This is a genomic window from Gilliamella sp. B3172 (assembly GCF_026536465.1).
Lineage (GTDB): Bacteria > Pseudomonadota > Gammaproteobacteria > Enterobacterales > Orbaceae > Gilliamella.
This window is the reverse complement of record NZ_JAFNOA010000001.1, coordinates 403701-461371: the sequence shown is the minus strand read 5'-3', so window position 1 is coordinate 461371 and position 57671 is coordinate 403701. Positions and strand designations below refer to the sequence as shown.

The 57671-nt window shown below is 37.1% G+C and carries 51 protein-coding genes and 1 other RNA gene (1 of these 52 only partly in view); 24 read left to right on the top strand and 28 right to left on the bottom strand.

Annotated features, from left to right (window positions below; translation table 11 throughout):
- Together trpD and J3U37_RS02045 are read right to left on the bottom strand one after the other, a co-directional pair.
- Positions 1 to 1415: the 5' portion of a bifunctional anthranilate synthase glutamate amidotransferase component TrpG/anthranilate phosphoribosyltransferase TrpD gene (trpD, locus tag J3U37_RS02050; RefSeq protein WP_267335219.1), read on the bottom strand. The gene continues 217 nt to the left of window position 1, outside the view; 1415 of the gene's 1632 nt are visible here — the first part of the coding sequence; the start codon lies at positions 1413 to 1415; its stop codon lies off the left edge, out of view.
- Positions 1415 to 2977, bottom strand: a complete 1563-nt coding sequence (locus J3U37_RS02045; protein WP_267373083.1) for an anthranilate synthase component 1 — start codon at positions 2975 to 2977, stop codon at positions 1415 to 1417. The genes trpD and J3U37_RS02045 overlap by 1 nt, the downstream gene beginning before the upstream one ends.
- A 634-nt stretch (positions 2978 to 3611) precedes the next feature.
- On the opposite strand from J3U37_RS02045, the gene J3U37_RS02040 reads away from it, so the two are divergent.
- The 3 genes from J3U37_RS02040 to J3U37_RS02030 all read left to right on the top strand — a co-directional run bounded on the left by J3U37_RS02040 (position 3612) and on the right by J3U37_RS02030 (position 5728).
- Positions 3612 to 4514, top strand: coding sequence for an SPFH domain-containing protein (locus J3U37_RS02040; RefSeq protein WP_294832873.1), 903 nt, complete (start codon positions 3612 to 3614; stop codon positions 4512 to 4514).
- Between the two features lie 101 nt (positions 4515 to 4615).
- Positions 4616 to 5077: an NfeD family protein gene (locus J3U37_RS02035; RefSeq protein ID WP_220217806.1), complete on the top strand. Its 462-nt coding sequence runs from the start codon at positions 4616 to 4618 to the stop codon at positions 5075 to 5077.
- Between the two features lie 36 nt (positions 5078 to 5113).
- Positions 5114 to 5728, top strand: a complete 615-nt coding sequence (locus J3U37_RS02030; RefSeq protein WP_267373082.1) for a hypothetical protein — start codon at positions 5114 to 5116, stop codon at positions 5726 to 5728.
- A gap of 332 nt (positions 5729 to 6060) precedes the next feature.
- Here the strand turns inward: J3U37_RS02030 and J3U37_RS02025 are convergent, their stop codons facing one another.
- The 6 genes from J3U37_RS02025 to dapD all read right to left on the bottom strand — a co-directional run bounded on the left by J3U37_RS02025 (position 6061) and on the right by dapD (position 14864).
- Positions 6061 to 8208, bottom strand: coding sequence for a carbon starvation CstA family protein (locus J3U37_RS02025; protein WP_416379967.1), 2148 nt, complete (start codon positions 8206 to 8208; stop codon positions 6061 to 6063).
- A gap of 262 nt (positions 8209 to 8470) precedes the next feature.
- Positions 8471 to 9187 carry a two-component system response regulator BtsR gene (gene btsR / locus J3U37_RS02020; RefSeq protein ID WP_220217808.1) on the bottom strand — a complete coding sequence of 239 codons (717 nt, stop codon included), beginning with the start codon at positions 9185 to 9187 and terminating at the stop codon, positions 8471 to 8473.
- On the bottom strand, positions 9181 to 10881 hold the full coding sequence (locus J3U37_RS02015; RefSeq protein ID WP_267373081.1) for a sensor histidine kinase: 1701 nt from the start codon (positions 10879 to 10881) through the stop codon (positions 9181 to 9183). The genes btsR and J3U37_RS02015 overlap by 7 nt, the downstream gene beginning before the upstream one ends.
- Positions 10882 to 10934: 53 nt before the next feature.
- Positions 10935 to 13208, bottom strand: coding sequence for a beta-glucosidase BglX (bglX, locus tag J3U37_RS02010; RefSeq protein ID WP_267373080.1), 2274 nt, complete (start codon positions 13206 to 13208; stop codon positions 10935 to 10937).
- A gap of 230 nt (positions 13209 to 13438) precedes the next feature.
- Positions 13439 to 13930 (bottom strand): YajQ family cyclic di-GMP-binding protein, encoded by a 492-nt coding sequence (locus tag J3U37_RS02005; protein ID WP_220217811.1) that lies wholly within the window; start codon positions 13928 to 13930, stop codon positions 13439 to 13441.
- Positions 13931 to 14039: 109 nt separating this feature from the next.
- Positions 14040 to 14864, bottom strand: coding sequence for a 2,3,4,5-tetrahydropyridine-2,6-dicarboxylate N-succinyltransferase (gene dapD, locus J3U37_RS02000; protein ID WP_220217812.1), 825 nt, complete (start codon positions 14862 to 14864; stop codon positions 14040 to 14042).
- Between the two features lie 217 nt (positions 14865 to 15081).
- On the opposite strand from dapD, the gene J3U37_RS01995 reads away from it, so the two are divergent.
- The 4 genes from J3U37_RS01995 to J3U37_RS01980 are packed head-to-tail and all read left to right on the top strand — an operon-like array spanning position 15082 to position 16849.
- A complete protein-coding gene (locus J3U37_RS01995) occupies positions 15082 to 15558 on the top strand; it encodes a prepilin-type N-terminal cleavage/methylation domain-containing protein (RefSeq protein WP_267373079.1) in 477 nt (158 codons plus the stop codon).
- Positions 15552 to 16121: a prepilin peptidase-dependent protein gene (locus J3U37_RS01990; protein WP_220217814.1), complete on the top strand. Its 570-nt coding sequence runs from the start codon at positions 15552 to 15554 to the stop codon at positions 16119 to 16121. The genes J3U37_RS01995 and J3U37_RS01990 overlap by 7 nt, the downstream gene beginning before the upstream one ends.
- A gap of 28 nt (positions 16122 to 16149) precedes the next feature.
- On the top strand, positions 16150 to 16530 hold the full coding sequence (locus J3U37_RS01985) for a DUF2509 family protein (protein WP_267373078.1): 381 nt from the start codon (positions 16150 to 16152) through the stop codon (positions 16528 to 16530).
- Positions 16523 to 16849, top strand: a complete 327-nt coding sequence (locus J3U37_RS01980) for a type IV pilus modification PilV family protein (protein WP_267373077.1) — start codon at positions 16523 to 16525, stop codon at positions 16847 to 16849. Before J3U37_RS01985 ends, J3U37_RS01980 begins: the two co-directional genes overlap by 8 nt.
- Before the next feature lie 26 nt (positions 16850 to 16875).
- Here the strand turns inward: J3U37_RS01980 and J3U37_RS01975 are convergent, their stop codons facing one another.
- Positions 16876 to 17628, bottom strand: coding sequence for an alpha/beta fold hydrolase (locus tag J3U37_RS01975; protein WP_267373076.1), 753 nt, complete (start codon positions 17626 to 17628; stop codon positions 16876 to 16878).
- Positions 17629 to 17689: 61 nt separating this feature from the next.
- Here J3U37_RS01975 and J3U37_RS01970 point away from each other — a divergent pair, with 61 nt between their 5' ends.
- From J3U37_RS01970 to J3U37_RS01905, 14 genes are all read left to right on the top strand, one after another.
- Complete coding sequence (locus J3U37_RS01970; protein ID WP_267373075.1) at positions 17690 to 19699, top strand: exoribonuclease II; 2010 nt, start codon at positions 17690 to 17692, stop codon at positions 19697 to 19699.
- Between the two features lie 175 nt (positions 19700 to 19874).
- Complete coding sequence (locus J3U37_RS01965; RefSeq protein ID WP_220217819.1) at positions 19875 to 20117, top strand: YecH family metal-binding protein; 243 nt, start codon at positions 19875 to 19877, stop codon at positions 20115 to 20117.
- Positions 20118 to 20294: 177 nt separating this feature from the next.
- The gene (locus J3U37_RS01960; protein ID WP_220217820.1) at positions 20295 to 20963 is read left to right on the top strand and encodes a hypothetical protein; all 669 of its coding nucleotides are present in this window, start codon (positions 20295 to 20297) and stop codon (positions 20961 to 20963) included.
- An 18-nt stretch (positions 20964 to 20981) separates the two neighbouring features.
- Positions 20982 to 22544, top strand: coding sequence for a glucan biosynthesis protein G (locus tag J3U37_RS01955; protein WP_220217821.1), 1563 nt, complete (start codon positions 20982 to 20984; stop codon positions 22542 to 22544).
- A 20-nt stretch (positions 22545 to 22564) separates the two neighbouring features.
- Entirely contained in the window at positions 22565 to 24925 is a 2361-nt protein-coding gene (mdoH, locus tag J3U37_RS01950; RefSeq protein ID WP_267373074.1) for a glucans biosynthesis glucosyltransferase MdoH, read from the top strand.
- A gap of 68 nt (positions 24926 to 24993) precedes the next feature.
- On the top strand, positions 24994 to 25968 hold the full coding sequence (gene epmA / locus J3U37_RS01945) for an elongation factor P--(R)-beta-lysine ligase (protein WP_267373073.1): 975 nt from the start codon (positions 24994 to 24996) through the stop codon (positions 25966 to 25968).
- 2 nt (positions 25969 to 25970) lie between these two features.
- Entirely contained in the window at positions 25971 to 27320 is a 1350-nt protein-coding gene (gene rmuC, locus J3U37_RS01940) for a DNA recombination protein RmuC (RefSeq protein ID WP_220217824.1), read from the top strand.
- Between the two features lie 111 nt (positions 27321 to 27431).
- Positions 27432 to 27677, top strand: coding sequence for an exodeoxyribonuclease VII small subunit (xseB, locus tag J3U37_RS01935; RefSeq protein ID WP_220217825.1), 246 nt, complete (start codon positions 27432 to 27434; stop codon positions 27675 to 27677).
- Positions 27664 to 28539: a (2E,6E)-farnesyl diphosphate synthase gene (gene ispA / locus J3U37_RS01930; RefSeq protein ID WP_370633971.1), complete on the top strand. Its 876-nt coding sequence runs from the start codon at positions 27664 to 27666 to the stop codon at positions 28537 to 28539. Before xseB ends, ispA begins: the two co-directional genes overlap by 14 nt.
- Before the next feature lie 20 nt (positions 28540 to 28559).
- The gene (gene dxs, locus J3U37_RS01925) at positions 28560 to 30416 is read left to right on the top strand and encodes a 1-deoxy-D-xylulose-5-phosphate synthase (protein ID WP_267373215.1); all 1857 of its coding nucleotides are present in this window, start codon (positions 28560 to 28562) and stop codon (positions 30414 to 30416) included.
- Positions 30417 to 30423: 7 nt separating this feature from the next.
- Positions 30424 to 30708, top strand: a complete 285-nt coding sequence (zapA, locus tag J3U37_RS01920; protein WP_267335195.1) for a cell division protein ZapA — start codon at positions 30424 to 30426, stop codon at positions 30706 to 30708.
- Between the two features lie 65 nt (positions 30709 to 30773).
- A non-coding RNA gene (gene ssrS / locus J3U37_RS01915) (6S RNA) lies at positions 30774 to 30954 on the top strand.
- A 28-nt stretch (positions 30955 to 30982) separates the two neighbouring features.
- Positions 30983 to 31528, top strand: coding sequence for a 5-formyltetrahydrofolate cyclo-ligase (locus tag J3U37_RS01910; RefSeq protein ID WP_267373072.1), 546 nt, complete (start codon positions 30983 to 30985; stop codon positions 31526 to 31528).
- Positions 31529 to 31762: 234 nt separating this feature from the next.
- Positions 31763 to 33223, top strand: a complete 1461-nt coding sequence (locus tag J3U37_RS01905; protein ID WP_220217830.1) for a catalase — start codon at positions 31763 to 31765, stop codon at positions 33221 to 33223.
- A gap of 122 nt (positions 33224 to 33345) precedes the next feature.
- On the opposite strand, the gene J3U37_RS01900 is transcribed toward J3U37_RS01905, so the two are convergent.
- From J3U37_RS01900 to purH, 12 genes are all read right to left on the bottom strand, one after another.
- Positions 33346 to 33708, bottom strand: a complete 363-nt coding sequence (locus J3U37_RS01900; protein ID WP_267373071.1) for a hypothetical protein — start codon at positions 33706 to 33708, stop codon at positions 33346 to 33348.
- Positions 33709 to 33943: 235 nt separating this feature from the next.
- A complete protein-coding gene (locus J3U37_RS01895) occupies positions 33944 to 34555 on the bottom strand; it encodes an AAA family ATPase (RefSeq protein WP_267373070.1) in 612 nt (203 codons plus the stop codon).
- A gap of 12 nt (positions 34556 to 34567) precedes the next feature.
- Positions 34568 to 35425, bottom strand: coding sequence for a class II fructose-bisphosphate aldolase (locus J3U37_RS01890; protein ID WP_267373069.1), 858 nt, complete (start codon positions 35423 to 35425; stop codon positions 34568 to 34570).
- An 11-nt stretch (positions 35426 to 35436) separates the two neighbouring features.
- Positions 35437 to 35844, bottom strand: a complete 408-nt coding sequence (locus J3U37_RS01885; protein ID WP_267373068.1) for a hypothetical protein — start codon at positions 35842 to 35844, stop codon at positions 35437 to 35439.
- 14 nt (positions 35845 to 35858) lie between these two features.
- Positions 35859 to 37148 (bottom strand): PTS sugar transporter subunit IIC, encoded by a 1290-nt coding sequence (locus J3U37_RS01880; RefSeq protein WP_220217835.1) that lies wholly within the window; start codon positions 37146 to 37148, stop codon positions 35859 to 35861.
- 21 nt (positions 37149 to 37169) lie between these two features.
- Entirely contained in the window at positions 37170 to 37472 is a 303-nt protein-coding gene (locus J3U37_RS01875; protein WP_220217836.1) for a PTS sugar transporter subunit IIB, read from the bottom strand.
- 27 nt (positions 37473 to 37499) lie between these two features.
- Entirely contained in the window at positions 37500 to 39587 is a 2088-nt protein-coding gene (locus tag J3U37_RS01870) for a BglG family transcription antiterminator (RefSeq protein WP_267373067.1), read from the bottom strand.
- Between the two features lie 192 nt (positions 39588 to 39779).
- Positions 39780 to 40388: a hypothetical protein gene (locus J3U37_RS01865; RefSeq protein ID WP_267373066.1), complete on the bottom strand. Its 609-nt coding sequence runs from the start codon at positions 40386 to 40388 to the stop codon at positions 39780 to 39782.
- A 13-nt stretch (positions 40389 to 40401) separates the two neighbouring features.
- Positions 40402 to 41148 carry a 23S rRNA (guanosine(2251)-2'-O)-methyltransferase RlmB gene (gene rlmB, locus J3U37_RS01860; RefSeq protein ID WP_267373065.1) on the bottom strand — a complete coding sequence of 249 codons (747 nt, stop codon included), beginning with the start codon at positions 41146 to 41148 and terminating at the stop codon, positions 40402 to 40404.
- Positions 41149 to 43548 carry a ribonuclease R gene (rnr, locus tag J3U37_RS01855; protein WP_267373064.1) on the bottom strand — a complete coding sequence of 800 codons (2400 nt, stop codon included), beginning with the start codon at positions 43546 to 43548 and terminating at the stop codon, positions 41149 to 41151. It lies immediately after the preceding gene.
- Between the two features lie 522 nt (positions 43549 to 44070).
- Entirely contained in the window at positions 44071 to 45363 is a 1293-nt protein-coding gene (purD, locus tag J3U37_RS01850) for a phosphoribosylamine--glycine ligase (RefSeq protein WP_267335179.1), read from the bottom strand.
- A gap of 44 nt (positions 45364 to 45407) precedes the next feature.
- Positions 45408 to 47006 carry a bifunctional phosphoribosylaminoimidazolecarboxamide formyltransferase/IMP cyclohydrolase gene (purH, locus tag J3U37_RS01845; RefSeq protein WP_267373063.1) on the bottom strand — a complete coding sequence of 533 codons (1599 nt, stop codon included), beginning with the start codon at positions 47004 to 47006 and terminating at the stop codon, positions 45408 to 45410.
- 254 nt (positions 47007 to 47260) lie between these two features.
- On the opposite strand from purH, the gene idnO reads away from it, so the two are divergent.
- The 3 genes from idnO (at position 47261) to idnR (ending at position 50670) form a co-directional block, all read left to right on the top strand.
- Entirely contained in the window at positions 47261 to 48025 is a 765-nt protein-coding gene (gene idnO, locus J3U37_RS01840) for a gluconate 5-dehydrogenase (protein WP_267373062.1), read from the top strand.
- Between the two features lie 102 nt (positions 48026 to 48127).
- Positions 48128 to 49381, top strand: coding sequence for an MFS transporter (locus J3U37_RS01835; protein ID WP_267373061.1), 1254 nt, complete (start codon positions 48128 to 48130; stop codon positions 49379 to 49381).
- A gap of 296 nt (positions 49382 to 49677) precedes the next feature.
- A complete protein-coding gene (idnR, locus tag J3U37_RS01830; protein ID WP_220217845.1) occupies positions 49678 to 50670 on the top strand; it encodes a DNA-binding transcriptional regulator IdnR in 993 nt (330 codons plus the stop codon).
- A gap of 95 nt (positions 50671 to 50765) precedes the next feature.
- Here the strand turns inward: idnR and era are convergent, their stop codons facing one another.
- The 7 genes from era to rpoE form a co-directional block, all read right to left on the bottom strand.
- Positions 50766 to 51671, bottom strand: a complete 906-nt coding sequence (era, locus tag J3U37_RS01825; RefSeq protein ID WP_220217846.1) for a GTPase Era — start codon at positions 51669 to 51671, stop codon at positions 50766 to 50768.
- A complete protein-coding gene (gene rnc / locus J3U37_RS01820; protein WP_220217847.1) occupies positions 51668 to 52342 on the bottom strand; it encodes a ribonuclease III in 675 nt (224 codons plus the stop codon). The genes era and rnc overlap by 4 nt, the downstream gene beginning before the upstream one ends.
- 11 nt (positions 52343 to 52353) lie before the next feature.
- Positions 52354 to 53355: a signal peptidase I gene (gene lepB, locus J3U37_RS01815; RefSeq protein ID WP_267329764.1), complete on the bottom strand. Its 1002-nt coding sequence runs from the start codon at positions 53353 to 53355 to the stop codon at positions 52354 to 52356.
- 20 nt (positions 53356 to 53375) lie between these two features.
- Positions 53376 to 55172, bottom strand: coding sequence for a translation elongation factor 4 (lepA, locus tag J3U37_RS01810; protein ID WP_220217849.1), 1797 nt, complete (start codon positions 55170 to 55172; stop codon positions 53376 to 53378).
- A 134-nt stretch (positions 55173 to 55306) separates the two neighbouring features.
- Positions 55307 to 56308: a MucB/RseB C-terminal domain-containing protein gene (locus J3U37_RS01805; protein WP_267373060.1), complete on the bottom strand. Its 1002-nt coding sequence runs from the start codon at positions 56306 to 56308 to the stop codon at positions 55307 to 55309.
- A 6-nt stretch (positions 56309 to 56314) separates the two neighbouring features.
- A complete protein-coding gene (locus tag J3U37_RS01800) occupies positions 56315 to 56875 on the bottom strand; it encodes an RseA family anti-sigma factor (protein WP_267373059.1) in 561 nt (186 codons plus the stop codon).
- A gap of 42 nt (positions 56876 to 56917) precedes the next feature.
- On the bottom strand, positions 56918 to 57493 hold the full coding sequence (rpoE, locus tag J3U37_RS01795) for an RNA polymerase sigma factor RpoE (protein WP_220217852.1): 576 nt from the start codon (positions 57491 to 57493) through the stop codon (positions 56918 to 56920).
- Positions 57494 to 57671 lie beyond the last annotated feature (178 nt).

Sequence of the window (57671 nt, the reverse complement as noted above, 5' to 3'; positions counted from 1 at the left end):
TCTTTTAAGGCATACGTATTGAGTCCAAAATCTTGTGGCGTCAACGTAAAATAACGGATTTCACCATTTTTAACTTCGGCAACTTGAGTCTCACCATGAATAGCAACCTCGTCCATACCTGCGCCATGAACCACATAAGCATGAGTATAACCTAGCATTTTTAACGTTTCGGCAATCGGTTTAATCAAATCCGGATGATAAACACCTAATAAAATACGTTTTGGTCTGGACGGATTAATCAACGGTCCCAATACATTAAAGATTGTTCTTGTTTTTAACTGTTGGCGAACTGGGGCTGCATGGCGAAAACCGGTGTGATATTGTTGCGCAAATAAGAAACAGACACCAAGCTCATCTAACGCCTTGCGTGACGCTTCGGCTGGCATATTTAATTTAATCCCTAAAGCCGATAAGACATCTGATGAACCGGATTTACTCGATACCCCACGATTACCATGTTTTGCCACTTTATAGCCTAAGGCAGCGGCAACAAAAGCGCTGGCTGTTGAAATATTAATACTATTAGTTCCGTCACCGCCAGTTCCCACTATATCGGTAAAATCATAATCCGGAATATCGAAACTATCAGCATTTTCAAGTAATGCTTGAGCTGCTCCCGCTATCTCATCGGGTTTTTCACCACGAACTTTCATACTAATCACTGCGGTGGCAAGTACTGTAGGCTCAATTTTCCCTTGAATAATCAGATTAAACAGCATTTTACTCTCTTCTTGAGTTAATACTTGTCCTAAATACAATTTATTAAGGATTGGTTGAATATTGTATTCTTGTTTATCAACTATCGCTTCTTGTTTTGGTTGTACTTGAGGTTGTGGCGGATTAAGTGCCCATTCAATCGTCTGTTCTAATAGTTTTACACCTTGAATAGTTAAAATTGATTCGGGATGAAACTGAAAACCGCAAACTCGGTCTTGATCGTTACGTACAGCCATAACAATATTATTGCAAAGGGCATTAATCGTTAATGTTTTAGGAATATTTTCCCCTTTTAATGAATGATAACGAGCAACCGGTAATGGGTTAGGTAACCCTTTAAACATTGCTTGTTCATCGTGTTCTATCAGCGAAGCTTTACCATGCAAAATATCACCAGCAGGCACGATAGTACCACCGTAAGACTCAACAATGGCTTGATGACCTAGACAAATACCAATGATTGGTAACTGCCCTTTTAAACGTTTAAGCAGTTCTGGCATACAGCCTGCTTCGCTGGGCGCACCAGGTCCAGGGGATAACATTAAAATAGGGTTATGCATTTGAGATAATTTTTCGATAATGACATCGGCAGGTATCGTATTACGATAAATCGTCACACAATGTTTGCTATTACGTAATTGATCGACTAAGTTATAAGTGAATGAATCCACATTATCAATAAATAAAATATTAGCCATTAAAATACTCCTTCTACATTATGTGCTGCCATAATTGCTCGCACGACTGCACGTGCTTTGTTACGGGACTCATCGGACTCTAATTGAGGTTCAGAATCTAAAACCACACCAACCCCAGCTTGAACGGTTGCAATTCCGTTTTCAACATAGGCACTTCGAATAACAATACAAGTATCAAGATCGCCATTAGCGGTAAAATAACCTACAGCACCGGCATAACTCCCTCGTTTAACTTTCTCCAATTCAGCTATCAACTGCATTGCCCGAACTTTTGGAGCACCGGTCAAAGTTCCCATATTCATCGTAGCTCTATAAGCATGTAAGGCATCTAAATCATGACGCAGTTGACCCACAACTCTTGACACTAAGTGCATAACAAAAGAGTAACGGTCTACTTTTAATAGTTCCTTGGTGTAACGCGTGCCGGGCTGGCAAATTCTCGCTAAATCGTTCCGTGCTAAATCAACTAACATTAAATGTTCAGCCAGTTCTTTTTTATCTGTTCGCATTTCCAGCTCTAATCGACTATCAAGATCATGATCGACTTCGCCGTTCTGTTTTAAGCCTCGAGGGCGAGTACCGGCAGTTGGATAGATTTCAACTTGATTAGTCGCCTTAGTATATTTAAGTGCACTTTCAGGAGATGCACCAAATAACACAAAATCCTTATCTTGCATATAGAACATATAAGGACTTGGGTTACTGGCTTTTAAAACTTGATAAGCCGATAATGGTGCCGGACAAGGTAATGAAAAACGTCTGGATGGCACGGCCTGAAAGATTTCACCTTGCTCAATCGCATCCTGCATTTTTTTAACCGCTGTATTGAAATCGTCATCACTTTTATTACACATTACTTTAACATTTGCCAGTGATTGGGTCTTAATCGGTTTAACGGGTTGTTTTAATATTGACTGTAATTCGGAAAATCTATCAGTTAATCGGGAAATTTCTTTGTCATCAGAAGTAAATGCGGTAGCTTTGAAAATTGATACATGGGATTGGTGATTAATTTCTAATAGGGTTTCTGCTAAGTAAAAGCAGAAATCTTCACAATGTTGTTCCGTTGGTAAAATCGGTAAGTTTTCAAAACCTGCAACTAAGTCATAACTAAATAGGCCTCCAACAAAAACGGCATCGGCATGGCTGTGTTGTGGAATTTTAACCAGATTTAGCAAAGCCCGTAATGCATCAAAAATGGATTGTGATTTTAAGCGAGAATCCTCATCTTGCAGATCATCTACAGCAGGAAAAACCAACGTTAATTTTTGGGGAGTAACAAGCTTTTGTTCGACACTATCTGAAAAAGTATTTTGCAATAAAGGCAACAGTTTTTCACCATTGGTTGTCAATGCCTCAAAAGTCACTTCGTTATTTAACGCCGATATGCGCATCGCACTATCGACAATCATCACACTTTTAATACCTTGCTTGTTATCAATTTCCGCTGATTCTAACAACAATGTTGCTGGTCGATTATCACATAATTGATTAAACACTTGAGTCGGATCTTTTAGATAATCAATAGTCTTGGTTATCTGGGTTAACGTTGGCTTATTCATTGTTGACTCTCCTATTATGCAAATTTTTATTTAGAATTTATTTTTTAACTTATCAGAAACTAAAAAACCCGCAGTTAGCGGGTTTAAGAAAAAACAATAATTCATCACATCACCCGCAAAAAAGTAATGCGCCACCAATCAAAGCTAGTGAACATACGGGTAGTTAAGCGTAAATATTGTGTTTTCATTTTAGTTATCAGTTTTAAATAAATTTTGTACTATTAAACTAGTTCATTAGTTTATTGTCAAGAGGATATTTTGTGTGCAGCATAAAAATTAACTTTAATCGATTTAACTAACCAAATGATATAGTCAAAGACACTCGTTAAAAGTCGTGCTTTGCTAATAAAAATTATCTTGTTTCAACAAGGCTTAAGGAGGTCTAACGTTAGTTAGGCACAATGGTATAACCTTTGACAGATATTTCAATCGATTACACGATAAAGCCGCTTTAACTTTATTGGTTTATTTTTATTAGTAGATGAATAATTTTATGCCAATCAAACGTTAATTTAACAGATTATTAAAAATATACTTACATTGTTAATTAAAACTAGTCAAATAGGGTAAGAACGATTAGAATGACTCACTTACTAAACCAACCATAAATTTTGAGAGATTTAGATATATGCCAATGTTTTATATTCTTATCGGTATCATTGTTTTACTTGCAGTTGTAACAGTACTAAAAGCCATTACTATCGTTCCACAAGGTTTTCAATATACTATTGAACGTTTTGGAAAATATACGCACACTCTAGAACCTGGTTTAAATATTATTATTCCATTTATGGATGGTGTGGGTCGTAAAATTAATATGATGGAACAAGTACTTGATATTCCGTCGCAAGAAGTTATCTCTAAAGATAATGCCAACGTACAAATTGATGCAGTGTGCTTTATACAAGTTCAAGAAGCAGCCAGAGCAGCTTATCAAGTTAACCAATTAGAGCGCGCAGTAATAAACTTAATGATGACTAACATTCGTACCGTTCTTGGTAGTATGGAGCTGGATGAAATGTTATCACAACGTGATCATATTAACTCAAAATTATTGAGTATTGTTGATGACGCAACAAGCCCTTGGGGAATTAAAATTACTCGTATTGAGATTCGAGATGTTCGCCCGCCAGCTGAGCTAATCGCTGCCATGAATGCGCAGATGAAAGCTGAACGTAATAAACGTGCGGAAATTCTTGAAGCAGAAGGTGTTCGTCAAGCAGCAATTTTACGTTCTGAAGGTGAAAAACAATCAGAAATATTAAAAGCTGAAGGTGAAAGACAAGCTGCATTTTTACAAGCTGAAGCCCGTGAACGTGCTGCTGAAGCTGAAGCGAAAGCAACTCAAATGGTTTCTGAAGCGATTGCCGCAGGTAATATCAATGCAATTAATTACTTTGTTGCACAAAAATATACCGAAGCGCTACAAAATATCGGCTCATCAGATAATAGTAAAGTTATCATGATGCCACTCGATGCAGCAAGCTTAATGGGTAGCATTGGCGGCATTGCTGAACTTATCAAAAATACTAAATAATTATCGTAAGATTTAGAAAATCTATCTCCTTGACATCATTGACTTGATGTAAGGAGATAATTATTAGTTTTTAATCAAATAAGTCTTGTAGGAAATCGATCATGACAGATTTTGCACTAATTATCTATAATTCACCTCATTGGGTATTTTTTATTTTAGGCGGTATTTTGTTGATCGCTGAATTACTTTGCTCTGGCGGATATTTACTTTGGAGCGGTATTGCAGCCATCATCGTTGGTTTAATCGCATGGTGTTTACCTCTTTCTTGGCCTATCCTTTGGATTTTATTCTCTATTTTTACTTTAGTTTCAGCTTATATTTGGTGGGGTTGGCTCAAAAAGAAGGGACAGGATAAATCGAGTAAAGGTGAGATTAATCAACCACAACAAGACTTAATTGGTACTAAAACCGTTGTTACAAAAGCCATTGTTAATGGTTCTGGTCGAGTTAAAATAAAAGACGGTACATGGTCAGCTACCTGTGATAAAGATTTACCAGTAGGACAAGTCGTGATTGTGACTTCAGTGGATGGAATAACATTAAATGTTGAACCTATCCTTTAAAAGGTTTCAATATTTAATCATGTAGGAAAATAAAGAATGATGAAAAGATTCACACCAATTTTAGCGCTGTTAATTTCCATTAATATTCAAGCGGATCCAAAAGATGATTATAAAGAGGCTTATGTCACACCTGTATTTAAAGATATAGCGGGTTTTCCGTTTCCTGATATTACGCTTAAAGAATGGAATATTGAAAACAATATCTTTCTTTTAAAATACAAAGAAGAAGATATTGATAAAGTAGTCGATATTTGTAAAAAAGAGAAAATCCCTGATTATAGTGAAAATGGTGATCAGACATTATTGGTGAAAACCAAAATATGCAACAAAGCAAAAATAATGAGTAAACTTTATCATATATCTCAAGATGAAACTTCTACTACACCTGATCCAGCCTATAGTGAAGCATGGATCACGCCAGTGTTTAAAGATATACCCGATTTTCCACTTCCCAATATCACAGCCGATGAATGGCAATATACGCCTCTATCTGTATTGAAAAACAAATATGAGAAAACCGACATTGAGAAAATGATTAAAATTTGTAAAGAAAATAAAATCCCTTTTTGGACTGATGATACTAAAAATGCACCAAAATTTATGCAATCGTTATTGTGTAACAAAGCAGAATCATTGATTAGATACTACTAACTTTTACATTAATTTATTTTATTAGCCAATATTAATTATTGGCTGATTTTTTAATGAATAAACTGCAAATATTTGCCATATCAGTAAAAATAAATTATTCACATTCTTTTTACCTATCCATGCTACTTGCTATCAATCTCAAAATGACAAATAGATAGTTAAGGCGCATCGCTAAATTACCTGATTTGGCGCTCGTTATTTTCAATAGTTGAAGCACTTTTTTAAAGCCAAAATAAAAAAGCCCAACAATGCTCAATTGTTAGGCTTTAGCTAAAATAATTTGAGTTTACTGTTGAGATGCAATATCGCTACTACATCCTAATTAGCTCAAACTAATGTGACATTGATGTTTTTACACCACCTTTAGGAATTGGTATATACATTCTTTCTTTATCTGTTCTTTGTTTATTTTCGAAGGCTTTGATTGCCGTTTTAATACCAAAAAAGATAATACCATAAACAACAACTAAGAACAGGATACTTAATCCCGCATTGGTGTAGTTGTTTATTACAATGTGGTGCATATTATCAATTTGTTGTGGTGTTAAATCGGTACCTTCGGCAATACGACGATTATATTCATTCGCTAAATAGAAGAATCCTTCAAGTTGTGGATTGTTGCTAAATAGTTTCAATCCTAATGCCCATGTTGTACAAATTAATAACCATATAGCAGGAATAATCGTTACCCAAACATATTGAGCACGTTTCATCTTAATTAACACAACTGTTGCTAAAACTAAGGCTACTGCGGCTAACATTTGATTAGAAATACCAAACAATGGCCACAAACTCTTAACACCGCCTAATGGATCGACAACACCTTGATATAACAGATAACCCCATAAGCCAACACAACCTAGCGTACCAATGAAACCGGCAACTAATGAATCAGTTTTTTTCAAGAATGGCACAAAATTGCCTAACAAATCTTGAAGCATAAAGCGACCTGAGCGGGTACCTGCATCTAAGGCTGTTAAAATAAATAAAGCCTCAAATAAAATACCAAAGTGATACCAAAAGCCCATATCAGCACCAGGAATAATCTGATGAAATACATGAGCAATCCCAACAGCTAAAGTTGGCGCACCGCCTGCACGATTTAAGACTGAAGGCTCACCAATATCTTTTGCGGTCTGTAGTATCTCTTCAGGTGAGATCACAAATCCCCAAGAACTGACCGTTGCAGCGGCATGAACGGTTACCTCTTTCAACTGTTCAATAATCATCGGAGCTTGATCGGTACCTAATTTATGAAGATCGGGCATAGTAATACCTAAAGCTGCCGGAGGCGTATTCATGGCAAAATAAAGTCCCGGCTCAATGATCGATGCCGCAACTAAAGCCATCATAGCGACAAATGATTCCATTAGCATTGCACCGTAACCAATAAAACGGGCATCGTTTTCATTTGCCAGTAATTTTGGCGTAGTACCCGATGCAATTAATGCATGGAATCCGGAAACCGCACCACAAGCAATAGTAATAAATAGGAATGGAAATAATGCGCCTTTCCATACCGGACCTGTTCCGTCGACATATTGTGTGATATCAGGCATTTTAAGATCAGGATTTAAAATAACGATACCAATGGCTAGCCCAACAATAACACCAATTTTTAAGAAAGTAGCAAGATAATCACGAGGCGCTAAAATTAACCATACAGGTAACATGGCAGAAACTAATGCATAACCAACTAGTGCATAAGTAATCGTGGTTGCTTTAAAAGTTAAAGCTGGTCCCCAATATGCATCATGAGCAATTACACCACCAAACCAAATTGAGAGAATTAATAAAACAATCCCTATAACCGAGACCTCAAGAACACGACCTGGTCTGATAAATCGCATATATATTCCCATAAATAAGGCAATAGGTACGGTTGAACAAACCGTAAATACCCCCCACGGGCTTTCAGCTAAGGCTTTAACTACAATCAATGCTAATACCGCAAGGATAATAAGCATAATCAGGAAACAGCCAAATAATGCGATAGTGCCGGGAATAGATCCCATCTCTTCTTTAATCATTTCACCTAATGAAGAACCATTACGGCGAGAAGACAAAAATAACACCATAAAGTCTTGTACAGCACCCGCCAACACAACCCCGGCAAGTAGCCAAAGGGTACCAGGCAAATAACCAACTTGAGCAGCTAAAACAGGGCCAACAAGCGGTCCGGCTCCGGCAATAGCAGCAAAATGGTGACCAAATAAGACATATTTATTGGTTGGTACATAATTCAAACCGTCATTATTTATGACAGCAGGCGTTGCTCGAGTAGGATCTAATTGCATCACCTTCTTTGCAATATACATACTGTAATAACGGTATGCGACAAGATAGATTGAAACAGCAGCGGCAACTATCCATAGTGCACTGACATGTTCTCCACGTCGTAATGCAACTACCGCCAGACAGCATGCACCGACAAAAGCTAGGATCAACCATGGAATATGTTTGAAAACTTTATTATTCATAATGATTCTCTTTGTGGGTTTATATTAATTAGTAAGAAACTTAGCCACCCTTAACCAGTTAAAAATTGGTTAAAAATCAAAAGTACATCATAAAAGATGACTTTTAACAGTTAGCGACCTAAGCGCTTACTAAAGGTTCCTTTATATCCAAGCGTATAGTAATTTTTTATTGATTTGAAAGAAATTAGTATTTTAGTTATAGGCTAAATCAAGCTGATAAGTGGTTAAATTTAGCTAATGAACGGTCGAATTATTTAAATTGTTATAATCCAATAGTCTCTTTGAAAGGTTTAAGATACCGACGACTTACCGGTACTGAAATATCGTTTATTAGAATGATATCAACACCGCCAGCATCATTAAAACGAATCTCTTTTAATTTTTTAGGATTGATCAGATATTGTCTGTGGCAACGAATCAAAGGGGTTTTGTCCTCTAATGTTTTTAATGTTAATTCGGTGAAATACGCACTATTTTCATGATTAAAAACATAAATACCACTGACTTTTGAGGCGATATAAAACACATCATCCATATTTAATAAATAAATCCGATTGTGACCAACACAAGGAATATAATTAAATTCTTGCTCAATTGACGCTAATTGTTCAATATTTGACGGGCATTGCTGATGAAGCCGGGTTAATGTCTTATTTAATCGCCCTTGCTCAACAGGTTTTAACAAATAATCAAAAGCTTGTTCTTCAAATGCTTTAACAGCAAATTCACTATAAGCCGTTAAAAAAACAATATGCGGCATCGTATCAGGATCCAGCATTGAAAGCATTTCAATACCGTTTATTTTCGGCATTTGTATATCTAAAAACACGACGTCAGGTTGTAGACGATGAATTTCTCGAATCGCTTCCATGGCATTTTGACACTCAGCAACAATGGTAATTTCCGGATCGTTTTGCAATAAACACCGTAAATTTTCTCGTGCAGGTAGCTCATCATCAACAATAATTACATTTAACATTGAACAGTCACTTCCTCTTGCAACGGTATGGTCAGTCGAACTTTAGTACAACTGTCGGGTATACAATCAATTGTTATCCCATACTTCTCCCCATAGCGAATATTAATCCGTTTATCAACTAAATTCAAACCAAGACCATTAATATCTTTTCTATTTTCCCGATAATTACCCGCATTATCAATGACTTCTAATATTAGCGTTTGAGCTTGTTGGTAGGCTTTGATAATTACCTTTCCTTTGCCAATTAATTGAGAAGTCCCATGTTTTATCGCATTTTCAACTATAGGTTGCAATGAAAAAGCCGGAAGTTGAACGTATTCTAATTCACTCGGAATATCGATTTCGACGGTTAACTGTTCCATAAATCGCATTTTTTCGATTTGTAAGTAAGCATTGACATGCTCTATCTCGTCTTTTAGAGATACCATTTCTTCGGTTCGTTTAAGATTTTTGCGGAAAAAAGTCGAGAGATTTTGAACTAATTGCGAAGCTTGAGTTTGATCCCGACGAATAACAGCAAGTAAAGTATTTAAGGCATTAAATAAGAAGTGAGGATTAACTTGCGCATGTAAAAGTTTAATTTCGGTTTTCGATAATAGTTGCTTATAGCGCTCATTTTGACCGGCAAGAATTTGGGCTGATAATAAACTGGCTATCCCTTCGCCCAAAGTACAATTTATCGAACTAAATAAGGTATTTTTGGCTTCATAGAGTTTAATGGTACCCACTACAGTATTATTTTCACCGCGTAAGGGAATAACGAGCGTTGAGCCTAAACGGCAATTTTTATTAATTGAGCACTGATAAGGCTGATGTACGCCGTCAAGATATTTCACATCATTTTCTTCAATTGCTTTTAAGGTAATATCTGACGTAATCGGCGTGCCGGGCAAGTGATGATCATCACCAATACCAATAAAAGCTAATATTTTTTCTCTGTCTGTGATAGAAACAGCGCCAATATCGAGTTCTTGATAGATAATTTCGGCAACTTTTGTACTATTGATCTGATTAAACCCTTCACGCAATAAACCTTCAGTACTAACCGCAATTTTTAACGCTTTAGCCGAAAAAGCCGATGTATAACGTTCAAAAATAGCTCGCCTATCTAACAAGATTCGCATAAACATTGCCGCCCCAATGCTGTTAGCCACAATCATCGGTGCAGCTATGCTACCAACTGCATGTAAAACCACATCAAACGGTCGAGAGATTAATAACACCATAATCATTTCAATCGATTCAACAATTAAGCCTAATATCCCAACTAATAACGGGTTGTAGATAAGATCAACTCGCCCTTTTTTCATTAAAATATAGTGAAGTAATCCACTGATTAATCCGGTTAAAATGGTTGATAGCATGCAACTTTCAGCGGTGATCCCCCCTAAAGTGTAACGATGCACACCACCGGTTATCCCCACTAACAGGCCAACCATGGGTCCACCAAGTAATCCCCCTAAAATAGCGCCAATTGCTCGAGTATTAGCAATTGTGTCTTCAATGTGTAAGCCAAAATAGCTACCCATAATACAAAATAGTGAAAAAATTAAATAACAGATTAATTTGTGAGGTAAGTGAACGGTAACTTGCATCAGCGGAATGACAATGGGTGTTTTACTTAGCAAATAAGCAATGACTAAATAAATACACATTTGTTGTAAAAGCTGTAATACAAGATCAAATTCGAACATGATGCTGACCATAGATGCAAACCGTCGATGACTATCGACGGTTGATTGTTAACTTATTTATCAAGCAAAGTGAACGTTTGCTTATTTTTTGTAGTTGAGTCATCACCAACATACACATTAAACTTTCCGGGTTCGGCAACATATTGCATTTTATCGTTCCAAAATTTTAACATGTCATATTTGATAACAAACTTAACTTGTCCTTTTTCATGTGGCTTTAAAGTAATATTTTCAAAGCCGATTAACTGTTTGACAGGTCTGCTTACTGACGCGGTTACATCTTGAAGATAAAACTGTACAGTTTGCATACCGGTTTTATCACCAATATTTTCCACATTGGCAGTCACCACAATTTCACCGCCCGGCAACATCTGATCACTTGATAAAGCAAAATCAATGGTAAAATCGGTATAACTTAAACCAAAACCAAAGGGGAATAAAGGTTCATTTGGGCTATCAAAATATGATGTGGTATATTTACCCATGTTCTGGGTACCACGTGGGCGTCCGGTATTTAAATGACTATAATAGACAGGTATTTGCCCTACATTCATAGGGAAAGACATTGGTAATTTACCTGAAGGGTTATAATCACCGAACAAGACATCTGCAATGGCATTTCCACCCTCTGTACCTAAAAACCACGTTTCGAGCATTGCATCGGCTTGGTCATACTCTTCTGGCAATGTCAAAGGGCGTCCATTCATTAATGTAATTACAACCGGTTTCCCCGTTGCCTTCAATGCTTTAATCAACCGTTTCTGACTGTCTTGCAACGCAAGATCTGTACGGCTTGAAGACTCATGCGCCATACCTTGTGCTTCCCCCACAAAAACCACAACAACATCAGATTCTTTAGCGACAGCAACCGATTGTGCTAACATCTCATCCGCCGGCCTTTCATCAAATTTACTACTCATTCCGTATAAATTTAAAAATTTAAATAAGTTCGGATCATCAGATAGATTTGCACCAAAAGCATAACTAATCTGTTTAGGATCTTTTACGGCATCTTTAATACCTTCTAGTGGTGTGACGGCTAAATTAGCTCGCCCTGCCCCAGACCAACTACCTAAAATATCTCGTTTAGAATCCGCTAAAGGCCCAATGACTGCAATTTTCATATCTTTTGTCAGTGGTAAAAGATGATCGTTATTTTTTAACAATACAATACTACGGCGAGCAACATCTCTAGCTTCTTGTCTATGTAAGCGATTATCAGCAAACATTGTGTCGATATCTAAATTCGGATCTAAATTACGATAAGGATTTTTAAATAATCCCATATCATATTTTAATTTTAAAACTCGACGACAAGCCCGATCTATTTCATTTTCAGAAATCACCCCTTGATCAACAAGTTCCGGTAAAAATTGTAAAAAATACTCATCGTTCATACTAATATCAATACCGGCTTTGATCGCAACACGCACCGCATCTTTAGGATCGCTGGCTACACCATGATTAATTAATTCCCGAATTGCACCATGATCACTGACAACAACACCGTCAAAATGCCATTTGTCACGTAATACTTCTGTTAATAACCAGCGATTAGCACTTGCCGGAATACCATTAACACTGACCAAAGATACCATTACCGCACGGCTGCCGGCATCAATGGCCGCTTTATAAGGAACCAGATACTCTTGAAACATCTTGCGTTCACTCATATCGGTACTATTATATTCACGCCCACCCTCAACGGCGCCATATAAAGCAAAATGCTTCACCGTGGTCACTAAAGATTTTTTATCTTGTAAAGACTGTTTTTGCATTTTTTCAACAAAAATACGACCGGCTTCTGATACCAAATAAGGATCTTCACCAAATCCTTCTGATACCCTACCCCAACGTGGATCTCGAGTAATATCAACCATTGGCGCCCAAGTCATGTTTAAACCGTCACTGGTTGCTTCATCAGCAGATACTTCGGCAACTTTACCTATTGCTGAACGATCCCATGTCGATGCTATAGCTAAATTGATTGGAAATATCGTGCGATGACCATGAATAATATCAAAACCAAAATAAAGTGGAATTTGGTTGCGAGATTGCAAGGCACGTTCTTGCATTTGAGATAAATCAGGTTCAACAACAGTGTTAAAAATACCACCAATTTCACCTGCTTCAATTTGATCAAGAACTTTACTTAAAGTTAATTCTCCACCAACACTGATCAATCGTAATTGACCGACTTTTTCCTTAATCGTCATTTTCGATAAAAGGTTATCAATAAAAACTTTCTTTTCTTCATCAGGAGTTTGCGCAATCAACGATCCGGAAAATATAAATAAGACTAAAAAAAGAACGATTTTTTTCATCATAATAAGTCGTACAATCATTAAGCAGTTAGACAGATCAATAGCATAACGTATCCACTACAAAAAATCTTGTTTTTTACGAAGTTTATTAGAGGAAAGGAGGAAAGGCAGCATTTACTATCGAAAATTTTTATACTTAAACGTATAGTAAATCTGAAATCTTTTGACAAAAAAATACCCATATAAATGGGTAATAAGCAACTTTGCCGAATAATATCGGCAAAGATAAATAATTAATCTCTAAAGTTAGTAAATTGGAACGGTTGGCCTAATTCACCATTTTTCACTAATGCCATGGTCGCTTGTAAATCGTCCCGAGATTTACCCGTTACACGCACTTGTTCACCCTGAACTTGAGCTTGCACTTTAAGTTTGCTATCTTTTATCAACTTGACAATTTTTTTAGCTAATTCTTTATCAATCCCCTGTTTTAACTTAACGGTAATACTATAGAATTTACCACTATGTTCCAGCTCTTCGGGAATGTCTAAAGCACCGCCGTCAATGCCTCGTTTAGCTAGCTTATCACGCAAAATATCCAGTAATTGTTGTACTTGAAAGTCTGATTGACTTGTTGCTTTGATAGTTTGATTTTTTTCATTGAGCTCAAATGAAGCTTCAACATTTTTAAAATCCCAACGAGTAGTTAATTCACGGGTTGCGTTTTCAACGCCATTTTTAACTTCTGGCATTTGGATTTCTGACACAATATCAAAAGAAGGCATAAGTTTTCCTCTTCTAATGGTTATAAATGATATTAATATAAAAGATGAATGATGTAGTTAAAAGCCGCCAAACGACTTTGACGGCAAATTAAGAAGTGATTAGTAAAAATTAATCAATGGTACGAAGTAATTCGTTAATACCTACTTTACCTAACGTTTTAGCATCAACTTTTTTAACGATAACAGCACAATAAAGGCTATATTTACCGTCTTTTGTTGGTAAATTACCTGAAACCACCACAGAACCAGCCGGTACACGACCATAGTGCACTTCACCGGTTGCACGATCATAAATTTTAGTACTTTGACCGATAAATACACCCATTGAAATAACACTGCCTTCTTCGACAATAACACCTTCAACAATCTCACTACGTGCACCGATAAAACAGTTATCTTCTATGATAGTCGGGTTAGCTTGTAATGGTTCTAAAACGCCACCAATACCAACACCACCGGATAAATGCACATTTTTACCAATTTGCGCACACGATCCGACAGTTACCCAAGTATCCACCATGGTACCTTCATCGACATATGCGCCAATGTTGACATAAGACGGCATTAATACAGTATTACGAGCGATATAGGCTCCTTGACGAGCAATCGCAGATGGAACAACACGGAAGCCTTCTTGTTGGAATCGAGCTTCATCATATTGGGCAAATTTTAATGGCACTTTGTCATAATAATTAGTCGCCCCACCATCGATAAGTTGGTTTTCATTAATGCGGAAAGAGAGTAATACAGCTTTTTTTAACCATTGGTGAGTCACCCAGTCCCCATTGATTTTTTCTGCGACACGCATCTTACCGCTGTCGAGTAAATGAATACATTGATTAATGGCATCACGTGTTACCGTATCAACATTTGATGGGGTGATTTCAGCACGACGCTCAAATGCGGCTTCAATAATAGTTTGTAGTTGTTGCATCTCTCGTTTCCTTTAACTTTTAGTCCGTTAGCAAATTCAAATAGGCAAACAGTATAATATAATATGTCATGATTTTTAAGTGGTTTGTCATATCATTAACTTTTTCAAGTAAAAATAAAAAATGATTTGTGGCATCTGTTCCAAAATAACAACAAATATCTGCCCTCATCTTCCTTTCAGTTAACATAGCGCCACCTTATGATAATCAAATTCAGCTATGCAAAATTTAGGATTTTCTTTAATTGAATTACTCATTGTTGTTTGTATTAGTGCCATATTAGCTAGTGTGGGTATTAACCATTGGCAAGCCCAAAAGTTGCGTAATGAATTAGAGATAACCACCAAACAATTAGCTTCTTTTTTGAGCGAAGTTCAAGTAAAAGCTTACACGAATAATGATAATTACTATCTTTATCTTTTTGTTTCACCTTGGTGCTTAAGTATTACTCAAGGTGAAAAACCTCAATCTTGTCATCAAGGTTTATTGCAATTTATCAAGCCCGACAATTCAGTCGTTATTAGCGGATTGAATGATAACCAAAGCGCCACATTTTGGGGACGCCGTAATATGGCCAAAAATATCTCTTTCGAATTAAGTAATCGTATCGGTACCAGCAAAATCTTTGTTTCATCGCAAGGGCGTATCCGATTTTGTCGAAAAAGTAGTTACCTAACAGGGTTGCCGCCATGTTAAATCAGTCAGGATTTTCATTATTAGAAGCGCTAATCAGTATAACATTATCGACGATAATGGTGCTCGGCATAAGCTCTTTTTACACACAATTGCAAACCAATATTTATCATCATTATCAAAAAAAACATTTACAAACAATTGTTGAGCAAGGACTAGTAGGCTTATCAAAGGATATCAGACGAGCTGGATTTATTGCTAACGATCCAACAAAAATGACAGCAAAACCGATCGATATTACCTCAAATCCTTACTGTATAACGCTACGTTATGATAGCGAAATACGTAATGATTGGATCTATAACCCCAATTTCACCCGATATTCAGACATATTTAGCTATCGTTATAATCAAAAAAATATCGAGTACAAAACAGGCGAGCTTAACTGTCGAAGTTCGCAATGGGAAAAACTGTTCGATCCTGCTGAAGTGAAAATCACGCAATTTTCAATTAAACAGCAAAAAAATGGTTTGGAAATTACCCTTGCGGCAGAATTAAAACAAAACAAAAAAATTAATTATCAAATAACTAAATTTATAAAAAATGAAAATCCACTATCCCCCTAATTCGCTGTCAGGTTTCAGTACGATATCAATGGTCATTATATTAACCATTATTGGGTTGCTATTATTAACAGGATTTCATTCGTTAATCATTTCCGGACAAAAAACAATTATTAGTCAGACACAATATTATCAACGATTTAATCAAGCAAGCTCAGCTTTACAATGGGCTATAACGCAAAATTGGCCGACACCAACGGATCAATGGCAATGCTTAATTGAAGCAAGATTTCAACTAAAAGCATGCATTAAAAAATCACTATTAAAAATTGATGACTATATTCTAGTCCGTGGCGAAGCGGAGCATTTTTATCTTTACCAATTGACCCATTATGACAATCATAAACTTATCAGCCAACCAGGTCACTGGCTTGATTATTGCCCGGAAAAAAGGAGTATCGATTGTGAATAAGCCGTACCAAACAGGCTTTAGCCTTATCGAAGTTATGATAGCTAGCTTATTAATATCAATCGTCATGATAAGTTTCGTTGGCTATCAGAAAGTGTTGTTTCACCAACAACACGACTTATCCAACTTTAAACAAGCACAACACATCGCCTTTCAATTACTTGATAGTTATCCCGAAATTGCCAGTCATATTATTCCGGATAATTGGCAATTTCACATTCATACTGAATCCTACCTTGCGTCTTGTAAAATGGTTAGCATCACAATCATGCCACCCAACCAAAAACAAGTTAAACAACAACGCCTTTTTTGCAACAATTAGCTTTTTATGACTTTAACTATAATTAGTTATTTCATTAGCCAACTATGAAGAATTTGCAAAACTTGTGCTGTTTTTTCGGCGTGGACATTATGCCCGGCACCTTCAACAAGTTCAATTTTTGCATTGGGAAACTGTTCAAATATCGCCGGATAATCTTGATCGGTAATATAGGTTGAATTACCACCACGAATAAATAAAGCAGGTTTTGTCCACACAGTAGCAAGAGGCTGCCAATCACAAAGTTGTTGATACTGTTCAATAATGACTTTGGCATTAAATAGCCACTGTCCATTTTTGAATGATTTCAATAAAAACTGAATTGTCATATCCGATAAGCCTTGTTGCTGCATCATCGCAATAATCTGTTTTTTATCATTCAGTTGCATCATAAGGCATTGTGCTAATGCCTTCAAAACTAAAGCATTAGAAGAAGTGGGATACTTAACAGGTGCAATATCAATTGCGACCAATTTTTCAATGTTATCAGACATAATTTGAGTTAGCTCAAAAGCCACCTTGCCGCCCAAAGAGTGTCCGACAATGATTAATTTATCTAAGTGTAACTGCTGAGAAAGTTCAGCCACATCCTCCGCCATATCCTTAAAATTCATTGAATCTGACCAAGGAGATAAGCCGTGATTTCTAAGGTCAATTTGAATTGTTGTATAGTCAGAACAAAAATCCCGAGCTAGCATATTTAAATTATCCAAACTGCCAAATACGCCGTGTATGAACAATATCGGTTGTCCACTCCCTTGTAATTTATAATTTAATTTCATCGGTTAACTCTGTTCATTATGTTGAGAAATCGCATTAGATGTTAATTTTAGCAAGTGACAGATGATTAATTCAATAACCCCAAAGCACATAAATGTGATAGAATTTACGCCTTATTTTTTTATAGCGTTAAGTACTATGTTCCAAAATAATCCCCTACTTGCAAAGTTAAAACAAGAACTGCATCAACAAACTCCCCGTGTGGAAGGAATCGTTAGAGCCAATGAAAAAGGATTTGGTTTCTTAGATGTTGATAATAAAACCAGCTATTTTATCACTGTAGCAAAAATGAAAACCGTTTGTAACGGTGATAAGGTATCCGGTACGATCATCAGTTATGATGATAAAGAATCTTTTGAACCTGAAACGTTAATCGAAAGTTCACTACAAAGATATATTGGTAAAATTGGGTTTCAAGACAAGGTCATGGTCATCTATCCTGAAAATATGCCTGCCAATTTCGCCATACGCTGTAAAATTAATAAAAAAGTGAGTGAAAGTCTAACCGAAGGGGATTGGGTTGTTGCTACACTGACTTCACATCCATTAGAGGAAGATAAACGCTACTTTTTTGCTGAGGTCACTCAATTTATTGCTAGCAGCACCTCTAAATATCTATTGTGGTTGAAAACGTTAGCCCGTTATGCTTTAGAAGCACAAGCACCACAAGAAGACAATTTATCGATCACCAATAGTGAGCTGGAAAATCGACAAGATTTAACTGACATCGACTTTTTCACCATTGATAGTGAAGATACCCAAGATATGGATGATGCCATTGCCGTTGAAACAGATGAAAATGGCAATTATCAACTCTATGTCGCTATCGCCGATCCGACTGCCTATATTTTACCTGACAGTCATATCGATAATATCGCCAAAGAGCGAAACTTTACCACTTATTTGCCCGACTTTAATATTCCGATGCTGCCTAAAGCGTTGGCCGATGATCTGTGCTCTTTAAAAGCAAATCAAAAACGCCCTGCAATGGTATGCAATATAACTATCGATCAACATGGTGATATTGCGCCAAATAAAGTGATGTTTATACCAGCATGGATTGAATCAAAAGCCAAACTTTCTTATCACAATGTTTCTAACTTTTTAGAAAACGCTAACCAACTGGCAACCGATAATCAAAATATTGTCGATCAACTTAAATTATTATCCAATCTGGCTTCAATCCGAATAAATTGGCGTCAGCAAAATGCACTGGTGTTTAAAGACAGCAACGATTATCGATTTGTGCTTGATGAGGAACGGCAAGTTAAAGCAATTATTAAAGAGCCTCGCCGTACAGCTAATCATCTTGTTGAAGAGATGATGATTTTGGCTAATCAAGCGTTAACGATGCAACTAAAAGACAAAGTCGGTTTTGGTATTTTTAATATCCACCTTGGGTTTGACAATAAATTTATTGAACAAATTTTAAAAGTATTGAACGACAATGGCATTACTGAATTTGATAAAGAGTCGTTACTCTCTTTTGAAGGTTATGTAAAACTGCGTCGCATGACTGAAGATAATAATTTCCTTGCCACACGGTTACGTAAGTTCCAAACCCCTGCTGACTTTTCAATTACCCCTCAACCGCATTATGGTTTAGGATTCGAAGCTTACGCAACATGGACTTCACCTATACGTAAATATGGCGATATGATTAACCACCGGTTGATTAAAGCTTATTTGCTTTCACAACCGCTTAACAAACCGGATAATGATCAATTAAAACTCATGAGTGATCGCCGTAAAATGCTTCGCTACGCTGAGCGTGATATCGCCGATAATCTTTATGCTCAATATCTATCGGACAAAATTGGACAGACTTTTGAAGGTGAAATAATTGACATTAATCGTGGCGGTATAAGAGTACGAATGAGTGATATTGGTGCTTTTGCCTTCGTGCCTATTTCGATGATTCACCCGGTGCGTGAAGAGATAGTTTCAATACCGGAAGATGGTATCATCAAAATTAACGATCAAGTTTGTTATAAACTTGCTGATTCGGTGCAAATTGTTATTCATCAAATAAAAGGCGAAAACCAATCAATTATTGCCAAGTTAGTTAAATAAAAAAACATAAGATAGTTAATCGGAATTAATGGATTAATTATCTTTATTTTTTTCTAACATAAGTGAGTAAACTATAAATAAAAATTGATGATATTTTTAATCATTAACCCTTTTTTTTATTAATAATATCTGATATCTTTCATGCTTAATTTGACTAGCTACTGTGAGGAACAATATGATGTCAATTCACGGACATGAAGTTTTACAAATGATGAACGGTAATGATTATACCGAATCTTCTTTATTAAAAGCGATTGTTGAAAAATTTGGCGCTGATGCTAAATTTCATACCTGCTCAGAAACTGACATGAACGCACAGCAACTTATCGAATTTCTAAAACAGAAAGGCAAATTTAAACCTGCCAACATTCAACAAACTGCATTCACAGTCAATACTGATAAAATATGCCGACATTAGTAATTTAAATACCCAATTATAATTAATCTGTTTTTTATATATAAATTTAATTTAATCATTTAGTGTATTTAAGAAGAATATGAGTATATAATTTTCCGCTGCTATGATACAAGTCAATGTGGCAAGGTGAAATACCTTGAAATTACAACTCAAGAATATGTTCATGGAATTTGATATATGAAAATAAGTAATATCCTTACATGCGCCATTGTTTCTATTCTTGTCGCAGGTTGTGCTAACAATAATCTCTCGCCAACCAATACCGTTAAAGGGAAAACCTCAGCAACAGAACAATTGCTTTTACTCAGGCATCAAACTGAATCTAATAATGACTACGTTGTAACTGCGAAAAACCAATTACATCAAATGTTGGGTAATAAATATTTTAATAATTATGTGATTAAGCATGGTTTATTAAACTGTGCCAGTGATACCAACCAATCGTCTTGTGTGTTGAGCTTTTATCTTAACCATTATTATAAATTAAAATATGACGCCCAACTCAAGAAAGTCATTGAAGAGAGTCAAGCTCAACAAAATATTGAACTAAGCAAAATTAAAGCCAGCCCGACCAATATTAACAATTATTGCCAAAGATCAGCTGATTTTACCTTAGCAATTTATGCCAAAGATAAATCAAAAATAGCAAATTATTATCAACCATTGTTCAAAATGACTGAACAAGACGTCTCAACATTGCAAAATAAAATTCTTAAAGATAACTATTCACAATTTTTAATCAGTGAAAATCCAACCATTCTTCAAGAAATAAAGGCTGACTATGTTGAAAAATGCTTAAGTGATCCTGAAAGTAACATTATTAACTATTTTAATATTTTTAGATAATACTAATGCGAGTCTTTTATGTACAATTTATTTTCAATTAGTCAATATAGTAAAAAATTAACTTGCAAACTCCTATTTGTGGCTTCTGTGACTTGCGTGAGTTTTTCTGCGTTAGCTTTTTCGTTCGATGACGTCGCTGAAAAAGCAGAGAATTTATCAAAAAAAGATTACGTCCAACCTTCAAAAAATATACCGAGTGAATTAGCCTCTTTACAATTTGCCGATTATCAGAAAATATTATTCAACCATGATAAAGCTTATTGGAACGACCATAAAAGCCGGTTTAAATTAGAGTTCTACCATGAAGGTATGTACTTTGACGTACCTGTTAAAATCAATGAAATAGTTAATAATGAAGTACATGAAATCCAGTATGATCCTAGCTACTTTGATTTAAGCCAACTCAAATTAGATAAGATTGAAAACAAACATCTTGGTTTTGCCGGATTTAAAGTTCACTACCCAATTAATTCACCAACTAAAACCGATGACGAAATTTTTACAGCGCTTGGCGGTTCGTATTTCCGTGCGGTCGGTAAAGATCAACGCTATGGACTTTCGGCACGTGGTTTAGCCATTGACACGGGTGAAATGTCTGGCGAAGAGTTTCCTCGCTTTAAAGAGTATTGGATCGAAAGACCCGAAGCCAATCAAAAGCATCTGGTAATTTATGCCCTTCTTGATTCACCTCGAGTGACAGGCGCATATAAAATCGTACTCGTCCCGAGTATTGATACAACGGTGACGGTTGAAGCAAAAATATTTTTCCGTGATTCGGTAAAAAAATTGGGTATCGCACCACTTACCAGCATGTTCTTATTTGGACCAAACCAACCATCGCCACTCTTAAATTATCGTCCTGCAATGCATGATTCGAATGGTTTATCGATTTTGGCGAATAATAATGAATGGATTTGGCGACCATTAAATAACCCGAAACGATTATCTTTTTCATCATACAGTTTAGAAAATCCTAAAGCATTTGGTTTAATTCAACGTGATAAAGGTTTTGAAGACTATCAAGATCTTGATGATCACTACGAAAAACGCCCTAGTGTCTGGGTTGAAACGCTCAACAATTGGGAAAAAGGCCGGGTAGAATTGGTCGAAATTCCAACTGCTGATGAGACTAACGACAATATTGTCGCTTTTTGGGTACCTCAAAAAGAGTATAAATCGGGAGATAGCTTATCGTTTAAATATCGTTTACATTATACGTTAAATGAGCTCAAGCGTTATCCTGATAATGTCGCAAGAGCAACCAGCACACGCTTATCACTTGGGGATATTAAACAAGCTAATTTAATTCGTAAACTCGACGGATCTAATGCCTATGTTATTGATTTTGAGGGGCCTGAGTTATCCGATAAAGTGCCAGTTAAAGTGATTTCAAGCATTAACAACGGCTCAATTGTAAGCAGTGATGTCCAATATAATTCGGTTACCAAAGGATGGCGTGTAATTGTGCGGTTTAATGTTGATGACAGTAAAAAAGCAACCGATATTCGTATTCAATTAGCATCACAAGCAACAAATGAGGTCTTATCTGAAACTTGGAGCGGGCAATACCCTGCACAATAATTATAATAATTTAAAAAAATATGAAAAAAGATTACTTTAAGAATCTACCTGACGCCGACAATTGGCGTCAGACATCTGAAAACAATATTCCACCAACTGACGATGTTGAATTTATTAAGTACCGTCTGGATCAAGTTGGTGACACTTCAGCTTTTATTGATGAAAGAAAGCAGCAGCCTAGTTACCCTAAAGTTGAGCGAGTTTCAGTCCAACCTCAAAAATGGAATGAGCGTTTTAAAGCCAAATCAAAACTTGGCATTAATATTATGGCGTTAATCCGTCGCTTTATCATGTTTGCCCTTATTGTGACACAAACTTACTATGGCACAGTTTACTTATCTTCATTACTACCATATCAAAGCTGGCAAAAAATTAATTTTATGGCTAACTGGGATATCAACCCGGAGCTTGCCATTTACAGCATTATACCTTACATCATTCAAGGATTTATCATTGGCCTGTTTGCCATTTTATTTTGCTGGATATCTATCGGGTTTTGGACTAGCATAATGGGCTTAATCCTAGCTGTGATAAGAAAAGATCGTTATACCATTCCAATTCCCCAAAACCCAGCCGAGCACATTAATCCTAATCATCGTACCGCATTGGTGATGCCGATTTGTAATGAAGATGTTGCTCGAGTTTTTGCTGGTCTACAAGCTACTTATCAATCGCTAGCCGAAACCGGACATGCGAGCTGTTGTGACTTTTATATTTTAAGTGATACTAACGATCCGGATCTCTATGTCAACGAGTTAAAAGCATGGACGCAGTTCAATGCACAAAAGCAAGATGACGGGTTTAACATCTACTATCGTCACCGTAAACGTCGTGTGAAACGCAAAAGTGGCAATATCGATGATTTTTGCCGTCGCTGGGGACATCTTTATGAATATATGATGATTCTCGATGCAGACAGCATAATGACTGGCGATTGTATTTTAAAAATGATCGCCATGATGGAGATAACACCAAAGGCCGGGATTTTACAATCACCACCAAAATCGGTCAGAATGACAACGCTTTATGGTCGTATTCAGCAATTTGCTAACCAGATCTACAGCGATATTTTCTGTTCTGGTACACACTTTTGGCAATTAAGTGAAGCGCAGTATTGGGGTCATAATGCGATGATCCGCTTAAAACCTTTTATTGAGCACTGCATTTTATCACCAATCCAAAAACGCAAAGGTCCAATACACATATTGTCACATGATCTGGTTGAAGCAACCTTAATGCGACGTGCCGGCTATGGAGTTTGGATCGCTTACAATATCAACGGTAGTTATGAAGAACTACCCGGCAATATGATAGAAGATCTCAAACGTGATAATCGCTGGTGTATGGGAAATTTAATTAACCTAAGATTAATTTTTAAAAGTGGTATCAAACTGACGCATCGCGTGATGTTTATAACCAGTGGCATGGCTTATATCTCGTCACTACTGTGGTTAGTGTTTTTAATATTTTCTACCCTTTTATTACTGGTATTTAATATTTCTGAACCCCAGTATTTTTTCCAATCGAATCAGTTTTATCCTACTTGGCCTCGGTGGAATGAACAATTAGCGATACAGCTTTTATCGACAACAATGGTATTACTGTTTGCACCTAAATTTTTTAGTTACGGCATTATTATCGCCAGAACAGGGGCAAAAGATGTCGGTGGCATTTTCAAATTAACCTTATCAATACTGATCGAAATGCTTTGGTCGATGATTCTTGCGCCTATTCGCATGATTTTCCATAGTAAATTTGTATTAAAAGCATGGCTTGGCAGCAAAATACAGTGGAAATCGCCTTCACGAAATGATGATGCGTTAACATGGGGTGAATCATTCTATTTCTGCTGGCCACTATCACTATTAGGCATCGTTTGGCTTGCAATTATTATTTGGTTAAATCCGCAATTTACTTATTGGTATATCGCCATACTTATACCACTAACTATTTCGCCGTTAGTCATTCGAGTATCGGGATTATCAAGTTTAGGAATAAAAGCCAAAAAGGCAGGACTATTTTTAACACCGGAAGAAACTCATCCGGCAAAAGCAGTGCGTTTAACTGGCGAATATTTAGTCCAAACCCGAGCTGCTTTTGTGGAGCATGGTTTTGTTATGGCGCTTGTCGATCCTGTTTATAATGCGCTTGCTTGCGCATTGTCGACATCAAGGCACTTACCTAATAGCAAAAATCAACAAAAACGCGCCGAACTTATCGAGCACTATCAACAAGTTGATTTAGAAAAAATAAGTCAAGAACAGCAATTAATGATTTTAGAAGATCCTATTATACTTTCTGCACTACATCGCCATATTTGGCTACAACAAGAAAAATACGACAATTTGTTCACATTGTGGCAAAATGAACGCCAACAATAAGAGATAGGGTGAGTAACACCCTATTTCTCTTCTTTTTTAGTAACTGATCAATTCCATGGATATTTTTTATGACTTGGCAACCTACTGCATCTATAAATAATTTACTTAAGCGAGCTAAAATTGTTTCTCAAATAAGACAATTTTTTACCGATCGCTGTATATTAGAAGTTGAAACACCGATTTTAAGTCAATATGCAGTAACAGATGTTCATTTAAGTTCTTTTCATACACAATATTTAAAACCTGGGGAAGATGAAGGGCAACAAGGGCGTAAGATGTCATTAATTACTAGCCCTGAGTACCATATGAAACGCCTACTAGCTGCTGGTAGTGGACCGATTTATCAGCTGGTTAAATGTTTTCGTAACCATGAAGAAATTAGCCGAATTCATAATCCGGAATTCACTATGCTTGAATGGTATCGAATTCAGTTTGATATGATGCAGATGATCAATGAAGTTGATGATCTGCTACAAACAGTTTTAGATTGTGAACCGGCTGAACGAATTAGCTACCAAAAAGTTTTTCAACGTCATCTTAACATCGATCCGCTAGAAGCTGACTATGCAACTTTAGTTAATGCGCTGACTCAACTCAATGTTGAAATCGATGCTAATAATTTTGACAGAGATACACTACTACAATGCTTGTTCTCCTTCGGGATTGAACCTCACATTGGTCAAGATAAGCCTGTTGCAGTGTTTAATTTCCCTGCATCACAAGCGGCACTTGCCGCCATTAGTTCAGAAGATCATCGTGTAGCCAGCCGTTTTGAGTTTTACTATAAAGGGGTCGAACTTGCTAACGGCTTTAAAGAGCTGACAAATCCACAAGAACAAAGAATGCGTTTTGAGCAAAACAACATTGATCGTGCTAATCAAAACTTACCACCTCAAAATATTGATATTGAATTACTGGCAGCCATGGAATCAGGTCTACCTGATTGTGCCGGGGTTGCGGTCGGTTTAGATCGATTAATCATGTTAGCACTCAACGCAGATAGTTTAGATGATGTCATGTCATTTACTTTTGAAAGGGCTTAATTATGCTAGAAACGTTAAGCTCAATTGACTGGATTTTAGTAACAATCAGTGCAGTAGCACTGATTTTATTGATTCTGGTTATTAAACTTAAATTATCTTTAAATAATTTAGATCAAATATTTGAGCTGCAATTCACGCAAAAAAACCAAGAAAATCAAACATTAATTTTACAAGTTAAACAGCTTGATGCGCAATTGAATCAGTATCGTGAACAACATATTGCCCAAAATATCAAAATAAGTGAGCTAAAAACCCGATTAGAAGAGACGTTAAGTTCCGCCCATGAAAAGCAAATCCTGCTTGAACAAAGTGAACAGCGCTTAACCACCCAATTTGAAAATCTGGCTAATCGTATTTTTGAAAGCAGTGGTAAAAAAATTGAGCAACAAAATAAGCAAAGTTTGGATTTTCTGCTTTCACCACTAAAAGAGCAATTAGAAGGGTTTAAAAAGCAAGTTCAAGACAGTTTTGGACAAGAAGCCAAAGAGCGCCATACCTTAACCCACGAAATTCGTAACTTGCAACAACTTAATGAGCAGATGACCAAAGAGGCAACTAATCTTACCAATGCTCTAAAAGGTAATAATAAAACGCAAGGTAATTGGGGTGAGTTTATTCTAAGCCAAATTTTGGATAATTCCGGATTGCGAATGGGGTATGAATATGAAACTCAAGTCAATTTAACCAATGAAAATAAGCAACGTCTACAACCGGATGTGATTGTTCACCTTCCTCAAGGAGGTGATGTGGTTATCGACTCTAAAGTAACGCTGGTTGCTTATGAGCGCTTTTTTAACAGTGACGATGAGGTAGCTCGCGCTAAAGCCATGAGCGAACATTTAACCGCAGTTCGAAATCATTTAAAACAGTTAAGTCAAAAAGATTATCATAAATTAATTGGTATCAATTCGCTTGATTACATTTTAATGTTTATTCCGGTTGAGCCTGCGTTTTTATCCGCAATTGATAACGATCCGGCATTAATCAACGATGCACTAAAAAATAACATCATGATAGTTAGCCCAACAACGCTGTTAGTCGCACTACGGACTATCCATAATTTATGGCGATACGAATATCAAAATCGAAATGCCGAACTGATTGCCGATAAAGCAAGTAAATTATATGACAAAATGCGAGGCTTTATTGAGGATATGGAAGGATTAGGCAATTGCTTAGATAAAGCACAACAGACCTATCAAAGCTCAATGAACAAATTAGCAAAAGGTCGTGGCAATGTTATTGGTCAAATCGAACGCTTTCGAGAGTTAGGCATCGAAGTAAAAAAACCAATAAACCCAGATATAGCACTATTATCGATAGATGAACTGGAGCAAGAAAACGAAAATTAACTATTTTTGTCAAGAAGTTTCAGAAAATACCTACGTTTCAGTATAAAATATCGTAATTCACCATGATTAAAAATACGTGTATACTCATTTAGCAAAAAGAAGGAGTACATTATGGCAAAAAAACAGGATAAAGAACCGAGTTTTGAAGAAACAATCAAACAACTCGAAACTATCGTGACTCAACTGGAAAATGGTGATTTACCATTAGATGAGGCGCTAAACGAATTCGAGAAAGGGATAAAACTGGCTAGAGCCGGGCAAAAACAGCTCAGCCAAGCTGAACAACGTATTCAAATTTTACTGTCTGAAAATAGTGAAGCACAATTATCAGAATTTGAACTTGATGATAATGAATAATCTTAAGCCTTTGCAGCAACGAATCAATTCCTTCTTAACCGATTATATATCGCAGTGTGAACACTCAAACCTACAACAAGCAATGAGTTATAGCCTGCTAGCTGGCGGTAAGCGCATTCGACCTGTGTTAGTCTATTTAACCGGTCAGATGTTTAACTGCCCACTGACTAAGCTTGATTCGGCTGCGGCGGCAATTGAAGCAATTCACACTTACTCATTAATACATGATGATTTACCGGCAATGGATAATGATGATCTGCGGCGAGGAAAGCCAACTTGCCATATCCAGTTTGGTCAAGCCCAAGCTATACTTGCCGGCGATGCATTACAATCGTTGGCCTTTAGTTTAATATCAGAGTGTGAAAATATTAATGATCAAATCAAAGTCAATATGATAGCAGAGCTTGCTCGTGCAAGCGGTTTATCGGGGATGTGCTTAGGTCAGTCACTGGATCTGCAAGCAGAGCACCAAACTATTTCACTTGAACATTTACAGCAAATTCACCGATTTAAAACCGGTGCCCTTATCAAAGCTGCTGTACGCTTAGGTGCTTTTGCCAGTGGTGATATTGCCCTACCGTATTATTCGATGCTGGATAACTATGCTCAAGCGATTGGATTAGCTTTTCAAATTCAAGATGATATTTTAGATGTCATCGGCGATCAATCAATTATGGGAAAACCTCAAGGATCGGATATTGCACTTAAAAAGAGTACTTACCCGGCACTTGTTGGTTTACAAACTGCGACTAACATGACTAAAGCGCTACATACTCAAGCTATCGATAGTCTGAAGAAAATACCTTATAATAGTCAACCACTGCAAGATCTTGCTGATTATATTATTAATCGAAATAGTTAACCAATAACTTAATGGCAAAAATGAATTTAGACAATTACCCGTTATTAAAACAAATTAACTCGCCTGAGGATCTCAGACGATATCCGCTATCGCAACTAGCGGCTATCTGCCATGAGTTAAGACAATACTTGCTTGCCAGTGTCAGCCAGTCTAGTGGTCATTTAGCATCGGGACTTGGAGTCGTTGAGCTAACTACCGCTTTACATTATGTCTATCACACACCATTTGATAAAATTATATGGGATGTAGGGCACCAAGCTTATCCACATAAGATCTTAACCGGACGCCGTGATCAGATGTTAACCATACGTCAAAAAGACGGTTTACGTCCCTTTCCACATCGTGATGAAAGTGAGTATGATGTCCTTACAACCGGCCACTCCTCCACCTCGATTAGTGCGGCTTTAGGCATTGCCATTAGTGAACAAAAAAAACAGTCTGGACAAAAAGTTGCTGCCATTATAGGTGACGGCGCATTAACTGCCGGTATGGCTTTTGAAGCGATGAATCACGCAGGACATATTAAGCCCGATATGCTGGTTATTGTTAATGACAATGATATGTCGATATCTGAAAACACTGGCGCACTGAATCAACATTTAACTCAAATTTTAGCCAGCAGAACCTACGCATCTTTTCGTGAGAGCGGAAAACGCGTGCTTGAAAATATTCCGCCATTAAAAGAACTTTTTAAAAAGACCGAGGAGCATTTAAAAGGTTTAGTCACACCGGCAATACTTTTTGAAGAGCTAGGATTTAACTATATTGGACCAATTGATGGCCACGATATTGAAAATTTAGTCAGCACGTTACAAAAAGTTAAGCAGTTAAAAGGCCCACAGCTACTTCATGTGATCACTCAAAAAGGCAAAGGCTATGCGCCGGCTGAAAAAAATCCCACTTTGTGGCACGGTGTACCTAAATTTAATCCTGTTGACGGTATATTACCAGCCGCCGATAAAATTACTCCAACCTATAGTCAAATCTTTGGCGATTGGTTGTGCGAAGTGGCAAAAACGGATAAACGCTTAATGGCAATCACACCGGCTATGAGTGAAGGTTCCGGCATGACTGAATTTGCCCGCCTTTATCCCGAACAATTTTTCGATGTTGCCATTGCCGAGCAACATGCCGTCACACTCGCAGCAGGTTTTGCTATTAGTGATTTAAAGCCTGTTGTGGCAATTTATTCAACCTTCTTACAGCGGGCTTATGATCAGCTTATACATGATGTTGCCATTCAAAACTTACCGGTACTATTTGCGATCGATCGAGCCGGTATTGTTGGTGCCGACGGTGAAACACATCAAGGTGCTTTTGATTTAAGTTATTTGCGCTGTATCCCAAATATGGTCATAATGACACCGAGTGATGAAAACGAATGTCGGCAAATGCTAAATACCGGTTATTTGCATAATGGACCTTCTGCTGTGCGTTATCCTCGAGGAGAAGGAACAGGCGCTAGTTTGACACCACTTACAACAATTCCAATAGGTGAGTCGAGATTATGCCGAACAGGTGAAAACATTGCTTTACTCAACTTTGGCACATTATTGCCTGAAATTTTACAAGCCGCTGAGCAAATTAATGCTACAGTCATTGATATGCGTTTTGTCAAACCATTGGATGAAAAAGTCCTTTTGCACATTAGCCAAAGCCATAATATACTTGTTACTGTTGAAGAAAACAGTATTAAAGGTGGCGCCGGAAGTGGCGTCAATGAATTTTTATTATCGAAAAAAATAAAATGTGATATTTTAAACATCGGTTTACCTGATGAGTTTATCCCACAAGGCTCACAAAATGAGATCCGTTCAGAAATGGGATTGAACTGTGAACATATAATCGAAAAAATTAATGAATTTAAAAAACGATAGGTTAAATATGGAAACTCAAGCTGTCACGATTCAAATTTTTGGACGAACTTTAAAGTTTAACTGTCCGGTAGATGAAGTTGACGCATTAAAAAGTGCCGCTCAAGATCTTGAAACCCGATTAACAAATTTACGAGAAAAATCGCCCCAGATTGGTAGCGATCAACTTATCATGACTGCAGCACTCAATATTTCTTATGAATTGACTAAAGAAAAACAAAAAAGCAATGAATTTAGTAATCGTTTAAAAATGTTACAACAATTGCTTGATTCAGCTCTTAATACCAACATCTAACCAAATAATTTGTAAATTTAACACAAATACTATTGTATGATTTTCTAAATTTTGTATTATGTTAACCATCTCTGAGATGTTCGCGAGAAGGGTTAGTCCCCTGAGCCGATATTCTTTATTTTAGAACGGTGTGATTTTTAATTGGTGTGTATGCCTTATTTATAAGGAAACCTAAAAATTAAAACATATTGTTCACCTTGAACCTTGGGTTCAAGGGTTACAACCTTAACGACATCTTGGAGTGTTTTACCCCTTACGTTGCTGAAGATTAATCATGAATATTCGTCAGTTCATCCGTCAAAAAAGACGCCAATTATCTACCCATGAACGCCAACTTGCTCAGCAAGCGATTTATCAGAAAGTTGCTAATCATGATGTAATTAAAACAGCCCAAAATATCGGTATCTTTCTGTCGTTTGATGGCGAAGTTGACACCAAACCGATTATTGAATATTTATGGCAACAAAATAAATCGGTCTACTTGCCAGTAATTCACCCTTTTGTGCCTTACCATTTATTATTTTTGAAGTTTACGCCCGATACGCCACTTAGCCAAAATCAATATGGCATTTTACAACCTGCCTTAAATGTATCAAACGTTTTACCCTCCCCACAGCTTGATGTTATTTTTACACCACTGGTAGCATTTGACGACCGAGGATTTCGTATCGGTATGGGGGGTGGCTATTATGATCGTTTGCTTGAAAACTACCAACAACAGCAAATTTATCCTATCGGGTTGGCATTTGCCTGCCAAAAAATTGATCATGTTGATAATCAGCATTGGGATGTTCAATTACCGGAAATCATTTATGCTTAATCTAGTTAACGAGTCATTTTCATATTCATTACCGCTCATAGCGAGATTAAAAAATAATTAATTTGTTTTTTCTACAATTAAAAGCCAATTTAGTTATATAATAAATCGAGCAATATCTTTTTTTACACGCATCACCGTCTTTATCTTATTCCTTAATAAATTAATTTTTCAATAAAATCAGTCACAACTCTTTAACTATAAAGGTACGATCTAATAACCAGAAGGAGTGTTGCAATGTCAGAAAAAAAAGAACTCACCACCAATAATGGTGCCCCTATTGCCGACAATCAAAACTCTCGCACTGCAGGCCCTCGTGGACCAGTATTGATTGACGACTATCAATTGATCGAAAAACTCGCTCAGTTTAACCGTGAAAATATTCCGGAAAGACGAGTGCATGCCAAAGGCTCCGGTGCACACGGAACATTCACCGTTACTAATGACATTACTCAATATACCTACGCCAGTATTTTTGCCAAAGTAGGCAAACAAACTCCCGTTTTTGCTCGATTTTCAACTGTTGGCGGTGAACGTGGTTCATCTGACACGGCACGTGATCCACGTGGATTTTCAGTAAAATTTTACACAGATCAAGGTAACTGGGATATCGTCGGTAATAACACGCCAGTATTTTTTATTCGTGATGCACTCAAATTCCCGGACTTTATTCATACGCAAAAACGCGATCCTAAGACCAACTTAAAAGATCCGCAAATGATGTGGGACTTTTTTTCTTTATCGCCAGAATCACTTCATCAGGTAACGATTCTATTTTCTGACCGAGGCATTCCGGACGGGTTTCGGCATATGCATGGTTTTGGTAGCCATACTTATAGTTTAATCAACAAAGACAATGTACGAACTTGGGTAAAATGGCATTTTAGAACGGAACAAGGTATTAAAAATATTCATCCTAAAAAAGCCGCAGAACTCGACGGTAGCAATCCTGATTCAGCACAAGAAGATCTCTTTAATGCCATTGAACAAGGTGACTATCCTAAATGGCGACTTTATATACAAGTGATGAGTGAAGAACAAGCGAATAACCACCCGGAAAACCCATTTGATGTCACTAAAGTTTGGTCGCAAAAACAGTTTCCACTTATTGAAGTCGGTGTTATGGAGCTTAATCGTAATCCGGAAAACTATTTTGCTGAAGTAGAACAAGCCGCATTTGAACCAAGTAATCTCGTACCCGGTACCGGCTTATCACCGGATAAAATGTTACAAGGGCGGGTTTTTGCTTATGCCGATGCGCACCGTTATCGTATTGGTACAAACTACCAACAATTACCAATCAATGCACCTAAATGTCCGGTACACAATTATCAACGTGACGGAGCTATGCGCTTTTATACGCCGGATAATGCACCAAACTATGAACCAAATAGTGTTGATAGCGCACCTAAACAACAACCGCAGTATGCTGAGCCACCGATGCATGTCCCTGCCGGTACAATGGATAGACACGATCATCGTGTTGACGGTGATTACTACTCCCACCCACGTGCATTATTTAATTTGATGCGTCCGGATCAAAAACAACTGCTTATTGATAATATTGTCACTTCAATGAAAAATGTCGATCGTGATATTCAAATTAGACAGCTTAAACATTTCTATAAAGTACATCCCGATTATGGTTCAGGTGTGGCAAAAGGGTTAGGTGTTGAAGTTGATCTAATCAAAAGCTAAAAAGCCAAATAATAGTGCCGACACCATTGTGTCGGCATTGGCCTTTGTCTTGAGAGAGATAAATGTTAATACCTTTACTGTATCTCCTCACATGTTTCATAGACCTTGTCAAACTTATCGGGCTAATTAGTCATTACAAGAGAAAATGAATGGTATAAATGCCAAATTAAAGTATTTTCATCCTTAACTTCATAACTTATGCTATCAGAGTATCTACATTTTGGTTCTAAATCGATAAAATATTTGCCGTCTTTAAAGTAGCTTGATTTTATCTCACATGAAATCATTTCTTGCCCGGTATAATCATCCAGTTTACCTTTTTGATAATTGATAAACCGATTACCGGAATAACAAGGCTCATCAATCACATTTTTATTATTTAATTCGGTCAACATCACCCACTTGCCATAATTTTCATGATCCAAATGAGGCTTAGCATTTACCACAAACATAAAAACGATAAAAATAAATAGCAGTCTTTTCATGGTTTAGCTCATTGAACTTGATTGATTAGAAATGGCTTATTAAATTCTTTAATTGCTATATTGAAAGAATTTTTTGTATTTAAAATGTTATTGAGAAGATAAACGAAAAATAAAACTAAGCTATTTCACTATTTATCCATAACTGCCTATTCCTACAATCAAATCTGATCCTTTTGCTTTGTCACCCTAAATATAATGCCGATTAACGTTAATCGGCATTGATTATCTAATAAAGCTATTGTTTAATGATTTGTTTCAATTTTTCCAATAAACCCGAATAATCAACTTGATTAAAATGGGTAACATCCATTTCGATCAACTGCCCCAAAGCAAACTCGTCGTACTGTCTAGTTTGACAGATTTGATAAAATTGCGATTTAGTGACTAAATCGTCGGCCAAACTACGATCTTCAAGTTTATCGCCATAGTGATAGTGCTGCATAATATGACTCAAATGCCGTTCCGGCGAGCGGTCTCGTTGATAGCGACGTTGCCATAACACATCAAAATCAGCAATTAGGCGGATTGTGATGACTTGATAATGATACTTTTGCGCCAACTCACTCAGTCGCTTTTTTTGCTTATCACTAAAGGGGTATTCAGAAATAATAATGCGTTTACCGGCATCCATATACAGTTGTAGAACACCATAATAAAAATGCCAAACTTTGTGCTCAAGTGCCTGCTTTTCAGCTTTCGAATTAAAACCAACTGAGTCAGCATATAAAACTTTCGCTTCATCGGGTGTTATCATGAAACTATCTTTAAATTGTTGTTGCAATTTATTAACCAGATAAGTCTTTCCTGTACAAGGGCAGCCAGCGAGTAAAATTAAATATTTACGCATACTCACGCTCACTTAGTTTACACAATTATTGGTATTGAGAAATAAACGCATTTTATGCTTCACTATCTCTTTAACCGCCTCATTAGCTGGAATAATATTATGGCGTAATGATTGATTAATTTCAGTCTGGGAAAATTTATCTTTTGCAACTTGTGTCCAGTTAACTAATAACTCTGTGCCAACATTAAATTTACGTATACCGTTATTAATCAGTTCCGGATAGTCCTCCTCTTTGACCCCTGTTCCGCCGTGAATGACCAAAGGAATATCAACCTTAGAATGAATTTCTTTCAATAACGGGATATTTACCTCTGTTTTTGACTTAAATTGCCCATGATTGGTACCTATAGCAATGGCTAAAGCATCAATTCCCGTTGCTTTTACAAATGCCTGTGCATCTTCAGGTTTGGTATAAACTTTATCGTTAGCATCAACATGAACGCCTTCCTCTGTTCCGCCGATTGTCCCTAATTCTCCTTCAACTGATACGCCATGAGCATGGGCATATTCCACCACTGCACGAGTTTTTAAAATGTTTTCTTTAAATGGTAGCGAAGATCCGTCAAACATGACCGAAGTAAATCCGCTATCAATCGCCTGCTTTATATCATCAAAATTTTTAGCATGATCGAGGTGTAATACCGCATCGACTATCTCTTCATCGGCAATAGCTTTTACGGCATTGACTAAAACTTTAAAGCCAATATACCTTGCGGTATCAACGCTTGTTTGGATGATAATTGGCGCGCCAACCTCTTTTGCCGCCCGTAACATCGCAGGTAACATTTCTAAATTATGCGTATTAAACGCACCAACAGTGAAATTTAATTTTTGGGCTAATAAAGTCACATCTTTAAGTGTGGTGTACATAATTATTTCCTTTAATCTCGTTGAATAGTCATCTGTTTAGCAATATTGCGCATAGCATCCATTTTGTTCATCCAAATATCGATATCAGCCAATGAGCCATGCTGAGCGGCATAAGCTCGCTTAGCGTTATACAAATTCATTAATGTTTTATAACCCTCGCCAATTGATTTCTTATGCTGTTGGCTCTTTTCTAAATACTCAATAGCCAAATCAATATGATTTAATTGATGATAAAGCAAGCCGATTTGTTCACATGATGAAGCTAATATCAGCAAATCATCGGTCTTTTCGATCTGCTCCAATAATGGGTTAATCTTTAGCTCAATCTGTTCAATTTGCTGTGCTGTCAGACTGCTTTTAACCTCTGAATCGGGAGCGAGATTTGTTTTAGGCGCCTTTTTTTTAAAAAAGTTAAACATGTCAAACTCCTAAACTAAAAGTGCTTCAATATCGGGCTTAATATCCATGCATAAAGCAGTGCCACTGTGACGGTATCGACATCGGTTGCCGTTGCATTGATAAACCCCATTTGATTAAAGATAGTAACAAGCAAAGCAGGCAGCAAAGTAATAAATATCCCATGCGCAATACCGCCGATAAGCGCACCACGGCGACCACCAACTGCATTACCAAAGATCCCTGCCGTACCGCCGGCAAAAAAGTTGGTTAACATTCCCGGTAAAATCATCGCCAGACCAAAGGCAGGTAGCGTTAACATGGCAATTACGGTACCTATAGATGTGGTAATAAAACCTAAAATCACCGCATTTGGGCTATAAGGGAAAAATACCGGGCAATCAAGCGCCGGAATTGCATTCGGTACAACTTTCATTGCGATACCTCTAAATGCCGGAACAATTTCACCGAGTAATAACCTCACGCCAGCAAGTAACACATAGATTCCAACGACAAATATTATCGCTTGGGTAAAGGCATAAATGACGTAATTTTGACTACCGGATAAGGTTGAAGCATACGCTTCACCAGCGAAAAGAGCGGTAATAATATAAAGCGGGATCATAACCACCATGACGGATAAATAAGTATCTTGCAAAAATTCAAATGATTTAGGCAACTTCATATCTTCAATAGAACGCTTGTTTTCACCTCGCTCCCCTACCAGATAAGCTACGCCAGCCTCGAATAAATAGCCAATTGTACAAAAGTGCCCTAATGCAATGTCATTGGATCCGGTCACTTTACGAATAATGGGTTGGGCAATGGCAGGCATAAATACAGCAAAAAGTGCACCAATAAACCCGCCAACCAAAATTAGTGTTATTCCGGACAGTCCGGCAAAACTACCAAATACCGTTGTCATTGTTGCCATCCATAAAATAGCCTGCCCAGTTAAAAAAATGTATTTCCAACGGGTAAAACGAGCAATAAGAATATTGAAGATAAAGATCATCAAAAACGTTAGAGCAATATCACGACCTAATCCTAACTGATTCATTGCTTGCCCGTTAATTGCTTCAATCGAGGGAATAATGCCTTGCATATCAAAGCCAGCGGTAAAGATATGCCCAAAATAGGTCAAACTTCCCACAATGATACTGGATCCGGCATTGAGTACTTGAAAACCCAATAAGGTTTTCAGTGAGCCGGAAATAATTTGTCCAACGGATTTACGTTGCAAAATCAACCCAAACATAGCAATTAAGCTAATGGTTATCGAAGCTTGAGTTAAAATATTGTCGATAATAAAGTTAATCACATTCATGGTAGTCTCCTTTTTGTGGATTTAAAGCAATCCCTTTTGTTGCAATACTGGACTTAACTTCTCATCAATTTCCGCTTTTGATACTATATTTTTAAGATAGACCACTGCGGTTTGTTCACTGATATTGAATTTAGCAAACTGAGGGCGGAAATTTTCAGCTGTGATGATAATATCGGCCTTGGTTGAGGCCGCCGATGAAATATCGGTGTGATCTAACTTGGCTTCGATACCTTTTGCTTTTAATACATCTTCGGTTGCCATTTGTGCAGCAAAACTACTGCCTAACCCTGCACCACATACAAATAAAATGGTTAAATTACTCATGTTCTATTCTCCTTCGGATTTAACTATTCAATCCGATTTTGCTTCATTAAATAAAATTGACTTAAATTGCGTTATGCTTTGACATTTGGTTAAGTGCTCCAGTTTTTGTTCATCATTAATTAATTCAATCAAACTGCGCATAATGTTGAGATGAGAAAACGAATCGATAGCGGCTAAACAAAATATAATTTTCACTGGTCCCATATCATCATTACCAAAATCAACCGGTTGACGCATCGTCACTACGCTCAGACCTAATTGGTTTACCCCGTCTTCAGGGCGAGCATGCGCTAGGGCTAAATTTTTACCAATCACAATATAAGGGCCATATTGTTCAACCGATGTGATCATGGCATCGACGTAAGAAGGTAAAATAAACTGTTTGTTTAATAGTGGTTCAGCAGCGATTTGGATAGCCTTTCGCCAATCATGGCAGTCTTGATGTAATAAAATGTCATCATCAGTAAGAATATCTTTCAACATAGGCTGGATTTTCCTTTTATTGATTTTAAGATTATTAAGCGCTAAACACTTTTCAAGTTGGTTATAGATAGGCTCGGACACAATACCGCCACTTTCTTTAATTAAATTAACAAGTGAATAGAACAGATCCGTTGCATCTGTTAGGTGATTGATACGCCGATTAGCACGATGTTTAGTTAAAAAGTCTTTAATGATTGGATGATTTTTTTCTTTTAATATAGGTTCTAACACTAAAACCGGATGAGCAAAATGCTGCAAAGGGAAAGTAGAAAATATTAAATCAAAATCAAGCTGATCCAATAAATTTAAATCATTGCGACCCAAAATCGCTAAAACATCTATACTAAAAAACTCTTTGAGTGTCTGTGCAAGTAGATTAGAAGTTGCTATACCATGACAACACAACACCACAGCTTTAAAATAGTAACTGCGATCTTGATTAATGGCGCTGGCAAAGGTTGAAAAATGAATTGTCAAAAAAGCGATTTCATCATCAGAAATCTTATGGCTTAGTTTTGTTTCAAGCTCATGCATAAAAGTGGTGATAGCTGCATGAATTTCACCGTAATTTTGTTTAATACTATCAAGCAATGGATTAATAATGTGAATATTATTACTCACTCTGGCAATTAACCCGGCTAAGTGCTTGCAAAGGTTTTCATATAACTGTTCCTGTTTGGTCGAAAATGGGATTTGCGTTTTTTCTTCAACATAATTAACCAATTTAATCGCTAATAACTGTGCATTGAGCCATTCGACATAGTTATTAATATCCTTAGTATTAAATGCCTCCAGCATGTAAATGATATATTGGCGCTCTTGCCAATTTACCTGCAATGCGAAATGCTTGCACACCAAATGAATAAAGCTAGCTATTTGTCCCTGTTCATTATTATTAAAATCAGATCGGACCATTGTCAGATGATGTTGATGCTGATTACGAACAATCCAAATAGCGGTAAAAATAACAATTTGTTGAACATAAATTTCATCATGTATCTGACTGATAGTTCGGTGCGCTAACTGCAATAAGTTATCAATCAATAATTGAGGAATATAATTAAACAAATGTTGTTGTATCGAACTGAGTTCATGTAGAGGCTTATCTAGCTCTAAATTTGCGGCAAATTGGTTGATAGCTTCATACATCATTAAACGAATCGAGCGCTCTAATCCGACAAATTGCATCCCTTGTTTAGGTTGGCTAATTAATTCAATATCATATTTTTTTAATCGTGCTCTGATTTTACGAATATCTTCATCTAACACACTTTTTGAAACAAAATAGACCGCTTCTTTATGGCTTAAAATAACAGGTGTTTTAGCAAAAGCAATTGACAATAACAAATCAAACTGGCGCTCATCTTTGCTCAAAACGGCTGATGTGGACAAGCCAAGTAATGCATGTTGAATAAGCTGTTTTTGATCTTGATCGGCATGGATAATAAATCCTTTATTACGCACAGTGGTGATTAAAGTGAAATGTCTTTGGGATAAGAACTCATTAATTTCTTGAATTTCATTACGAATAGTTCGAGCGCTAATTTGAAACTCTTCTGTAAGCATTTCAATGGTTAATGGGTAGTCGACTGAAATGAATTTTTTAAATAATTCAATGGTTCTACTTCGCATAAACTTCTCACCTATTTACTTCTTAATTTAAGTATAAGTGAGATGAATTTGCTTACCTAGTTGGTATTTTTGCAAAGATAAATTGCAAAATTGTTGGTAATAAATGATGTTATTTCGGGAGGGAGTAAATTACGCTAACGAAATTGATTAAGTGCATCGATCTTGTGGCTTCAACCCAATCAACCTTTAACATTAGCGCTTTTTGCGACGCTTAATAGCAACCAATAATGAACGATGACACTTATAAATCATATCCGGTGGCAGCATAATTAATTCAGCTAACGGCTCTGTCCAATTTGGAATGATAGTATTTTCATGATTATTTTCATCAATAGGGTTATCAATTGAGTATCGCTTAGAGCAGGCAAATAGCGCCTGTTTTTTGGCAACATCTTTATCATCTTCATCACTTAGCATATTGCAGCAATTAAGAACTTCTTGGGCAAAAAGGTCTGGCCAGTTATCAGGAACGTTTCTAATTTTTACAAATTCAGCAAGATAGCGAAGCATATCGCGGAATAGTAACAGATAAACCATTTGTAAATTTCGCCCGGACAGCTGTGCTAATTGTTCATCAGATAATTTATCGTTAATTACACTCGGTATCCATTTAAAAAACAGGGTATCTTTATACATATCAATAACGGGCTTAATTGATTTAAATTTCGGTTTAACTAACTTATCAATCTCACGAGAAATCTGCATAGTAGGATAACCTACATTATTACGCCCGTTAAGATCACGCCCGGTTAAGGGCTGAACTTTTTTCCGTATGAATAATTTTTTAAGCAATCCTAGCATATAACCTTCCTTGTTAGCGGTTTTTCTGGCGAACAATCTCAAATAAGCAAACACCTGTTGCAACTGACACATTAAGCGATGACACAATGCCAGCCATTGGAATACTCACTAACTCATCACAATGCTCTTTAGTTAAGCGACGCATACCTTCACCTTCTGCCCCCATAACTAAAGCCAGCGAAGTTGCATTTTTAAAAAAGTCTGTTTGGTATAGCGTGCTTTGCGCTTCACCGGCCGTTCCAACTACCCATACTTGATATTCATCTTGTAACATACGCATAGTGCGGGCTAAGTTGGTGACTCGTACCACCGGAACACTTTCCGCAGCGCCACAGGCAACTTTTTGAGCGGTAGAATTCAGTGGTGCAGAACGATCTTTCGGTACAATAATAAAATCAACACCAGCAGCATCAGCTGTACGAATACAAGCTCCTAAATTATGTGGATCAGTTACGCCATCTAAAATTAGAATTACCGCATTAGGCTGCTTATCCATAAGTAAAGGAATATCATTTTCTTGATAACGGCGGCTTGGTTTAACCATTGCCAAAATTCCTTGATGCACACCATTGTTCGATTTTTCATCTAACCATTGGCGATTGGCGATTTTAATGGTCAAACCGAGCTGTTCCAACTCGTGTACCAACCCATTTAAGCGTTTATCATCACGCCCTTTAGTAATATATACTTCAATAATTCTTTCTGGTGCTCGTGTTAATAATGCTTCAATGGCATGGATACCATATACTGTTTCACTCATCTATTTTTTACTCTTTTGTTTTTTGATACTCGATTTTGACTTAGTCCGTTTTTTATTTTTAGCTTTACTATTGATTTTCTTTGCTTCGCCGGCACTATTTTTGGTACTCGTTTTTTTAGTACTCGCTTTTTTACTTTTGCGTTTTACCGGTAAATCAATGTCCTTGCTTTTGTCAGTTTGTTTGGATTTATCTTTAGCCGTTTTGCCTTGGCGTTTTGGCTTATTATTACTGCCAACCAAAGAAAAATCAATTTTGCGCTCTTCAGGATTCACATTATCGACTTTGACTTGTACCTTATCGCCTAAACGATAACTAAAACGGGTATTTTCGCCGATTAACCGATTTCGGGCTGCATCATAAAAATAGTAATCATTTTCTAAGGAAGAAACATGCACAAGCCCGTCAATGAATAAATCATCAAGTCGAACAAAGAAACCAAAATTCACCACACTGGAAATGGTACCGTTAAATACCTCACCAACATGATCTTGCATATAATCACATTTTAACCAATCAACTACATCTCGAACGGCTTCATCTGCTCGGCGCTCAGTCATCGAACAGTGTTCACCAAAATAGAGCATTTCATTGGTAGTGTAACAATGCCCACCAGTTTTACTGGTTTTGTGTTTTTCATTTGCCAAAATCCATTTGATTGTACGATGTAATAATAAATCAGGATAGCGACGAATTGGTGAAGTAAAATGGGCATACTCTTGTAGCGCTAAGCCAAAATGCCCACGATTTTCAGGATCATAAATTGCTTGTTTCATTGACCGTAAAATGACCGTTTGTAACATTTCGTGATCCGGCCTTGCTTCGACAGCAACCATTAACTGAGCAATATCTTTCGGTGTTGGTGTTGCGCCACCATTAAGGCTTAGACCCAGCTCACTTAAAATACTGCGTAAGTTGTTTATTCGGTCTTCATCTGGCCGGTCATGAACACGAAACAGAGCCGGAACTTGAGCACTAATCACAAATTTTGCAGCCGCGACATTCGCTAAAATCATACACTCTTCAATGATCTTATGCGCATCATTGCGCTCAGCAAATTCAATACTCTCGATTCTTTTATCTGCATTAAATATAAATTTTGGTTCCTGTGATTCAAAACCGATTGCTCCACGTGCAATTCTTGCCTTATCTAATACCTTATATAAGCCATTTAGATTTTCCAGATGAGGGACTAAATCTTGGTAATGTTGGCGTAACTCAGTATCGCCTTCTAATATTTTAGCTACTTTTGTGTAAGTTAATCGTGCATGTGAATTCATCACCGCTTCATAAAATTGGTAGCTCGTCAAACGCCCTCTATTTGATACCGTCATTTCACAAACTAAACATAACCGATCAACTTGAGGATTTAATGAACAAAGTCCATTAGATAACTCCTCCGGCAACATAGGGACAACACGAGAAGGAAAATAAACAGATGTACCACGCAAACACGCTTCTTTATCGATAGCTTTGCCTGGTCTGACGTAATAACTCACATCAGCTATCGCCACCCACAAGCGATACCCGCCACCACGATTTTTTTGACAATATACTGCATCATCAAAATCACGAGCGTCCTCGCCGTCTATGGTAACTAAAGGTAAATTTCTCAGATCCTGCCGACCTTTTTTGGCACTTTCCGGCACCTGATCCTTAAATTTATTGACCTCCTTTACTACCGCTTTAGGTAATTCATAAGGGATTTCATGATTTCGCAATGCAATATCGATTGCTAAATTTGTTCCCATGATTTCACCCAGTACTTCTTTTATTATTCCGACAGCTTTTTTACCACGCTCCGGACGTTGTTGTAACTCGACAACAACCACTGCCCCCATACGAACGGTGCGATCGGGTTTGCCTGCAATTAAAATATCAAAATTTAAACGGCTGTCATCGGGCACCACAAACCCAACGCCTTGTTCAATAAAATAACGTCCAACTATTTGATTGGTTCGTGGTTCAAGTATCCGAACGACTCGTGCTTCAGTTTTCCCTCGATATTGATTGCCCAGAGGCTGAGCTAAAATTACATCGCCTTGTAAGACTTTTTTCATCTGTTCAGGCGATAAGAAATAATCTTCGGGTTTTCCTTCAACACGTAAAAAACCAAAACCATCACGGTGTGCAATCACCTTACCTTTGACCATATCTAATTTTTCGGGAAGTGCATAACATTTACGGCGCGTAAATACAACTTGACCGTCTCGTTCCATTGCACGCAAGCGGCGATGTAGCGCTTCTTTTTGTTCTTGATTTTTAATAGAGACTGCTTGGGCAATTTTTTCTAAATTAGCGGGCTTAGCTTCTTTGGTTAGGTAATCTAATATTAATTCGCGGCTAGCTATTGGAGAGTCATACTTTTTCGCTTCTCGTTCATAAAATGGATCGTTTATCATATGCAATATCCAGTGATCATATATAGTCGGTAGCATAACATAGAGTCATGTAACTTAAAATAAACATTGCTTTTGACGACGAATCTTTATCGATATAATTTACCTTGCTAAACAAAATTGAATGATTAATTATATTTTTTAATATTCTTGAAATTGATTATTTTTTGTCAACAATTCTTAGCAGCTTTATATGTTTCATCCGCTGCCCCATTTTCTCAGCGCTTTATCGTATAGGAGTATATTGATAAGGAAATGTTATCCGCTTTCATACAGAAAGCTTTGTGACCCGCTGGGTTAAACTCATCATAAGTGAGTTGGACGATTATTTGATAAGACGGTTTTTCACAAGCTATTATTAGTAAACTGCCTAATGTTATTAATCATAATTTTTCATTGTACAACCGTAATTCATGCTGATTGAGTCATATCAAAAAATATGAATGATTAAAACCATAAACGAATATAATTCGGCACTTTTAAGCCTGTAAAAAACCGATATAAATCAAGTTATTGTTTACCCATCTATTTAGTGTTATTTTCTCGCTCAATGGCTCGATAACCTATATCATGACGATAAAAACAGCCATGCCAATGGATTTTATCAACTTGTTGATAAGCACGTTGTTGAGCTTCCAATACCGTATTTCCTAAAGCGGTAACACAAAGCACACGACCACCGTTGGTTAACACATGCCCTTTTTCAAAACTGGTACCCGCATGGAACACTTTACAATCAGGTGTCGATTCGTTAGGTAAACCAATGATTGTATCTTGGGTGTTATATTCACCCGGGTAACCACCGGCAGCCATAACCACACCTAATGCAGGTCTTCGATCCCAGTTGGATTTAACTGTATTTAATTTACCATTTATCGCCGCCAAACAGAGTTCAATCAAGTCTGACTGCATGCGCATCATAATGGGTTGGGTTTCGGGATCACCAAAGCGACAATTAAATTCAATCACTTTTGGATTACCCTGTTTATCAATCATTAAGCCTGCATACAAAAAGCCAACATAAACATTGCCTTCTTGAGCCATGCCATTTACAGTTGGATAGATAATTTGTTCCATGACTTTAGTAAATACTTCATCTGTCACAACAGGCGCTGGAGAGTAAGCGCCCATACCACCAGTATTTAGACCCGTATCACCGTCACCGACTCGCTTATGATCTTGGCTTGTTGCCATTGGCTCGACATGCTTGCCGTCAACCATGACAATAAAACTGGCTTCTTCACCCTCTAAAAACTCTTCAATCACTACTCGATGACCGGCATCACCAAATGCATTACCCGCTAGCATGTCACGTACGGCATCTTCCGCTTCTTCAAGGGTCATGGCAACAATAACCCCTTTACCAGCCGCCAACCCGTCGGCTTTAATCACAATTGGGGCGCCTTTGTCACGGATATAGGCAAGAGCAGGATCAATTTCAGTAAAATTTTGATATTCAGCAGTTGGTATGTGATGACGTGCTAAAAAATCTTTCGTAAAAGCTTTAGAGCCTTCTAGCTGAGCTGCCGATTTAGTTGGTCCAAAAATTTTTAATCCGGCTTTTTGAAAACTATCAACCACGCCAAGAACCAATGGGACTTCTGGCCCTACTATGGTTAGATCAATTTGCTGTTGCTGGGCAAAATTAAGTAATCCACTAATATCATTTGCTTTAATATTAATATTTTCTAAATTAGGCTCAAGTGCTGTACCTGCATTACCCGGTGCGACAAAAACTTTTGTTACCAAGGGTGACTGTGCCGCTTTCCATGCTAAAGCATGCTCACGACCACCATTACCAATAATTAATACTTTCATACCCAATCCTTTAACATGTTCTCAAATAACTCTTAATACAAAAATCAATGGCGAAAATGACGCATATTGGTAAATATCATCGCAATATTATGCTCATTTGCGGCTTGAATGACCTCTTCATCACGAATAGAGCCACCTGGTTGAATGACACAAGTTACCCCAACTTTAGCAGCGGCATCTATACCATCTCTGAATGGAAAAAATGCATCAGATGCTACCACACAACCTCCAACTTCAAGATTTTCATCTTGCGCCTTTATCCCAGCAATTTTAGCGGAATAAACACGACTCATTTGACCAGCGCCTATGCCAATGGTCATATTATCTTTGGCATAAACAATCGCATTAGATTTCACAAATTTCGCCACTTTCCAACAAAATAACGCATCAGCTAGCTCTTTATCCGTCGGCTTACGTTTTTTGGTTACTACCGTTAAATTATCTTCAGTAACCATCCCCAAATCACGCTCCTGGACTAAAAGTCCACCATTCACACGTTTAAAATCCAAACTCGTGTCAAAAGAAGAGTGTGACCACTCACCACTTTCAAGCACACGTACATTTTTTTTAGTTTCAGTAATGGTCAGTGCATCTTGATCAATTGAAGGGGCGATGATGACTTCAACAAATTGATTATCTATAATGGTTTTGGCAGTTTTGGCATCTAACGGGCGGTTAAATGCAATAATGCCACCAAAAGCAGAAGTCGGGTCGGTTTTAAAAGCATTTAAGTAAGCATCTAAAATATTATCACGGACTGCAACACCGCAAGGGTTTGCATGTTTGACAATAACGCAGGCAGGGTCTTGAAATGATTTTACACATTCAAGGGCTGCGTCTGTGTCGGCGATATTGTTATAAGATAAGGCTTTACCTTGCAACTGCTTAGCCTTCGCAATTGACGCTGGAGCGGCATTTTCTTCAATATAAAAGGCTGCTTGCTGATGGGCATTCTCACCGTAACGCATATCTTGTTTTTTAATAAATTGGAGATTTAACGTGCGTGGAAATTCGCCAGACGGCTTATCGGTTTGTCCATAATAAGGTGGCACTAATTGCCCAAAATAGTTAGCAATCATTCCATCATATTTGGCTGTATGCTCAAAGGCCTTAATCGCCAAATTAAATCGGTATTGAAAAGGAAGTGCATTTTGCTGCTCATCCATGATATTAATGATATCTGCATAATCATGGTAATCGACCACTATTGCGACATCTTTATGATTTTTCGCAGCAGAACGAACCATAGTTGGTCCACCTATATCGATATTTTCAACAGCTTCTTCCAATGTGCAGTTTGGCTTGGCAACCGTTTGGGCAAATGGATATAAATTAACAACAACCATATCAATAGGCTCAATATGGTGTTTAGCCATTATCTCATCATCAACGCCACGCCGTCCTAAAATTCCACCATGAATTTTGGGATGTAAGGTTTTTACACGCCCATCCATCATTTCAGCAAATCCCGTATAATCCGAAACTTCAGTGACAGGGATATGATGTTCAATTAATAATTTAGCGGTACCGCCAGTTGAGAGAAGTTCGACATTTCGTTCTGATAGTGCTTTGGCAAATTCGATGATGCCAGTTTTATCAGACACGCTTAATAAAGCTCGACGGATAGGACGAAACTGCTGCATGAGAAAGCTCCGAGTTGATATTCTACATCCAATTTAATGAGTGGCTATTATATATAAAACAGGGATAGATGTTTAGTACAAACTTACCAAAAAAATCCTAAAAAAACATTAGTTCGGTAATATTTGACTTGGATCACAAAATTCATATTTTCATATAAAGTGTGACTTGCGTCTCTTTCTTTTTTGAATTTTTCAGCATAATGTTATGCGTAACTGTTACGCATAACATTATTTTATTTAAAAAGGAGAAAACAATGCAGTCATTATTCGAACTCAAAGGTAAACGTGCTTTAATCACTGGTTCAGCACAAGGTATTGGTAATTTGTTAGCTAAGGGGTTGGGGCAATATGGTGCCAGTATCATTATTAACGATATAACACAAGAAAGAGCCGAACAAGCCGCCAATCATTTAAACAAGCAAGGTATTGATGCTATCGGTATAGGATTTGATGTAACCAATTTAACTTCAGTCACCCAAGCTATCGAGCATATTGAAAAAGAGCTCGGCCCAATTGATATCTTAATCAATAATGCCGGCATCCAACGTCGACACCCTTTCACAGAATTTCCCGAAGCTGATTGGGATGCGGTAATTAATGTAAACCAAAAAGCAGTCTTTTTAGTATCGCAACAAGTGGCTAAGTATATGGTAAGTCGCAAACAAGGCAAAATCATTCATATATGCTCGATGCAAAGTGAGCTAGGTCGAGACACGATAACCCCTTATGCCGCGTCTAAAGGCGCAGTAAAAATGTTAGTGAAAGGAATGTGCGTCGAACTTGCTCGCTATAACATACAAGTCAATGGTATCGGTCCTGGTTATTTCGACACTGAAATGTGTAAAGCACTTGTTGAAGATAAAGCATTTACCAAATGGTTGTGTCAACGAACTCCTGCTGCGCGTTGGGGTAAACCTGAAGAGTTGATCGGTGCGGCGGTATTTTTATCTTCGGCTGCATCAAATTTTGTCAATGGACATATTCTTTACGTCGATGGCGGTATGTTAGCTGCAGTTTGACGATGTTTGACGGTAATGTCATTTGATTCATCGTTAAAACGGTTAAATGGCTAAATACATTACCTCTTTAATATTTACTAAAATTTCGTAATGAGAATACATATGAATACCACAAATAAACTTGCGCCTTCTCGTTGGTGGCGTTTGATCCCGATCATTTTTATCACTTATAGTTTAGCCTATTTGGATCGGGCAAATTATGGCTTTGCAGCCGCTGCAGGGATCAATGATGATCTGGGAATAACTAAAGGGACTTCATCATTAATTGGAGCTTTATTCTTTTTAGGCTACTTTTTTTTTCAAGTCCCCGGATCGATTTATGCAGTAAAGAAAAGTGTAAGAAAACTTATTTTTGTTTGTTTAATTTTATGGGGACTGTGCGCCGCTTTAACCGGAATGGTAAGCAATATTGCCTCACTCATGATCATTCGGTTTGTTTTGGGCGTTGTAGAAGCCGCTGTGATGCCATCGATGCTTATTTATATTAGTACATGGTTTACCAAAGCAGAACGTTCTAAAGCCAACACCTTTTTAGTTTTAGGTAATCCGGTCACCGTGTTATGGATGTCCATTGTCTCAGCTCACCTGATCGACCTTTATGGTTGGCGTGAGATGTTTATTATCGAGGGTTTGCCTGCCGTATTATGGGCTTTTATCTGGTGGGTTTTAGTAAGAGATAATCCTTCAGAAGTAACTTGGCTGACCGCGAAAGAAAAAGCTGATTTCAAAGCTGTGATGGATAAAGAACAACAAAATATTAAACCTATGCGCAATTATGGCGAGGCTTTTCGTTCAGCCAATGTTATCAAACTTTGTGCAGTACATGCCTTGTGGAGTATAGGTGTTTATGGTTTTATGATGTGGATGCCTTCAATTATAAAATCGGCAGGTAATGTTGATATTGTTTCAGTAGGTTGGTTTGCCGCTATTCCTTACTTTGTTGCGATAGCAATGATGATAATTGTCTCTTTTTTCTCAGATAAACTTCAAAACCGCAAATTATTTGTTTGGCCATTATTATTGATTGCCACAATTGCCTTTTTTACTTCCTATGTACTTGGCTCAGAACATTTTTGGATCTGCTTTATCTTATTATCTATTGCCGCAGGTTGTATGTATGCCCCATACGGACCATTTTTCGCATTAATTCCGGAGCTTTTGCCTGCTAATGTCTCCGGCGTTTCAATCGGTTTGATAAACAGTTTTGGCGCACTAGGGGCATTTATTGGAGCTTGGTTAGTGGGTGTAATCAATGCAGTTACCGGTAGTGCGGGAGCTTCTTATATTTTTATGGGTATGGCTTTAGTGTTATCTGTAATACTCATGGCTAGCGTAAAAGCGCCTAAAAACAAATAGTGACTATTTTGACATAAGAAGGTAAAGGTTATTGTTTTTACTTTTAGATAAAAGTTAAAGCCGGCTGGGCAGATGATGAGCGAGCTTTACCAAGTTTAGGTTATAGTGATGACGAATCACAAACACTATCTAACTTACTATCAGGCATAAATAATGCCTGATTATTTTATAAATTAGCCTACCAAATCAACATTTTTCAATCTGACTTAAAACAACTAATGTTATTGATTTTCTTCTTTTACTGGTAAAATGCTTCAATCCTAACTAAATTCTTTTCTTACATTACATCATAAAGTATGAAAGATAAACGCATTAGTTTACAAGATATCGCTGATTTAACGGGCGTAACTAAAATGACGGTGAGCCGCTATTTTAGAAATCCAGATCAGGTTTCCGATAAAAATAAGCAAAAAATTGCCCAAGTTTTAAAAGATATTCATTATATTCCAAATCTAGCACCACAAATTATGTTAGGCTCTCGTAGTCATTGCATAGGCATTGTTATTCCTTCATTTAAAAATCAAATCTTTTTAGAGGTACTGGCTGGTATAGAATCGATCGCCTCAGCCAATAATTATCAAACTATTATTACCAACTATAATTATGATAAACAGCTTGAAGAAGAAAAGATCATCAATTTACTATCTTATAATATTGATGCCTTAGTACTAATGGAAAAAGCGCATACCGATACGACATTCGAATATTTAAAAGCAGCCAATATACCGGTAATTGAATTAATGGATATCAGCAAAGATTACTTTGATATTCAAGTGGGTTTTGATAATGAGCAAGCTGCATTTGATATGACAAGGGAGATGATTGCATCGGGTAAAAAAAATATTATCTATTTCAATTCGGTTGACAATGCTCGTGATACGCAACGTTATCAAGGTTATCAACGAGCAATGAAACAGTCAGGATTGAAACCTCACCAAATTGTGCCGGATCAAATCTCATCGATTGATTTAGGTAAAAGCTTATTTTATCAAGCGGTACAACTCTACCCTGATATGGACGGTGTTTTATGTACTAATGATGATATCGCTGTAGGGGTGCTGTTAGAGTGCCAAAATTATAGCATTCCTGTTCCGGCACAAATCGCCATTGCCGGGTTTCATGGTTTAGAGGTTGGACGAGCTAATAGTCAAAAAGTCGCAACGGTTATCACACCACGTTTTGAAATGGGTAAAGTAGCCATAGAGCTGTTACTTCAAAAATTAGATGGAAAGCAAGTTAAAACCAGTGTTAATTTAGGCTATAAAATCGATAAAGGGCAAACAATTTAATATTAAATCAAGTCAGGGATGTTGATTTGGCAGGCTAATTTATAAAATAATCGGGCATTATTGATGCCCGATTATAAGTTGAAAAGGATTTGTGATTAGTCATCACTATAACCTAAACTTCGTAAAGCTCGCTCATCATCTGCCCAGCCGGCTTTAACTTTTACCCAAAGCTCTAAATGAACTTTGTTATCAAAAAATGATTGCATATCTTTACGCGCTTCAATGCCGATTTTTTTAATTTTTTCACCTTTGTTGCCGATAACCATTTTCTTTTGGCCGTCTCGTTCAACTAAAATTAATCCATTGATGCGATACATTCCATTACGTTCATCAACTTTGAATTGTTCAATTTCAACAGTCACTGAATAAGGTAGCTCATCGCCTAAAAAGCGCATGAGTTTTTCACGAATGATTTCTGATGCCATAAAACGTTGTGAGCGATCAGTAATATAATCTTCCGGGAAATGGTGCTCCCCTTCCGGTAAATGTTTTTTGACAATATCTTTAATAATGTCAACACCTTCACCTTTTTCGGCGCTAATAGGTATCACATCAAGAAAGTTAACTTTTTGGCTGATTGCTTCAATATGCGGTAAAAGCTGAGTTTTATCGGCGACATTATCGATTTTATTAATGACCAATAATACCGGAGCTTTACAACCTTTAAGCTTATTGGCAACCATTTCATCATCGTCAGTCCAGTGTGTACCTTCAACAACAAAGATAACTAATTCAACATCACCAATCGAGCTACTAGCAGCACGATTCATTAAGCGGTTAATTGCTCTTTTTTCCTCGATATGTAAACCCGGCGTATCAATATAGATGATTTGATCATCTCCTTGAGTATCAATACCAACGATGCGATGACGTGTGGTTTGGGCTTTGCGTGATGTAATTGAGACTTTTTGGCCAAGTAATTGGTTTAAAAGTGTTGATTTGCCTACATTTGGTCGGCCAACAATGGCAACAAATCCACAATGTTGTATTGTATTTGTCATTTTATACCTAATTGATCTAATGCTTCTTGAGCTGCGGCCTGCTCCGCCTTACGACGGCTTAAGCCACGCCCTAAATATTGATGATCATCGTTTTCAATTTTACATTGTATTAAAAACTCTTGTTCATGATTATCGCCTGTCACTTCGAGAATTAAGTAACAAGGTCTCTCATGGCGAATCCCCTGTAAATGCTCTTGTAAACGTGTTTTAGCATCTTTTTGTCTGATACCGGGTTTAATCTCGTTTAAGCGAGATTGATACCAGGATAAAATTAACTGGCGGATAGTTTCAATATCACTATCTAAGTAGATAGCGCCAATAATTGCCTCTACCGCATCGGAAATGATCGATTCACGGCGGTATCCACCACTTTTCAGTTCACCTTGACCTAAAATGAGATAATCGCCTAATTTAAAATCTTTGCCGATTTCAGCTAACGTTTGGCCACAAACTAAACTCGCTCGCATTTGACTTAAATCACCTTCATCTTGTTGTATAAAGCGGTGATAAAGTTCGTCGGCAATGACAAAACTCAGGATAGAATCCCCTAGGAATTCTAAACGCTCATTATGTAACTTATTAGCACTTCGATGAGTAAGTGCTAATTCAAGATAGGATAAGTTTTTAAATTGATAACCAATTGATTGTTGTATTTGACTTAATTTTTTCATAACTATGATAATTAATGTATTCCACCAATACGGCTGAATCGAATACCTGTCGGCCATTCATCTGGTTGTTTTTCAAAACTGACCCAAATTGCAGTTGCCCGCCCTACAAAGTTTCCTTCCGGAACAAAACCGAAATAACGGCTATCACCGCTATTATCACGATTATCACCCATCATAAAATAGTGTCCTTTAGGAACAACCCAAGTCGCTTCAGGCTGACCATTTTGATGATAAAAATAGCGAGGATCTTCTTCAATACCTTGAGTAGTTAAAATATCGTGAGGCTTATCACCCAAAGTCTCTTGCTGTATATTAACATCGAGTACCATTGTCGTTGTCGAATCAACAATACCCTTATTGGCAAACTGTTCTAATGTGTAAAAAATAGGGCTTGATATACCTTTTTGATGCACTTCTTTCCAGTTACTTGGTTTTAGCTCAGTATAGTGCAGATTAAGTGGTTCAGCTTGATGCCCGACACAATGAGTATCACTGGTTTGACAGGCCGGATAAATCAAGATTTTCTTCTCTTTAATCAGATAAACAATTTTATCGCCCGGCATACCAACAACTCGTTTAATAAGATCCATTTGTGGAATACTAGGATGTTTAAATACCGCAACATCACCACGTTTTGGATGACCTGTTGGTATGATTACTGTATTGGTGATTGGATCTTTCAAACCATATGAGTATTTTTGCACCGCAATAAAATCACCTACTAATAGTGTTTGCATCATAGATCCAGACGGAATTTGAAAAGGTTCAAATAAAAATGAACGAATTACAAATACCACAAATAAAACCGGGAAAAACGATGCCAAGCTTTCTATCCAGCCTTTTGGTTTACCTACTTCAGCAAGAATTTTTCCGTCAATATCACCGTTGTGCTGTTGGCGAACTTCTTCAACTTTACGTTGTCTCGCTGGTTTCCATTTAAATTTTTCCAGAAACCAAAAGATGCCGGTAATTAATGTCGCTAATGTCAATATGATGGCAAATGATCCAGCCATTTTGTTTCCTCTTTAACTGATTAATCTTTTCCTACATGCAAAATAGCTAAAAAGGCCTCTTGAGGTAACTCAACATTACCGACTTGTTTCATGCGCTTTTTACCTTCTTTTTGCTTCTGTAAAAGTTTCTTCTTACGACTAACGTCACCACCATAACATTTGGCTAACACGTTTTTGCGTAGTTGTTTTACGGTTGAACGTGCAATTATATGATTTCCAATAGCCGCCTGAATTGCGATGTCAAATTGTTGACGTGGAATAAGATCTTTCATTTTTTCAACGAGTTCACGTCCACGATAAGGTGCATTATCTTTATGCGTAATTAAAGCTAGTGCATCAACACGCTCACCATTAATGAGAACATCTAATCTGACCATGTCAGCATCCTGGAAGCGCTTAAAGCTATAATCTAATGAGGCATAACCTCTTGAAGTTGATTTTAACTTATCAAAGAAATCCAGCACAACTTCAGTCATTGGAATTTCATAGGTTAAGGCAACTTGATTACCATGATAAACCATATTGGTCTGAACACCGCGTTTTTCAACACATAAAGTAATCACGTTACCCAAATAAGTTTGGGGAACTAAAATATTACACTCTGCAATCGGTTCACGCAATTCTTGAATATTATTTACCGCAGGAAGTTTTGCCGGACTGTCGACATAAATAACTTCGTTCGAGGTTGTTAATACTTCATAAACAACCGTAGGCGCAGTTGTAATAAGGTCAAGATTATATTCACGTTCTAAACGTTCTTGAATGATTTCCATGTGTAATAATCCAAGAAAACCACAACGGAAACCAAATCCTAATGCCCCTGAGTTTTCTGGTTCATAAAACAGTGAGGCATCATTTAAACTCAATTTACCTAAGGCATCACGGAAAGCTTCATAATCATCAGAACTGGTTGGGAATAAACCCGCGTAAACTTGTGGTTTAACCTTTTTAAAACCCGGTAATGGTTTTTCCGCAGGCGCTTTTGCAGAGGTTAATGTATCACCAACCGGTGCACCTAAAATATCTTTAATCGCACACACTACCCAGCCAACTTCACCACAATGTAAACATGTTTTATCAACTTGTTTAGGCGTGAAAATACCTAACCTGTCGACATTATAAGTCATGCCGGTACTCATCACTTTGATCTTGTCGCCTTTATGTAATTCGCCATTTTTAATACGAATTAAAGACACAACACCTAGATAGTTATCGAACCATGAATCAATAATTAACGCTTGTAATGGCGCATTTGAATCACCTTCAGGCGCTGGTATGTCATTAACAAGCTGCTCTAGCACATCAACAACCCCAACCCCTGTTTTAGCAGAACATCTTACCGCATTACTTGCATCAATGCCGACAATGTCTTCGATCTCTTCGGCAACACGCTCTGGCTCCGCAGCTGGCAAGTCAATTTTGTTAAGAACTGGAACAACTTCAAGATCCATATCTAACGCAGTGTAACAATTGGCTAACGTTTGCGCTTCGACACCTTGTCCGGCATCAACAACCAATAAAGCACCTTCACAAGCAGCTAGCGAACGAGATACCTCGTAAGAAAAGTCAACATGTCCTGGTGTATCGATAAAATTAAGCTGATATGTTTCACCATTTTTAGCATGGTAATCTAATGTAACACTCTGTGCTTTAATTGTGATACCACGTTCACGTTCGAGATCCATTGAGTCAAGAACTTGTGCTTCCATTTCACGATCTGAAAGCCCGCCACAAATTTGGATAATTCGATCAGAAAGTGTAGATTTGCCATGGTCAATATGAGCAATAATTGAAAAATTGCGGATATTTTTATTCATATCAATAAGTTATAATTTGTGTTTTAGTTATATACTGTTAACCATCTGAAATGTTAATGCTTAAAATAACAATTTAGATAATCACGAAAATAGAAAATGGACATTTTACACTTTAATAGTCACTAAGCATAGTGTTATCGAGATGTTTCCTTTGGTTTCTCAACAATATTTTGTGCAATTCGTTCAACTGTATTTTGGGGAAGATTGCCGATAATAATAATGTTTTTATTACCTACATTGGTTGAAAAAATAGTCCGTCCACCTTGTTGGATAAGTTGATTAAGTTGGCTGGCTTGTTCTGACGAGACATTGACAGTAAAGGAAAACACACCATCAGAAAACAACTTAGTGGCGATATCGGAATTATAAAAATTGACACTGTAAGCTGCAACTTCTTTAAATCCTTTTGGCAACCAAGCTAAACGCCATGCATCAAGCACGTGATTCTGTGTTTCAATCGATAATAAAATTGGATAAGTATGACCTTCAATATATTTTTTAAAGGCTTTTTGATCGAAGTTTTCATCCCAATCAATTACCTTAAATTGATTAATAATTTCACTATCAAGATCAAGCAGATCAATTCGAATAGGTAAAAAGTTTTCGTCATCGATCCAAATAACATAACTGTAACGATCTTTATCTTTGGCGATCATTTTCACCAATTGAGCACTTCTGTTTGCCGTTCGGGTTTTTCCTAATAAGATAAAATCATAAGTGCTTACTAGTTCATCAAAATTATTATAAATGACATCAGGAAAAGCTTCAGTTATACGAGGGCTATTGATTGAAAACGAAGCGCTATCAGGTTGAAAATAACTCGTGATATTGTTGTGTAATATGATCTCTTTTGCAGGACCTTCAAGATAGAGCAAATGAGCGTTAACATCCTCTTTTTTTGATGCACCTAAATGGGTGTATTGGAAGGTATTAACATAATCATCTCTATCTTGCGAAAGGAAATGAATTTGATAGCTACGGGTTTGAACCGCATCACTCATTTTATTTAATAGTTTTAAAGCTTGCTCAGTTTGGGTGGCAAATGATGAAAACGAGCACAACATAAAAAACAGAGTAATAATACAATTTTTACTCTGTTTAGAGATTAAATTTATGATATCAATTATCAGTTTCATTATAATTTATTGGGCATTTAACCTTTTTTGTAATTCATAATCTTGAACTAATAACCTAATTTTATCATATTGCCTTTTATCAAGTAACTGTTGATCATTTTGCTGTTTAATGCCACCTACTGGCGCAACATTTACTCCCATAGGCACAGTATTTAATAGAGGAATGCCATTAGTATCATCTGATTTACCCTGATGATACTGAACACCAGCAATAATTGCTAATGTGACACAAGCAGCTAAAGCTACTTGGCTTACTTTTCCCAGCAAATCTTTGGTACGAATCCAGAATAGATTTTCAGGTTTTGGTAATGACACTTCATGTTGATCAGGTTGCTCAGCTAAAGGCGTATATAAATCTTCATTCGCAATAGCTTGGGCAATTTGATCGGAAAGATCTAAAGTTAATGTACTACTGTGCAGTTCTCCACGCATTGCTTCTCTTACAATGTGATAGCGGTGCCAGCAAGATTGCAAACTTTCATCATTTGATACTGCATCAATGATACGATCATCTGAAAACTCACCATCCATGAGTGATGAAAGTTGCTGTTTCTGTTCTATTTGCATAGTAGATACCTTAAATTTATGACTACTTATAACGATTTTAGGTTAACCACTAATAAGTGGCTTTATTTTTTCATCAATAGCATCACGCGCTCTAAAAATACGTGATCTTACTGTTCCAACAGGTGTATCCATGATTTCGGCTATTTCCTCGTAACTTAATCCATCGATCTCACGTAGTGTGATAGCGGTTCTTAAATCATCAGGTAATGCCTCAATAGCTTCAAATACAACTTTTTCAACTTCTTTCGAAAGCACTAAACTTTCCGGATTATCAAAATCTCTTAACGAGTCTGCACCTTCATAAGTTTCTGCTTCACTTGCATCAATGTCCGAAGATGGTGGTCTTCGACCTTGAGAAACTAAATAATTTTTAGCTGTATTTACGGCTATTCGATACAACCAAGTATAAAAAATACTTTCACCTTTAAATAGACTTAACGAACGATAAGCCTTAATAAAAGTTTCTTGCACAACATCGGGAACTTCCGAAGGTAAAACATAACGAGAGACCAAATGAGCTAGCTTGTTTTGATAACGAACGACAAGCAAATTAAACGCATTTTTATCTCCGTTCAAAACACGATCAACTAAAACTTGGTCTGTTAATTGCTCCCCCATTTAAGGCCATTCCTCATTATGTTAATAACTAATTAGTTGGCCCAAAATTGTGCTCACTAACTGTTAGATTCTTAAAATTGAAAAAAGTTCCCATTATTTTAATAGAAATTTTATTTTTTTTACCAGAAAAACAGAATCTCCACTATTTTTATACTGAAACGTAGTATATTTCTGAAAC

Excerpts from the sequence above, each read along its gene's own strand:
- J3U37_RS02045 (WP_267373083.1), bottom strand. The coding sequence starts at position 2,977 with ATGAATAAGCCAACGTTAACCCAGATAACCAAGACTATTGATTATCTA.
- J3U37_RS02040 (WP_294832873.1), top strand. The coding sequence starts at position 3,612 with ATGTTTTATATTCTTATCGGTATCATTGTTTTACTTGCAGTTGTAACA.
- J3U37_RS02035 (WP_220217806.1), top strand. The coding sequence starts at position 4,616 with ATGACAGATTTTGCACTAATTATCTATAATTCACCTCATTGGGTATTT.
- J3U37_RS02030 (WP_267373082.1), top strand. The coding sequence starts at position 5,114 with ATGATGAAAAGATTCACACCAATTTTAGCGCTGTTAATTTCCATTAAT.
- J3U37_RS02025 (WP_416379967.1), bottom strand. The coding sequence starts at position 8,208 with ATGAATAATAAAGTTTTCAAACATATTCCATGGTTGATCCTAGCTTTT.
- btsR (WP_220217808.1), bottom strand. The coding sequence starts at position 9,187 with ATGTTAAATGTAATTATTGTTGATGATGAGCTACCTGCACGAGAAAAT.
- J3U37_RS02015 (WP_267373081.1), bottom strand. The coding sequence starts at position 10,881 with ATGTTCGAATTTGATCTTGTATTACAGCTTTTACAACAAATGTGTATT.
- bglX (WP_267373080.1), bottom strand. The coding sequence starts at position 13,208 with ATGATGAAAAAAATCGTTCTTTTTTTAGTCTTATTTATATTTTCCGGA.
- J3U37_RS02005 (WP_220217811.1), bottom strand. The coding sequence starts at position 13,930 with ATGCCTTCTTTTGATATTGTGTCAGAAATCCAAATGCCAGAAGTTAAA.
- dapD (WP_220217812.1), bottom strand. The coding sequence starts at position 14,864 with ATGCAACAACTACAAACTATTATTGAAGCCGCATTTGAGCGTCGTGCT.
- J3U37_RS01995 (WP_267373079.1), top strand. The coding sequence starts at position 15,082 with ATGCAAAATTTAGGATTTTCTTTAATTGAATTACTCATTGTTGTTTGT.
- J3U37_RS01990 (WP_220217814.1), top strand. The coding sequence starts at position 15,552 with ATGTTAAATCAGTCAGGATTTTCATTATTAGAAGCGCTAATCAGTATA.
- J3U37_RS01985 (WP_267373078.1), top strand. The coding sequence starts at position 16,150 with ATGGTCATTATATTAACCATTATTGGGTTGCTATTATTAACAGGATTT.
- J3U37_RS01975 (WP_267373076.1), bottom strand. The coding sequence starts at position 17,628 with ATGAAATTAAATTATAAATTACAAGGGAGTGGACAACCGATATTGTTC.
- J3U37_RS01970 (WP_267373075.1), top strand. The coding sequence starts at position 17,690 with ATGATTAATTCAATAACCCCAAAGCACATAAATGTGATAGAATTTACG.
- J3U37_RS01965 (WP_220217819.1), top strand. The coding sequence starts at position 19,875 with ATGATGTCAATTCACGGACATGAAGTTTTACAAATGATGAACGGTAAT.
- J3U37_RS01960 (WP_220217820.1), top strand. The coding sequence starts at position 20,295 with ATGAAAATAAGTAATATCCTTACATGCGCCATTGTTTCTATTCTTGTC.
- J3U37_RS01955 (WP_220217821.1), top strand. The coding sequence starts at position 20,982 with ATGTACAATTTATTTTCAATTAGTCAATATAGTAAAAAATTAACTTGC.
- mdoH (WP_267373074.1), top strand. The coding sequence starts at position 22,565 with ATGAAAAAAGATTACTTTAAGAATCTACCTGACGCCGACAATTGGCGT.
- epmA (WP_267373073.1), top strand. The coding sequence starts at position 24,994 with ATGACTTGGCAACCTACTGCATCTATAAATAATTTACTTAAGCGAGCT.
- rmuC (WP_220217824.1), top strand. The coding sequence starts at position 25,971 with ATGCTAGAAACGTTAAGCTCAATTGACTGGATTTTAGTAACAATCAGT.
- xseB (WP_220217825.1), top strand. The coding sequence starts at position 27,432 with ATGGCAAAAAAACAGGATAAAGAACCGAGTTTTGAAGAAACAATCAAA.
- ispA (WP_370633971.1), top strand. The coding sequence starts at position 27,664 with ATGATAATGAATAATCTTAAGCCTTTGCAGCAACGAATCAATTCCTTC.
- dxs (WP_267373215.1), top strand. The coding sequence starts at position 28,560 with ATGAATTTAGACAATTACCCGTTATTAAAACAAATTAACTCGCCTGAG.
- zapA (WP_267335195.1), top strand. The coding sequence starts at position 30,424 with ATGGAAACTCAAGCTGTCACGATTCAAATTTTTGGACGAACTTTAAAG.
- J3U37_RS01910 (WP_267373072.1), top strand. The coding sequence starts at position 30,983 with ATGAATATTCGTCAGTTCATCCGTCAAAAAAGACGCCAATTATCTACC.
- J3U37_RS01905 (WP_220217830.1), top strand. The coding sequence starts at position 31,763 with ATGTCAGAAAAAAAAGAACTCACCACCAATAATGGTGCCCCTATTGCC.
- J3U37_RS01900 (WP_267373071.1), bottom strand. The coding sequence starts at position 33,708 with ATGAAAAGACTGCTATTTATTTTTATCGTTTTTATGTTTGTGGTAAAT.
- J3U37_RS01895 (WP_267373070.1), bottom strand. The coding sequence starts at position 34,555 with ATGCGTAAATATTTAATTTTACTCGCTGGCTGCCCTTGTACAGGAAAG.
- J3U37_RS01890 (WP_267373069.1), bottom strand. The coding sequence starts at position 35,425 with ATGTACACCACACTTAAAGATGTGACTTTATTAGCCCAAAAATTAAAT.
- J3U37_RS01885 (WP_267373068.1), bottom strand. The coding sequence starts at position 35,844 with ATGTTTAACTTTTTTAAAAAAAAGGCGCCTAAAACAAATCTCGCTCCC.
- J3U37_RS01880 (WP_220217835.1), bottom strand. The coding sequence starts at position 37,148 with ATGAATGTGATTAACTTTATTATCGACAATATTTTAACTCAAGCTTCG.
- J3U37_RS01875 (WP_220217836.1), bottom strand. The coding sequence starts at position 37,472 with ATGAGTAATTTAACCATTTTATTTGTATGTGGTGCAGGGTTAGGCAGT.
- J3U37_RS01870 (WP_267373067.1), bottom strand. The coding sequence starts at position 39,587 with ATGCGAAGTAGAACCATTGAATTATTTAAAAAATTCATTTCAGTCGAC.
- J3U37_RS01865 (WP_267373066.1), bottom strand. The coding sequence starts at position 40,388 with ATGCTAGGATTGCTTAAAAAATTATTCATACGGAAAAAAGTTCAGCCC.
- rlmB (WP_267373065.1), bottom strand. The coding sequence starts at position 41,148 with ATGAGTGAAACAGTATATGGTATCCATGCCATTGAAGCATTATTAACA.
- rnr (WP_267373064.1), bottom strand. The coding sequence starts at position 43,548 with ATGATAAACGATCCATTTTATGAACGAGAAGCGAAAAAGTATGACTCT.
- purD (WP_267335179.1), bottom strand. The coding sequence starts at position 45,363 with ATGAAAGTATTAATTATTGGTAATGGTGGTCGTGAGCATGCTTTAGCA.
- purH (WP_267373063.1), bottom strand. The coding sequence starts at position 47,006 with ATGCAGCAGTTTCGTCCTATCCGTCGAGCTTTATTAAGCGTGTCTGAT.
- idnO (WP_267373062.1), top strand. The coding sequence starts at position 47,261 with ATGCAGTCATTATTCGAACTCAAAGGTAAACGTGCTTTAATCACTGGT.
- J3U37_RS01835 (WP_267373061.1), top strand. The coding sequence starts at position 48,128 with ATGAATACCACAAATAAACTTGCGCCTTCTCGTTGGTGGCGTTTGATC.
- idnR (WP_220217845.1), top strand. The coding sequence starts at position 49,678 with ATGAAAGATAAACGCATTAGTTTACAAGATATCGCTGATTTAACGGGC.
- era (WP_220217846.1), bottom strand. The coding sequence starts at position 51,671 with ATGACAAATACAATACAACATTGTGGATTTGTTGCCATTGTTGGCCGA.
- rnc (WP_220217847.1), bottom strand. The coding sequence starts at position 52,342 with ATGAAAAAATTAAGTCAAATACAACAATCAATTGGTTATCAATTTAAA.
- lepB (WP_267329764.1), bottom strand. The coding sequence starts at position 53,355 with ATGGCTGGATCATTTGCCATCATATTGACATTAGCGACATTAATTACC.
- lepA (WP_220217849.1), bottom strand. The coding sequence starts at position 55,172 with ATGAATAAAAATATCCGCAATTTTTCAATTATTGCTCATATTGACCAT.
- J3U37_RS01805 (WP_267373060.1), bottom strand. The coding sequence starts at position 56,308 with ATGAAACTGATAATTGATATCATAAATTTAATCTCTAAACAGAGTAAA.
- J3U37_RS01800 (WP_267373059.1), bottom strand. The coding sequence starts at position 56,875 with ATGCAAATAGAACAGAAACAGCAACTTTCATCACTCATGGATGGTGAG.
- rpoE (WP_220217852.1), bottom strand. The coding sequence starts at position 57,493 with ATGGGGGAGCAATTAACAGACCAAGTTTTAGTTGATCGTGTTTTGAAC.